The sequence below is a fragment of the Paenibacillus sp. SRL342 genome, assembly GCF_984798905.1.
Genome location: NZ_OZ481790.1, coordinates 5,304,089 through 5,361,759, shown reverse-complemented (window position 1 = coordinate 5,361,759; position 57,671 = coordinate 5,304,089). Strand labels below are relative to the sequence as shown.

At 43.6% G+C, this 57,671-nt stretch carries 51 protein-coding genes and 2 pseudogenes (2 of these 53 running past the window's edge); 34 read left to right on the top strand and 19 right to left on the bottom strand.

The features are described from left to right. Both AC4E8D_RS23615 and AC4E8D_RS23610 read right to left on the bottom strand, forming a co-directional pair. A protein-coding gene (locus tag AC4E8D_RS23615) for a hypothetical protein (RefSeq protein ID WP_449003437.1) crosses the window boundary here: on the bottom strand, positions 1-89 show its beginning. The gene continues 202 nt to the left of window position 1, outside the view; only the first 89 of its 291 coding nucleotides appear in the window; its start codon is at positions 87-89; its stop codon lies off the left edge, out of view. Between the two features lie 67 nt (positions 90-156). Next, complete coding sequence (locus AC4E8D_RS23610; RefSeq protein WP_449003438.1) at positions 157-1,119, bottom strand: MORN repeat-containing protein; 963 nt, start codon at positions 1,117-1,119, stop codon at positions 157-159. A gap of 608 nt (positions 1,120-1,727) precedes the next feature. Between AC4E8D_RS23610 and AC4E8D_RS23605 the strand changes: the two genes are divergently transcribed. The 4 genes and pseudogenes from AC4E8D_RS23605 to AC4E8D_RS23590 all read left to right on the top strand — a co-directional run bounded on the left by AC4E8D_RS23605 (position 1,728) and on the right by AC4E8D_RS23590 (position 7,542). Continuing rightward, the gene (locus AC4E8D_RS23605) at positions 1,728-5,267 is read left to right on the top strand and encodes an S-layer homology domain-containing protein (protein ID WP_449003439.1); all 3,540 of its coding nucleotides are present in this window, start codon (positions 1,728-1,730) and stop codon (positions 5,265-5,267) included. A gap of 221 nt (positions 5,268-5,488) precedes the next feature. Continuing rightward, complete coding sequence (locus tag AC4E8D_RS23600) at positions 5,489-6,436, top strand: helix-turn-helix transcriptional regulator (protein WP_221824610.1); 948 nt, start codon at positions 5,489-5,491, stop codon at positions 6,434-6,436. A 67-nt stretch (positions 6,437-6,503) separates the two neighbouring features. Beyond that, positions 6,504-7,040, top strand: coding sequence for a DinB family protein (locus AC4E8D_RS23595; protein WP_449003441.1), 537 nt, complete (start codon positions 6,504-6,506; stop codon positions 7,038-7,040). 26 nt (positions 7,041-7,066) lie between these two features. Further along, positions 7,067-7,542 (top strand): annotated as a pseudogene (locus AC4E8D_RS23590) (EVE domain-containing protein). A 42-nt stretch (positions 7,543-7,584) separates the two neighbouring features. Here AC4E8D_RS23590 and yidD read toward each other — a convergent pair. Beyond that, entirely contained in the window at positions 7,585-7,689 is a 105-nt protein-coding gene (gene yidD, locus AC4E8D_RS23585; protein ID WP_221824606.1) for a membrane protein insertion efficiency factor YidD, read from the bottom strand. Between the two features lie 780 nt (positions 7,690-8,469). On the opposite strand from yidD, the gene AC4E8D_RS23580 reads away from it, so the two are divergent. The 6 genes from AC4E8D_RS23580 to AC4E8D_RS23555 all read left to right on the top strand — a co-directional run bounded on the left by AC4E8D_RS23580 (position 8,470) and on the right by AC4E8D_RS23555 (position 14,076). Then, complete coding sequence (locus AC4E8D_RS23580) at positions 8,470-8,706, top strand: hypothetical protein (protein WP_490205299.1); 237 nt, start codon at positions 8,470-8,472, stop codon at positions 8,704-8,706. Beyond that, positions 8,663-9,316, top strand: coding sequence for a hypothetical protein (locus tag AC4E8D_RS23575; RefSeq protein ID WP_490205298.1), 654 nt, complete (start codon positions 8,663-8,665; stop codon positions 9,314-9,316). Before AC4E8D_RS23580 ends, AC4E8D_RS23575 begins: the two co-directional genes overlap by 44 nt. Before the next feature lie 171 nt (positions 9,317-9,487). Further along, on the top strand, positions 9,488-10,024 hold the full coding sequence (locus tag AC4E8D_RS23570) for a DUF5412 family protein (protein WP_221824603.1): 537 nt from the start codon (positions 9,488-9,490) through the stop codon (positions 10,022-10,024). Positions 10,025-10,235: 211 nt separating this feature from the next. After that, entirely contained in the window at positions 10,236-11,726 is a 1,491-nt protein-coding gene (locus tag AC4E8D_RS23565; protein ID WP_490205297.1) for an IS1182 family transposase, read from the top strand. Between the two features lie 332 nt (positions 11,727-12,058). Further along, a complete protein-coding gene (locus AC4E8D_RS23560; RefSeq protein ID WP_221824601.1) occupies positions 12,059-12,799 on the top strand; it encodes a hypothetical protein in 741 nt (246 codons plus the stop codon). Between the two features lie 683 nt (positions 12,800-13,482). Beyond that, the gene (locus tag AC4E8D_RS23555) at positions 13,483-14,076 is read left to right on the top strand and encodes a YdeI/OmpD-associated family protein (protein ID WP_221824599.1); all 594 of its coding nucleotides are present in this window, start codon (positions 13,483-13,485) and stop codon (positions 14,074-14,076) included. On the opposite strand, the gene AC4E8D_RS23550 is transcribed toward AC4E8D_RS23555, so the two are convergent. The 4 genes from AC4E8D_RS23550 to AC4E8D_RS23535 all read right to left on the bottom strand — a co-directional run bounded on the left by AC4E8D_RS23550 (position 14,073) and on the right by AC4E8D_RS23535 (position 16,105). Next, complete coding sequence (locus tag AC4E8D_RS23550; protein WP_221824597.1) at positions 14,073-15,113, bottom strand: alpha/beta fold hydrolase; 1,041 nt, start codon at positions 15,111-15,113, stop codon at positions 14,073-14,075. The genes AC4E8D_RS23555 and AC4E8D_RS23550 overlap by 4 nt on opposite strands. Positions 15,114-15,331: 218 nt before the next feature. Further along, positions 15,332-15,520: a DUF554 family protein gene (locus tag AC4E8D_RS23545; protein WP_490205296.1), complete on the bottom strand. Its 189-nt coding sequence runs from the start codon at positions 15,518-15,520 to the stop codon at positions 15,332-15,334. A 40-nt stretch (positions 15,521-15,560) separates the two neighbouring features. Continuing rightward, positions 15,561-15,866, bottom strand: a complete 306-nt coding sequence (locus AC4E8D_RS23540) for a DUF554 family protein (RefSeq protein WP_490205295.1) — start codon at positions 15,864-15,866, stop codon at positions 15,561-15,563. Between the two features lie 89 nt (positions 15,867-15,955). Next, positions 15,956-16,105, bottom strand: a complete 150-nt coding sequence (locus tag AC4E8D_RS23535) for a hypothetical protein (protein WP_490205294.1) — start codon at positions 16,103-16,105, stop codon at positions 15,956-15,958. A 280-nt stretch (positions 16,106-16,385) separates the two neighbouring features. On the opposite strand from AC4E8D_RS23535, the gene AC4E8D_RS23530 reads away from it, so the two are divergent. Both AC4E8D_RS23530 and AC4E8D_RS23525 read left to right on the top strand, forming a co-directional pair. Continuing rightward, positions 16,386-16,961: a papain-like cysteine protease family protein gene (locus AC4E8D_RS23530; RefSeq protein WP_490205293.1), complete on the top strand. Its 576-nt coding sequence runs from the start codon at positions 16,386-16,388 to the stop codon at positions 16,959-16,961. Positions 16,962-16,986: 25 nt separating this feature from the next. After that, complete coding sequence (locus tag AC4E8D_RS23525; protein WP_221824591.1) at positions 16,987-17,784, top strand: hypothetical protein; 798 nt, start codon at positions 16,987-16,989, stop codon at positions 17,782-17,784. A 186-nt stretch (positions 17,785-17,970) separates the two neighbouring features. On the opposite strand, the gene AC4E8D_RS23520 is transcribed toward AC4E8D_RS23525, so the two are convergent. Together AC4E8D_RS23520 and AC4E8D_RS23515 are read right to left on the bottom strand one after the other, a co-directional pair. Continuing rightward, a complete protein-coding gene (locus tag AC4E8D_RS23520; protein ID WP_490205292.1) occupies positions 17,971-19,293 on the bottom strand; it encodes an amidohydrolase family protein in 1,323 nt (440 codons plus the stop codon). A 389-nt stretch (positions 19,294-19,682) separates the two neighbouring features. Next, positions 19,683-20,294: a TetR/AcrR family transcriptional regulator gene (locus tag AC4E8D_RS23515; RefSeq protein ID WP_490205291.1), complete on the bottom strand. Its 612-nt coding sequence runs from the start codon at positions 20,292-20,294 to the stop codon at positions 19,683-19,685. Between the two features lie 142 nt (positions 20,295-20,436). On the opposite strand from AC4E8D_RS23515, the gene AC4E8D_RS23510 reads away from it, so the two are divergent. From AC4E8D_RS23510 to AC4E8D_RS23500, 3 genes are read left to right on the top strand one after another with little or no spacing between them, the layout of a single operon-like run. Beyond that, a complete protein-coding gene (locus AC4E8D_RS23510) occupies positions 20,437-21,537 on the top strand; it encodes an ABC-three component system protein (protein WP_490205290.1) in 1,101 nt (366 codons plus the stop codon). Between the two features lie 3 nt (positions 21,538-21,540). Continuing rightward, entirely contained in the window at positions 21,541-22,050 is a 510-nt protein-coding gene (locus AC4E8D_RS23505) for an ABC-three component system middle component 2 (RefSeq protein WP_339283918.1), read from the top strand. Beyond that, entirely contained in the window at positions 22,047-23,912 is a 1,866-nt protein-coding gene (locus AC4E8D_RS23500) for a hypothetical protein (protein ID WP_490205289.1), read from the top strand. Before AC4E8D_RS23505 ends, AC4E8D_RS23500 begins: the two co-directional genes overlap by 4 nt. 7 nt (positions 23,913-23,919) lie before the next feature. On the opposite strand, the gene AC4E8D_RS23495 is transcribed toward AC4E8D_RS23500, so the two are convergent. Then, entirely contained in the window at positions 23,920-24,135 is a 216-nt protein-coding gene (locus AC4E8D_RS23495; RefSeq protein WP_285078747.1) for a helix-turn-helix domain-containing protein, read from the bottom strand. A gap of 108 nt (positions 24,136-24,243) precedes the next feature. Between AC4E8D_RS23495 and AC4E8D_RS23490 the strand changes: the two genes are divergently transcribed. From AC4E8D_RS23490 to AC4E8D_RS23475, 4 genes are all read left to right on the top strand, one after another. Continuing rightward, a complete protein-coding gene (locus AC4E8D_RS23490; RefSeq protein ID WP_490205288.1) occupies positions 24,244-24,513 on the top strand; it encodes a hypothetical protein in 270 nt (89 codons plus the stop codon). 200 nt (positions 24,514-24,713) lie between these two features. After that, positions 24,714-25,751, top strand: coding sequence for an ROK family protein (locus AC4E8D_RS23485; protein WP_490205287.1), 1,038 nt, complete (start codon positions 24,714-24,716; stop codon positions 25,749-25,751). Positions 25,752-26,058: 307 nt separating this feature from the next. Further along, on the top strand, positions 26,059-27,258 hold the full coding sequence (locus tag AC4E8D_RS23480) for an MFS transporter (protein ID WP_490206506.1): 1,200 nt from the start codon (positions 26,059-26,061) through the stop codon (positions 27,256-27,258). A 426-nt stretch (positions 27,259-27,684) separates the two neighbouring features. Continuing rightward, positions 27,685-29,172 (top strand): PIN-like domain-containing protein, encoded by a 1,488-nt coding sequence (locus tag AC4E8D_RS23475; protein ID WP_490205286.1) that lies wholly within the window; start codon positions 27,685-27,687, stop codon positions 29,170-29,172. A gap of 563 nt (positions 29,173-29,735) precedes the next feature. On the opposite strand, the gene AC4E8D_RS23470 is transcribed toward AC4E8D_RS23475, so the two are convergent. After that, complete coding sequence (locus tag AC4E8D_RS23470; protein WP_211082661.1) at positions 29,736-30,341, bottom strand: DedA family protein; 606 nt, start codon at positions 30,339-30,341, stop codon at positions 29,736-29,738. Between the two features lie 340 nt (positions 30,342-30,681). On the opposite strand from AC4E8D_RS23470, the gene AC4E8D_RS23465 reads away from it, so the two are divergent. The 5 genes from AC4E8D_RS23465 (at position 30,682) to AC4E8D_RS23445 (ending at position 37,075) form a co-directional block, all read left to right on the top strand. Then, the gene (locus AC4E8D_RS23465) at positions 30,682-30,984 is read left to right on the top strand and encodes an AbrB/MazE/SpoVT family DNA-binding domain-containing protein (protein ID WP_017687001.1); all 303 of its coding nucleotides are present in this window, start codon (positions 30,682-30,684) and stop codon (positions 30,982-30,984) included. Then, entirely contained in the window at positions 30,981-31,316 is a 336-nt protein-coding gene (locus AC4E8D_RS23460; protein WP_017687002.1) for a type II toxin-antitoxin system PemK/MazF family toxin, read from the top strand. The genes AC4E8D_RS23465 and AC4E8D_RS23460 overlap by 4 nt, the downstream gene beginning before the upstream one ends. Before the next feature lie 298 nt (positions 31,317-31,614). Further along, a complete protein-coding gene (locus tag AC4E8D_RS23455) occupies positions 31,615-34,782 on the top strand; it encodes a GNAT family N-acetyltransferase (RefSeq protein WP_490205285.1) in 3,168 nt (1,055 codons plus the stop codon). After that, on the top strand, positions 34,769-35,647 hold the full coding sequence (locus AC4E8D_RS23450) for an amidohydrolase family protein (protein ID WP_490205284.1): 879 nt from the start codon (positions 34,769-34,771) through the stop codon (positions 35,645-35,647). Before AC4E8D_RS23455 ends, AC4E8D_RS23450 begins: the two co-directional genes overlap by 14 nt. Before the next feature lie 264 nt (positions 35,648-35,911). After that, positions 35,912-37,075: an iron-containing alcohol dehydrogenase gene (locus AC4E8D_RS23445; protein WP_221824569.1), complete on the top strand. Its 1,164-nt coding sequence runs from the start codon at positions 35,912-35,914 to the stop codon at positions 37,073-37,075. Positions 37,076-37,229: 154 nt separating this feature from the next. Here the strand turns inward: AC4E8D_RS23445 and AC4E8D_RS23440 are convergent, their stop codons facing one another. Then, on the bottom strand, positions 37,230-37,655 hold the full coding sequence (locus AC4E8D_RS23440; RefSeq protein ID WP_221824568.1) for a hypothetical protein: 426 nt from the start codon (positions 37,653-37,655) through the stop codon (positions 37,230-37,232). Between the two features lie 276 nt (positions 37,656-37,931). Here AC4E8D_RS23440 and AC4E8D_RS23435 point away from each other — a divergent pair, with 276 nt between their 5' ends. Beyond that, entirely contained in the window at positions 37,932-39,989 is a 2,058-nt protein-coding gene (locus tag AC4E8D_RS23435; RefSeq protein WP_339178525.1) for a methyl-accepting chemotaxis protein, read from the top strand. Between the two features lie 99 nt (positions 39,990-40,088). On the opposite strand, the gene AC4E8D_RS23430 is transcribed toward AC4E8D_RS23435, so the two are convergent. From AC4E8D_RS23430 to AC4E8D_RS23405, 6 genes are all read right to left on the bottom strand, one after another. Then, positions 40,089-40,475, bottom strand: coding sequence for a RidA family protein (locus AC4E8D_RS23430; protein ID WP_339305285.1), 387 nt, complete (start codon positions 40,473-40,475; stop codon positions 40,089-40,091). Positions 40,476-40,494: 19 nt separating this feature from the next. Beyond that, entirely contained in the window at positions 40,495-41,871 is a 1,377-nt protein-coding gene (locus AC4E8D_RS23425) for an amidase (protein ID WP_490205283.1), read from the bottom strand. Positions 41,872-42,064: 193 nt separating this feature from the next. Next, positions 42,065-43,096 (bottom strand): ABC transporter substrate-binding protein, encoded by a 1,032-nt coding sequence (locus AC4E8D_RS23420; RefSeq protein ID WP_490205282.1) that lies wholly within the window; start codon positions 43,094-43,096, stop codon positions 42,065-42,067. A 34-nt stretch (positions 43,097-43,130) separates the two neighbouring features. Then, positions 43,131-43,997 carry an ABC transporter permease gene (locus AC4E8D_RS23415; RefSeq protein WP_490205281.1) on the bottom strand — a complete coding sequence of 289 codons (867 nt, stop codon included), beginning with the start codon at positions 43,995-43,997 and terminating at the stop codon, positions 43,131-43,133. Beyond that, positions 43,997-44,773, bottom strand: coding sequence for an ABC transporter ATP-binding protein (locus AC4E8D_RS23410; RefSeq protein WP_490205280.1), 777 nt, complete (start codon positions 44,771-44,773; stop codon positions 43,997-43,999). Before AC4E8D_RS23410 ends, AC4E8D_RS23415 begins: the two co-directional genes overlap by 1 nt. A 241-nt stretch (positions 44,774-45,014) precedes the next feature. Next, on the bottom strand, positions 45,015-46,676 hold the full coding sequence (locus AC4E8D_RS23405; RefSeq protein WP_490205279.1) for a PucR family transcriptional regulator: 1,662 nt from the start codon (positions 46,674-46,676) through the stop codon (positions 45,015-45,017). Positions 46,677-47,044: 368 nt separating this feature from the next. Here AC4E8D_RS23405 and AC4E8D_RS23400 point away from each other — a divergent pair, with 368 nt between their 5' ends. From AC4E8D_RS23400 to AC4E8D_RS23390, 3 genes and pseudogenes are all read left to right on the top strand, one after another. After that, positions 47,045-48,070, top strand: a complete 1,026-nt coding sequence (locus AC4E8D_RS23400) for a cysteine peptidase family C39 domain-containing protein (protein ID WP_490205278.1) — start codon at positions 47,045-47,047, stop codon at positions 48,068-48,070. Between the two features lie 341 nt (positions 48,071-48,411). Further along, positions 48,412-49,758, top strand: a pseudogene (locus AC4E8D_RS23395) (AbfB domain-containing protein). Between the two features lie 197 nt (positions 49,759-49,955). Further along, complete coding sequence (locus tag AC4E8D_RS23390) at positions 49,956-51,800, top strand: RICIN domain-containing protein (protein ID WP_490205277.1); 1,845 nt, start codon at positions 49,956-49,958, stop codon at positions 51,798-51,800. A gap of 130 nt (positions 51,801-51,930) precedes the next feature. On the opposite strand, the gene solA is transcribed toward AC4E8D_RS23390, so the two are convergent. Beyond that, positions 51,931-53,067: an N-methyl-L-tryptophan oxidase gene (gene solA / locus AC4E8D_RS23385; protein ID WP_490205276.1), complete on the bottom strand. Its 1,137-nt coding sequence runs from the start codon at positions 53,065-53,067 to the stop codon at positions 51,931-51,933. 165 nt (positions 53,068-53,232) lie between these two features. Between solA and AC4E8D_RS23380 the strand changes: the two genes are divergently transcribed. The 6 genes from AC4E8D_RS23380 to AC4E8D_RS23355 all read left to right on the top strand — a co-directional run. Further along, complete coding sequence (locus AC4E8D_RS23380) at positions 53,233-53,790, top strand: GNAT family N-acetyltransferase (RefSeq protein ID WP_490205275.1); 558 nt, start codon at positions 53,233-53,235, stop codon at positions 53,788-53,790. Positions 53,791-53,900: 110 nt separating this feature from the next. Then, positions 53,901-54,656, top strand: coding sequence for an exodeoxyribonuclease III (locus tag AC4E8D_RS23375; protein WP_490205274.1), 756 nt, complete (start codon positions 53,901-53,903; stop codon positions 54,654-54,656). Positions 54,657-54,890: 234 nt separating this feature from the next. Beyond that, entirely contained in the window at positions 54,891-55,874 is a 984-nt protein-coding gene (locus tag AC4E8D_RS23370; protein ID WP_490205273.1) for an alpha/beta fold hydrolase, read from the top strand. 50 nt (positions 55,875-55,924) lie between these two features. Beyond that, positions 55,925-56,071 (top strand): hypothetical protein, encoded by a 147-nt coding sequence (locus AC4E8D_RS23365; RefSeq protein WP_017687030.1) that lies wholly within the window; start codon positions 55,925-55,927, stop codon positions 56,069-56,071. Between the two features lie 32 nt (positions 56,072-56,103). After that, a complete protein-coding gene (locus AC4E8D_RS23360) occupies positions 56,104-56,682 on the top strand; it encodes a hypothetical protein (RefSeq protein ID WP_490205272.1) in 579 nt (192 codons plus the stop codon). A gap of 212 nt (positions 56,683-56,894) precedes the next feature. After that, positions 56,895-57,671, top strand: the 5' portion of a protein-coding gene (locus AC4E8D_RS23355; protein WP_372238418.1) for a diaminopimelate dehydrogenase. It continues 201 nt past the right edge of the window; the window shows 777 of its 978 coding nt (coding positions 1-777); it begins with the start codon at positions 56,895-56,897; its stop codon lies off the right edge, out of view.

The window sequence follows — 57,671 nt, the reverse complement described above, 5'->3', positions numbered from 1 at the left end:
ACGATAACATGAGGTGCACCTGAAATAACTCTCTGCGTTATGTTGAGAACGCCAACCTTTCCTGAGGACAACATCATCAATTCACTCATGAAAAGTATGATAATCAAAATGACTATGCTCACAATCCATCGCCTTTTTCTCATTTTGTGACCTCCACTACCTAGGGATCATTCCCTCATAGTTAATGACTTTTAATGACATAATCTCGTCAGAGATGGTATTGATTTTGACTGAATAGGGCTTAATAGCTTGCAGGAATTCATTAATGATTTGTTTGCGATCCTTATTAAAGACGGCAGATGTTATGTGATTCTCCTTTAATACGTTATCGTTCATTATGACTTGTTTAGAATAACTAACTGAATTACTATAATCGATTAGATGCGTAACCCCCGTGAATTTGCCACTAGTTAATGTACCTTTGGAGAATTCGGATGGTTTAATCCCAATATATTTTTCAGAAGAACCGTGTTTCTTTTTATAATTGATAATCGTGTCAAAAAAGTCCTTATCCCCAATTAACTTTTCGTTGAAATAATCATTTTTGAGAGCAATCGTAGTTGTATGATCGGTATATCCTAGTGAGACAGTATCTGAAGAGTGGATTGCGTAATATCCCTGAGACATCTTGCCCTGATTGAATGTTCCATCGTTAATGGTGTTGATGTAGCTGCCAAGTATAGGGTGAACCTTGCCATCAGAAGAAGTAAGGTACTGTACTTCTAACCATTGCGTAATTTCTTTTCCTTTACCATGATATGTATCATTAATCCATGATCCGGTGTAGGTTTTTGTAGTGAATTCACCTGTTCCATGGCCCATATTAGATTCATTGTAATCCTCAAAGGGGACACCTCCACCTTCAACTAATGTATATGTATACTTGCCTTTTCCTTGCCGTGTACCACTCACCCAATCTCCAGAGTAAACTTCGGTTTTTCCCCATCTCGCGGTTCCTTTACCATGAGGTTTCCCGTTTAAAACTTCACCATAGTACGTCGCTCCATCTGATAATTTTAAGGTTACTTTCTTCGATGCTGCTTCTGTTGGAGTAGTGCTTGATAATAGTACAATGATAATGATGATCGTTAATCCAAAACCTAGATAGAATCTTTTCAAAAGTGTGCAACTCCTTCAATGAATAATGATCCTTGCGTTGTTAGCTATCTTCAACATTATCAGTTTATGTATCGTATTTTTCCAGTTTAATTATAAAGTGGAGATAGGTCGGATTTCACAAACAACTCGCCCCCATTTCACAAAAGTAAAGATGTAAAGGCTGATACAAAATCCCACTCAACCCAAAGTACCTGCGGCTTCAGGGCATATCATGCCTATGATTCGTGGGTACTTTTTTCTATACTCAGCATATGCGCAACCCTGATCTTTTTACAAAATCCACTATCTACTCCATCTCATCATTCCGCTACACCAGTTCTCCTCCTAATGATCCACAGCAGTGGTGGAACTTTCCTGAATCGTGAACAATCTCTGAATTTTGTATCACCTCCTATTTGCAGCGTTATCACTAGATTCACTCCCCCAATATGGAGCAGTATAGAGTATAACTTCGTTAGGATAAGTTAGAAAAACCTTTAACGGAATATGAAAGAAATGCAGGTATATGTAAAATTTTAAATACATGCTTCCAGGCCGTTGACCCTGCCCCCAAAAGTCTCTTATATTTACTCCCGACACAACAACTCAGATCGGGTGGTGGGATGATTTTGTTCATTAATAAAGGCAAGAAAGTGCTCGCTATGCTTACACTTATACCCTTGGCTACAGGGATGGTCATGGGAGCTTTCCCTGCTGCGATAACGTATGCAGATTCGGGGGACAACACATCGATCAACAGCTCCGCAACAGGTTCTTGGCAAACGGGAGATTTGCATGTACATACGTTTGAGTCCGATGATGCACAGGTTTCACTGGAGAACGTGCTCGATGCGGGTTTAACCAAATATGGGCTGGACTGGATCGCGCTAACGGATCATTTGCGGTTATCCAAGCGAGATCACAACGGGAACGACATTTCGGGTGGACCAATCCCGATGTCCCAAGGAATGAATGAATATCAGGTACCACAGATCAAGGCACTTCAGGATGCAGGCAAATACGCGGGTAAAACGATCTTCTCCGGTTTCGAATGGGACATGCCTACACATGAACACGTTGGGGTAGGAATTCTCACGGATGAGCCGAATTCAACCGAAGCGCTGAACGCTGCCAAGGAATTCGAATACCGTTTCACGAATCGCGCAGCGAACCTGTTTAATGCGGCAGACGTAACGAAATGGGATCAGAACGGAGGGCGTGCGTACACGACTCATCAAGATGCCTTAACCGCCATCAACTGGCTCGCAACGAACTATCCAACGACAAGTTATGCGATGATCAACCATCCTTCACGGGGCAAAAACAAATATACCGTCGCCGACTTCCGTGAGTTCAACGATCTGGCTCCACAAGTGGTGTTTGGTATCGAAGGTATGCTCGGCAATCAGATGGAACCGGACCGTGGAGGGTACAACACAAGCTACAATGTAGCTAATCCGACCGCAGATGATGGATACAAATACCGTACATACGGCGGTGTAGACTATATGGTCGCCAAGGTTGGCGGACTATGGGATGCATTGCTTGGAGAAGGGCGTCACTTCTGGAACTATGGCAATTCGGACTACCACTTCAAGACGATTGGCACGAATTCCAGTGGTTATTTTCCGGGCGAATATGCCAAGACGTATTCTTGGGTTGAGGGTACAGGTATGCAGGCTGTTCTGGATGGACTGCGTTCGGGGAAATCATTTTCCGTATTCGGCGACCTGATCAACGCACTGGACTTTACAGCTTCCGGAGCGGGTGCTCAGGTTGAGATGGGCGGAGACCTTCATGTGACCCAAGGGGATGAAGTAGAGCTGAAGATCCGCTTCAAGAGTCCAACGACGAGCAACAATTATGAAAAACCAATCAACAGTGGCACGTCCGCTGGACAAGTACCCGTGGTGGATCACATCGATCTCATCGCTGGGGATGTGACAGTCAAGGCCCAGAAGGGTACAGCCGCATATAACAAAGACACCAACGACACTACCAAAGTGCTGGCTACCTTCACGTCCAACGATTGGACCACAGACGCCGAAGGCTATAATGTCATCACAACCAAGATCAAAGCCACAGATCAGGACAAGTATTTCCGCCTGCGCGGTACGAATCTGGGCATGAACGTGACAGGTGAGACTGTAAATGGTGAACCACAACTTGATCCGAAAAATACGACAGCTGATGCAACGACCCGTTTTAATCAAATTAACGATAGCAACTATCGCGATCTGTGGTTCTACTCCAACCCAATCTTCATGAGTGCCACACCTTACAGTGACGCACAGGCTGTAACCGATACGCTCCAAGCAATTGATCTGGGCGATCTTAACGCGGTCCATTCCGATCTCACCCTTCCTGTCGAAGGGAAACATGGTGCAACGATTAGCTGGTCCAGCTCCAAGCCGGAACTAATGAATAACGAGGGCAAGCTGCTAACGCAACCGGACAATAATGAGCGATTGGACCTGACAGCAACCGTGCAACGTGGCACGGAGTCTCAACCCAAAACGTTCACTGTCATTGTGGAAGGCACGAATAATCAGGCGCTGGTGTTAAAAAGCAACTTAACTACCGCTGACGGCCAGCCGTATCACACGGATACGTGGACGAACCAGTCCGTAACGGTTAGTGTAACCAGCGCAGTATACGCGCCTGATACTTCCGCGATTATCGAGTTGTCCCGTGATGGAGGGCAGACGTATGAACTTTATACAGAGAATGCGCCTTTGGAGGCAACGGAGTCTGGAGAGCATAACCTTTTATTCCGAGCAACTGACGATCTGGAACAAACGTATACTTTACCTCTGGTCATTAAAATAGACCGTGAGATTCCCGTCATCACCCTGCAAGGTAGCAGCCAGATGACGCTGAACGTGGGAGATACGTACAATAAGCCTGGAGCACAGGCTTCTGATAATGTCGGCATCCGTGGTTCCGTGCAGGTGGATGGCACGGTGAACACACAAGCAGCAGGGATTTACACCCTTCGGTATAACGTGAAGGATATCGCTGGTAATGCTGCACAGGAAGTTATCCGTACCGTGACTGTACAAGCCCGCTCAGACAATGGTGGCGGGGGTTCAGGTGGAGGTAATGGAGGCAACTCTGGTGGGGATTCTGGAGGAAACACACCAAGTGTGCCAACAACGCCTACCGTTCCAACCACACCAACCAATCCGGAAACGGGGTCAGATTCATCCACTGAAGTGAAGGTAGAGGTGGAAGCGAATCAGCCGGTCCAAACGGGTCTGAAAGACATCGTGCAATTCAATGTTCCATCGGGAGCCATTGGTTCCAAGGATACACTGCAAGTGTCTGTGGTTGCCAAGGACAAGTTGCAGAATACAGCTTCCCTGAATGTACTTGGACAAGCTGTACAGATCAGCCGCAGTGGCGGAAGAACATTGAATGATCAGGCGGCATTGAGCCTGAATATGGATTCGGGAGATCTGCCTAACGGTACCCAACCTGCAATCTACTATTATAATGAAGCTCGTCAGAGCTGGGTATTTATCGGTGGCAAGATGAATGCAGCAGGAAGCATAACGGCCAATGTTAATCATCTGGGTACATTCGTTGTGTCCAGTTACACACCTGTGAATCTGTCTGACCTGAATGGACACTGGGCTTCCGACTATGCAGATCGTTTGTTGGGCATGAACGTGATTCAAGGTTACACAGATGGTACGTTCCAACCATCGAAGAAGATCACACGGGCAGAGTTTGTTACGTTGCTCAGTAAGGCACTGGCATTGAAGTCCGTGGATTCGGATCTGACATTTGCAGATCAAGGTAGTCTGCCAGACTGGGCAAAAGGTGATATTGCCGCAGCCGTGCAAGCCGGAATTGTGAAAGGCTATGGTGATAACACATTTAAGCCTGATCGGACCATTACCCGTGCCGAGATGGCTGTCATGATGGCGAATGCGCTGAAAGTAAGTTTAGATGCACAAGCCGGAATGTCTGGCAATACATCCGTTAAACCAAGTTTCACGGATGCATCGCAGACACCATCTTGGGCACAAGAAGCACTGGATGTAGCGGTGCAGGCCAAGATTGTGAGTGGATATACGGACCATACGGTTCGAGCAGGAAGTGAAACGACTCGAGCGGAAGCTGCGACGATGATCTATAACTTGTTGCTGGCCATGTACGTGTAAGAGGTAACGAAGAGATTTAACCGTATATAAAGCAGATAAAGTAGATATAAAGCAGATAAAAAACTGATATCCTTTTGGGGTATCAGTTTTTTTTGGATTAAGACTATCTCATCTTGGATGGTATTTAAGACGTTCCATAGCTTTAATTCACGAAACGAAAGGGCAAGTTACTGTGATAGAATGAGTTAGGTTTGGATGATGAAACGGTGGAGGCTTGGAATATGAACAAAACGGAGCGGCAACTTGCGATTACGCTTGAATTGCAGCGGAGAAAGATGTTAAGAGCAGAAGATTTAGCTGCTCAATTTGAGACAAGTGTACGTACGATATATCGAGATATTCAGGCATTAAGTGAGGCTGGTGTTCCGATCATGGGTGCTCCGGGTCATGGGTATTCCCTCATGGAAGGATATTTTCTGCCCCCGGTAAGCTTCACCGCAGAAGAAGCCGTCTCCCTGCTCATGGGAGCTGATTTTATCGAACAGAGAATGGATACAGAATACGCGATGGAGGCTAAGTCGGCTCAACGCAAAATTGAAGCGATTTTACCTGAATCCGTTCGTGTCGAATCAACACGTGTTCGGGAAACGATGAGACTGCTTCATACGGTTGAACCTTTAACCCGAGCACGGGTGAAAACATACCTTAACCAGATACGTAGTGCCATTCTGGATCAACGTAAAATCAGTTTTATGTATCTGAAAAAAATGCCAGGAACGGATGGCAATCGGTATAACATGCGTGAGGTTTCTCCATATGGACTCTCACTGGTTCAGGAGAATTGGATGTTAATTGCACGTTGTGATATGCGACAAGACATCCGTCATTTTCGTTTGTCACGGATGACTGAACTTTCCGTGCTGGAGGATCAGTTCCTTTTGCCACCGGATTTTGATCTAAACAGTTATCGACCTCCTGAGGACCGTAACGAACAAGTAGTAATTCGGGCTAATCCTGAAATTGCTGACAAAATTATGGAGGTCCTGCATTTTTATATGGATGCATTTGAGGAGCAAGAGGAAGGTGTTGTTTTTCATTTTCGTGTCCGCTACCCGGAAGAAATATTGCATTATTTACTTGGCTGGGGTGGAGATATCGAGGTCTTGGAGCCAGAGTCTTTACGCTTCCGAATGAAGGAAGTAGCCAAAAACATCTTAAAACACTACTGACATACACCTGTCAGTAGTGTTTTTTTATACTTTGATATATCACAGATCAAGAGGAGTGGGTTGAAGGATGAGAAGTACAACGGAAGTATTGACATCATTTGAAACGGCAGTAGAACGATATTTGGTAGAACTGAACAAATTGGATATGGGGAGCTTATATAAAAAACAGAGTGAAGAGGAATGGTCCATTGGACAGATGTATGTACATTTGATTCAATCAGCGCTTTTCTTGCATCTACATAATATTGAGCAGTGTTTGAGCAGCGGGGATTCAACATTAAACTCGGGTGAGGAAAAAACAGAACTGGGTAGGCAAGTGTTTGAATTAGGACAATTCCCTCCCGTTCCAATTAAGGTTCCTGCTTCCCCGCAGTACACCCCGCAACCACCCGAGAGTATGGAGTCTTTGATCGATGGGCTTCGCATGGTCGTGGAACGGATGAGAAGCACGGCAGCTGTTCTACACCAAGCGTCCGTAAACAACAAAATACGTCATCCAAGGCTTGGCGCTCTAAACGCTCAGGAGTGGTTTTTGTTGATAGAGATGCACTACAGACATCATTTTTTACAATTGGATCGATTGATATCGAATCTGGAGATGTAAACGAGAGAAGGGAATGGGATGTATTCATGAAACCAAATCAGGACAGCAGATATTGGATTGGTGTTGTATCTGCTTCTCATGTAAATGTAGCCGTAGAGGGAGGGTTTGCGCAGCTGTGCCATGGCAAGTCAGCACTGTTGCGACAGATGTCCGCGGGTGACTGGCTGATATACTATTCTCCACGCACAGACATATCAATAGGGCAGCCACTTCAGGCGTTTACCGCTATTGGTCAAATTACCGATGACAGGATATACCAATATCAGATGTCGGAATCCTTTGTACCCTTTCGCCGAGATCTACATTATCTTCCGTGTCGAGAAGTAAAGATCGCAACGTTGTTAGACCAACTTAGTTTTACACGCGGGAATCGCAATTGGGGGTTCCATTTCGTAAAGGTCACTTTGAGATTGGGGCTGAAGACTTCATGATGATAGCTTCCTCCATGTTGGAAAATGAGACATTGTCACTACTGGATATTAGCTTAAGCCATAAATGTTAACCAAACCAAAAGGCCCATAGACAGTCTATGGACCTTTTTGCTTTATGGATTATCATATCCTCCACCATTGATATTACATTTACGAAGACGATGAATGCCCAAGGAAAGACCTTTAATCGCCCCGTATTTCTCAATAGCTTGAATCATATACACGAACAGCTATGATTGCAAAATGGGGTTATACAAGTAAAAGTGGGTTGTATACATGTGGAGTCATATCTTCTTGTGAAAGAACCCGGTCCGTGCTATCCAAATCCGGATGGAGGTCTGTATATGAACCATCAACTGTCACGGTTGTCTGTTATGACTGACGAGCAACTCAATGGAAATATTGCACGCTGCCTAGGGTATATCTAATAAGGATCAAACCCACTTGCTGAAGGGAGATTTGCTGGAAATATTTAGAAAAACGAGTGAGAATCTAGTTTTCAAATTCAGCAAGAAATAGATTTGATAGATATGTATCAGTCAGCACGTACAAACCGATAGTTAACATTACACTGAAGCTCCATGAACAAGAGTGGGCATAAGATTATTTTTGAAGTGCAATCTCGTATTTAGTATCCATTCGATAAGCTACCCTGAAATTAGGAGGATGGCTTTCTTTATATCTTATGGATTTGATATTGTGGTATATAAGCAAAATAGTTCGCCGTTGTTGACAAATTGTAACAATTAAATGTAAAATACTAGAATCAATGTATTTAATGAATATTTTTATGTAATATATATATGTTTAAATTAGATTATGTATAAATACATATATTAGCGGTAATTTATCTTAACTTCTTTACCAGAGTTGAATTGATTGTCTACTCCAAAATAGGAGTTAACAATAGTATCTTTAGCTGTTTATTCAAAGCCTCATATGTAGAAAGGAGGATAGTAACTTCGTCTAACTTTTTAATTTGAAGGGAGTTATTCTAAATGAATACTATAAATCACAAATCACTGAAGTACGTACTGGGAACGATCTTAGCAATAGCGCTATTCATGAGTTTCAATCTCTCTGCAAAAGCTGCAGACTCTGAAGTAATAGAGGTCGCTCAAGTACAACAATTACATGAAAAAGCTAAAGATCTTAACCTTATTAAAGTTGTAAGAGGTCTGATCAACATCAATGAAATTGAAGTCAATAAAGAGAAGCTTGGAGGTTACAGATGAAAACGTATACCAAGACTATATTAATAGTCTTCAATCAACAAATGTTCTGATTAGAGCGGGCTACTCATATATTGACGATAATAATGACCCTCAGATGGTATCTGATGAAAAAATCGCTAAGTTATCAAGAGAAGAACCAAGCAATTTAATTACTGTTGAACCTTCTAATCCTTCTGATGATATGGTTACACCATATAGCGAAATTCTGGATCTTAAAGGAATGGTTACAGCCAATAGAAACCAACTGACGAGTTACTATTGGAATGTTTTTTATTCTTCCGCTACGACGGGCCAACCCGCATTAGTAGCAACAGCGTCCACAGCAATATGGTTTAAAGCAAAAGTAAATATACGTGGACCTTGGGATTATAAAACCCAACCAGGTTGGGGTGGTGCTCAGAAACAATGGTTGGCCGATACACACACAGGACGTCGAACAGTAACTACTGAATATATTGGAAATTACAATTATGGGTTCACTGGACAATTTTTATTTCCTTTGCAAATTTTGTTTTATGGTGGTCAGTATGCTAACGGTGATATCTGGACTCCAGAAGATAAAAATGATAGAGCCGCTATACAACAAGGATTCAATGACGCTACAAGATAATTAACAATGGACATAATCTTCGACTAAACTTTATAATATAAAGAAAATGATTCCTGTAAAATTAGGAATCATTTTCTTTATATATTGAGGGATATGTGTCATCTCATTAAGCAGAAAAGATGTATTAACCGCGAATTTTTATCTATTTAAGGAAAAGGGGGTTCATTTTTAGTGAAAAAAATAAGCTGGTTAGCTTTGTTTTTAGTACTTTTTTTGTCCATTATTTCGATGTATTCACTGTATTCTAACATGAATAATAAATGGTTAGTTATACCACCAAACTACGTGATTCTACTATTTTCAGTTATAGGTTTGGTCCTAAGTTTAATAAGTTTCAAAGATAAATCGAGCAAGTCAGCTAAGGTAAGAAGTTGGATATCCATGCTTCTTTCGGTAGTACTGATCGTTTTACTTTTTGGTGTTTTATCATTTACATCCATGTTTTCGGGTTCAAAAGAATTACTTACGACTACGCATTCACCAGACAAGAACTATACATTAAATTTCTTTAAAACTGACGCTGGTGCCATGGGGTCTTCTGGAGTTATAGGAGAACTAAAAGGACCTCTATGGTTTAAACGAGTATTTTACTATGAGCGAAAGACAGATCAAGTTAAGTTGGAATGGGTTGATAACCACACAATCTCAATTAATGATCAAACTGTAAATTTATTGAATGGAGAAACTGTACGCCGTAACCTTAATTGATTTGTTTAAGCTCAACTTCCAAAATATTTTATAATACGTGAAGATGCTGATTTCATAATAAACTTAAAGCGAGATTCCCTCAGGGAGAGCACTGAAAAACGATTACAGAATATTTAAGTGAGACTGATGAGCGAATCATCAGTCTCTTTTTTTGCCGCCTACTTTATTAAATCACCGCGGCAATATGATATAATTAATTGAGGTGACCATAATGTTAGAACTTAACAAACAACAAACGCTCTCCTTTCATAGCGAGCTATATAATTTCATTCCCCAAGATCATTTACTCATTGGGATTCATCAACTTATCGACTTTTCATTTATTCTTGAATTTGTTCAAGAGCAATATAACCTCTTTTATGGCAGGCGTGCGAAAGATCCCGAGATGTTGTTTCGATTGATCTTCATTCAAAAGTTGTACAACCTCTCCGATGAGAGAGTCATTGAAGAAACCAAAGTTAATTTGGCGTACAAATGGTTCATTGGGCTGAACCCGGAAGATCCTTTGCCCGACTCTTCGCTGCTTTCTATCTTTCGTGTTCACAAAATTGGGGCCGGTGAGGTTGAAAATCTGCTGACTGAGGTCGTTAAACAATGCGTAGAAAAAGGGCTTGTGAAATCGTCGGCTATCCTCGTGGATGCAACCCATAGCTATTCTAAATATGAAGCCTCTAAACCGCTTCAAGTCCTGAAACAAGCCGCCAATCGTTTACAGCGAGCGGTCAAAAAGCATAATAGCAAACTGCTAAAGCAGTTGCCCAAAATGCCTGAATTCGAGGGGGAAACCGGGGATAAGGAAAAACAGGCACTTGCTTATCTTGCTGATCTCGGCGATACCGTGGAACAACTGCTTCCCGATGCCGAAGGATCGTTGAGGTCACGTCTGGAAGAAACGAAGAAGATTGTAAGCGATGAACGATTATTAGCTTGGAAAGGGGTACAGTCGGCAATTGATCCCGATGCCCGGTTTGGCTGGAAAAGCGCGACGACCTCATTTTTCGGCTACAAAGAAAGCATTGCTATGACCGAAGATGGCATTATTACGGCTATGAAAGTTGAGCCGGGCAACGCGAGTGATCCTAAAGCATTCCCTGACCTGATCAAGCAAACCGCCGAAACCGGACTCGTAGTAGATGAAGTACTCGCGGATAAGGCCTATGGTAGTTTTACAAACCTCAAACTTCTCGCGAAGGAAAACATAATTCCTACCATTCGGCTGAATGAAATGATGCTGTACGGGCATCAAGACGAGCAACGTGAGAAGTTTGTTTACCACAAAGATAGCGAGTCGGTCGAATGCCCGAGAGGGCATCACAGTATTCGCAAAGCGAAAATGGGACGTAAAAACGGGAATGAATGCCAGAGGTTGACATTCTTTTTTGACGTTGATAAATGCAAGGCATGTCCGCTTCAAAAAGGCTGTTACAAACCAGGATCGGATTCCAAGACATACTCGGTTCCCATCGTGCCCGATTTTAAACAAAAGGCGGTGGAGTACCATGAATCTGAATCCTTCAAGCTACGGTACCGGATGCGGTACAAGATTGAGCAGAAGAACCATGAGCTAAAGAACCATCACGGTCTGGCGATTTCACAGTATAGCCGAGGCCTTCTTGGCATGCGAATACAAGCAGTCCTGACCGCCATTGCTGTAAATGCGAAGCGAATGGTGAAGCTGGCAAATCCAAAAGTGGCTCGATAGTTGGGTAGCCCCGTTCTCTGCAAGCAATGGATGACAAAAAAGTCTTGGCTTTGTTGCTTCAGGCAACAAAACCAAGACTTTTTCAGTGCTCTTCCTCAGGAGTATCGCTTTTTTTAGTGTTAGAAAGTAGTATCAACACTTTGAATGGTTTAGAGATTAAATGCGAACGTAATACACTGAGTTCCATATTGGATAGTATGGTTAATTCCTCACTAAGTGGATTGTTAAGTACAAAACGGATAATTATATAGCGGATATGAAATGTTAGGCACGTAAAAAGCAGAATAAAGCGTTAAGAATATATACTGACTAAATTAGAGGAGGGCCAACCTGTGAAGAAAAAAACATTGGTTTCACTACTCACCATACCACTGGTAGCTGCATCTGTGAGTGGCTACATGTACTTGAATGAACCGTCTATAGTTAGTGCTCAAAGCGATGTTGAAAGCGCAGCACTTAAGGCGACCCAGGGTAAGATTGATTACATTAAAGAATCGTTTGAAGACGGATCATATATCGTTCGCTACCGGGACCGAGTGAATTTGACAGAAATCACTGAGGAATACCGTGATAACCAGCTTCATAATAAATTGGTTATTGAAGATGGTGGTAAGAAAATCACTTCGTATGGTCGAGATTTTGAGACAGGAAAATTGGTTGGGAATACTTGGACCATGCCGGACAACATAGCTGCTGAAAATGAGAAGTTGCTACAGATCTCGCTGTTGGAGAATGCTAAAGAAGAATTACAGAGTCAGGATTGGACAGTACTGGAAGCAGCGGGCACACAATCCCGTTCTGCTACACAGAGTAACGAGCAAAAAGCTGTTTCGGAGGATAACCTCCACAAGGAAGTTGTAACCATTGATGTAAATACGGGTTTACCGACAAAACGTGTGATTTATCAGAAAGACAAAAACGGTGAAATTGTAACTAGCTCTACCAAGACCGAAGAGTACAAGTACCTGGATTCTATGCCGATGAAGATCCAGAGCTTTGCTCCGGAAGAATCCGTAGAGATTAAAGAAATACCGGCGCCTGTAATTGAAGATAAGGTGCTTGAAGGTTCATAAGACTTTCTGTTCCATCAACAAGTACAATTAAATAAGACAGCCAGCCCCCATACTTGGGAGCTGGCTGTCTTATTTCTTATTCGTAGCCGGAATTAACTTGATGGGATTTCAGTTTGTTCTACGAGTTTATCAAACAGTTGTGGGTCCGTCTTTTTAAAGAATTGAAGTTGTTCTTCAGTTAGTTTGCACATAGTTCCTTTTTGCTGAGTCATTATAAACATTGAAAAGGATAGTTATTTAGTTGGGAAAAAGGATTTTAGAATCAGGTCCGTTGCTCTCCATAAATAATTAACTGCCATGAAAATTAGAGTATCAGGATCTTCATAACCTCGTAGGGGCTTTAATGTAGCAATGCCCTCATGGTACTCAATCATTTGGTTGGGATTGACGGAATGTGTTTCAAGAGAGTAGGTGGAGTACAATAGATTATACTCTACGTCCATATTGACTTCTTTAGCCACTTATTTAATAGAACTCGCCCCAAATAATTCAAACCAATTAATACATCTTCTTAAATCACTTTCTTTAATTATAGGCCATCTAACAGGATGGTCTTTGTTGCTATTAAGGTTTAAATTCATTTGGAAAAGTCAATAAAAGCTCTGTAAGCAACGCTGTACAATCCACTGAAAACCAGTACAATTGAACCTATAAAACCATGAGATAAAGAGAGGTATTTCTCCATGACGGATACAAGTGGGAATCGCAAAGTTGACGGCTATCTAAAGAAACTCAAAACGTGGAAGGAAGAGTCCGCTAAGCTGAGAGAGATTATTCGGGATTTTGAACTGACAGAGGATATGAAGTGGATGCATCCGTGTTACATGCTGGATGGGAAAAACATCGTTTTAATTCATGGATTCAAAGAATACGTGGCCATTCTGTTCTTCAAAGGTGCTCTACTGAAGGATACACACGGCATTTTGGTCCAGCAAACGGAGAATGTACAGGCAGAACGCCAGCTTCGCTTCACCAGTCTGGAGCAGATTGTGGAGCAGGAGGCTATGATCAAAGCCTATATCCAGCAAGCGATTGAAGTGGAACAAGCCGGACTGCAAGTGGAAATGAAAAAGACTGCCGAATATAGCGTTCCTGAGGAGCTTCAGCAGCAGTTCAATGAGAATCCTGCCTTCCGAGATGCATTTGAAGCACTGACACCCGGACGTCAGCGGGCATATCTCTATTATTTCTCACAACCGAAGCAATCTAAAACAAAAGTGTCACGAATCGAGAAGTACATGCAGCCGATCCTGGAGGGCAAAGGATTGAATGATTAAGGTGTTTGCTTGATAAAGGTATCTACCATCCAATCAAAGAATCTTTGTTTCTCTTCATAATGTGGGTAATGAGCCGAGTTCTTATAGGCAATGAATTCCTTTTGATTTCCTTCAATCTGGTCAAAAAACACCTTGGCGGCATGGGATGAAGTCATTAAGTCGTAATCTCCCATGACAAAATAAAAGGGGAGGTCCAGCTTCGTAATCAAGGATGGCAAAGGACAGCTCAGGGCTTCACTTATCAGTATTTCTTGCGAATAAATGATCCCTTTATTAAAACGAATGGCATCCAGCATATTATATTCTTGGCTGAACGTCATTCCCAGAAAGCTGGTGTCAGGGCTGTCCATCAACCTTGATGTGCCCCCATAACGTTTAACGATATCTCGCGGCGTGAATGCCTGTCCTTGTTTGATCGGTTCATGGATCTGCTCCAACTGGTCTACGTCTTCATGATTATCAGCCAACTGGGCTTGCTCCATAACGTAATTCCATCCGTCCATCTCGCTCAGTTGTGTATCTGCCATCTGCCCGATCCCAATGTAGGCTTCATATTTATCGGGTGCCCGATGCGCAGCAAGAGTTCCTATGTATGTTCCATATGAATGACCAATTAATATTACCTTTTTCTTCCCCAGACGTTTAGTAATATAATCGGTGACGGCCAGTGCATCCTTAACCAGCACATCAGCTGAGAGATTGGAATAGTCCTCGAAAAAATGATAGGATTTGCCGCTTGCTCTCTGATCATAGTTCACAATCGTAAACTGAGATTCTAATAAATCTTGGTACTTTTTCGCGTACGGAAGTTCAGATGCACCCGGTCCACCGTGTAAATAAAGGATAACTGGGTTGTCCAGATCCTGTCCTCTGATCATGATTTCATGTCCCGTGCCGTTGATTTTAACTTGTTCCAATACATGAATAGGGTTTGTGCCTTTTATTTTTGGCGTCCATGTTGGAAAGTAAAGAACTGCGAGTGATAGTGTTAGGGTCGTGACGCCTAGCCACAAACCTGTTTTCTTCATTTTGTTCATAGGATATGTCTCCTCTGGTTCAATGTCTTGATGTAATTATTGTTCATAAACTCATAATTCTATCTTACGTGACTCGTCATTGATTAAAATCGTACGCCAGATTGAATTTGTTCTCAGTCTCAGGTTGGACATAAAAGACCTCAGTCCTGAAGAATTCAGGACCAAGGCCGCCGCTTAACTATCTTTTTATGTTTATGAAAAGACCTCAATATAAGAAGCTACAGCAGAAAGATCGGAATAAATAAGGCAGGCAGCAGATTCAATACCTTGATCTTCGTAATCTTCAAAATATTTAACCCCGTACAAAGCGCCAGGATGCCGCCAATCAGCGTAATTTCGTTCATGATGTTTGTCGTCATGAAGACGGATAAGAAATCAGCCGAGAAGAATACCAGTACTTCGATCACCAATAGAATATAATGCCGATCCCGAAGGTGGAGGCGAGAATCAATGACGTAATGCCCGAGAAAATCGTATTGATTTGCAAAAGGTGTTATCCCCCTGTAATGCACCTTGTAGTGGCCCCAGAATCGGGATCGATCCCACGCTCAACAATGAGATGGCAACCGTTAATCCTTCATTTAAGCCATTGGACGAGAATTTGGTCCTGATGTTGGACAAGATGTTCTCGAAATTAATGAGTTGCCCAATTATCCCGCCTATCGTCAGGAAGAAGAACGACGTTAGGTTTATTTTGGTACCAACGAATGATTTCGTCATCCATTTCGGAACCGTACCCAATGGTATCCACACCACCTTGTAAAGCGACCCTTATTCTTCATGCTTCCCATGGGAAGTTGCTCACCAGTGCCAGATAAGGAGCCCCATGTCCATCCGTACATTTAGGAAAAAATCGGAGACGAGCAGATTGGGTCTGACAAAACATCGTTGTTAATCTCATCCCACAGCTGCACGTCAGTGTAAAAGAATTCTCCCACACGGCGCATCGTCGTCACACCCGCATGGAGTACAGTCAGTGCGTTATGTTTCATTTTTTTCAAAACGTTTCTGCCGAACTTGGTATCCAATATCGATCATAGGCACACTGCAACAAGCCTCAAATGGTGGATATGCTTTTCGCTACTTTTTTTGGATTTGGATTGAAAATATTTTAAAAAAAAGTAAACATTTATGATAAATAACTCGTTATATACAGTGTGGGGTGACATAAATATGGAAGGTTTGGATTGGAGGGAACAAAAAAGATTGCGGTAGATAAGCCCACTTTAACAAATTTATTCAATTCTAATGAAATGAGGGGGAAGGTTTAAAATGAAATCTCGAAGAACTTTATTATTCTCCGTATTTGCACTAATATTCACACTCTCTTTTGTGTCACAAGCATATGCTGCTTCTACTAATTTGCCATCATATCCTATTGCAAAGCAAGAGAAGAGTGAATGGTGTTGGGCAGCAGTTAGTTCAAGTGTTCTTAAATTCATGGCTAACAAAAATGTCTATCAATGCGATTTCGTTAAGACAGTGAAGTCAACCAGTTCTTGTGCAAATGTATCGGCATCCACAGTAGAAGCCCAAAGTGGAATGCATGACTATGGAGTATCTTCTAATTATTACTCAGGTAATCTGAATGTTGCCCAAGTAAAAAGTCAGATTGATGGAGGACGCCCCGTGTATGTAAGCTGGAAATGGAATAGTCCTACGGCTCTTATTGGTCATGCAGTTGCTATTTATGGCTATAGTAATACTCCAACCTATACTTATTATATGCATTATCTGGATCCTTGGGATGGTGTGAAAACTTCAATGGAATTCTCGAAATTTAACGGAGGTACGGGAGCAGAAAGAACGTGGAGATGGGGACTTAAAGACTTTTGGCATTATCAATAAGGATTAGCTGAGGAGGTCTATAATCATGAAATATATTAGAATTTTAATGATGATATGGATAGGTCTAATGGTCAATTACATTATGGCTCCAAGTAGTTATGCCAGCAATGTACCTGAAGATGTACAGACCTTTGCCAAAGGACAAGGATTGGAAGAATTCAAAAAAATGGTATTAGATGATCCTGTGGGATACGGCTATGAGAATGAAGAAGAAGTTAAGTCTGTCACTTTAGGCCCTGGCTTCGAAGTATACTTATTTGACTCTGACAAGTTTAAAAAAGTATCTGACAGTCTGATTGATGTGTCTAAGCCGACAGGACAGTATGACTTTATTGTGCAATCGGGCGGTGTTGGAAAGTCATTTCTTAGTGTAGAACAATTTGAAGGTGAGTTCAGAGTAGTTCTTGCAGGAGGAGATGCCTCAAGGTTGGATGCGTCCTTAAATACGATGACAAAATCCTTATCTACTGACGTAGACACGCTTAATCCGGTATTAATCAAGGACGGAAATATCCGTTATTTGGCCGTGAAGATCGATGGTAAAGAAGTAAATATACCAGATGTACCTACTGAGAAAAAATCACTTATGGGAGGTATGGATAATAATCAGCTATGGGATTCCTCCAAGACGATTGATTTCTTAAAAGATGTGCAATCCCAAGGAGTTGATCCAGAAGTAGACGGTGCGGGTGGTTATCCGGTCATCAACTCCGGTACATCTGCGAATAATTATATGAGTATAACAATAATAAGTTTGGTTATTGCTTTAGTAGGCTCAATAGTAGTGTACATGTGGGTAAGAAAAAGACAGAGCTTGAAATGATTTAAACTCCACATACAACATTTAAAACGAAGAACTCACCTTCCGTTCACAAAAGTAAGCATGAAGAGGGTTAAATTGAAGTTTTGTTTAACCAAAAGTACCTACGGTTTCAGGGTATCCTGCCTTCGTAGGTGCTTTTTTTTATACTGGAAGAATGATTTTGTTCATTAATATTCACTCCTGAATTCACCAAACTGAGTTTAGAACATCGTCGACTTCTTTGATTCTTGTGACAGATGGTGTTTGAATTAGATTTCCTTTGACCATGACCATAGAGATGTCTGACAAGGCCTCGATATGTTCGAGCGGATTTTGCTCCATGATAATCAGATCAGCATGTTTTTCGATATCCACTGTTCCTGTAACATCGTCAACACCGAGGATCTTTGCATTGGTTCGAGTCACCATGTCGATGACCTGTTTGTTGTTCAGGTTGGCCTGTCTCATGTAGTGGTCCATCTCTCTCCACATATCATAGTGAGTCACGTAAGGCATGGCGGCATCAGTACCTATACCGATGGTGATGTCGTTTTCGATCGCCTGTTTTACGCCTTTGAGCATTGAATCGTAGACGAGTCTGGAATTCTCTTTTACCGTTGCACTTACCTTCGTTACGCTCGTTTCCAGTGAAGCGGAGGGATAAGCGGCTTGCAGGGTGGGGATGAGTGCGGTGTAGCCATTCAGGGCATTGGGATTATTTTTGTACAAACGAATGATTTCGTCGTCCATCTCCGAACCATGCTCGATGGTATCAACGCCACCTTGTAAAGCGACCCTTACGCCTTCCGTGCTTTCCACATGAGCTGCCACCCGCAAACCAATCTTATGCGCTTCGTCGCAGATCGCCGCAACTTCGTCCACCGTCATCTGTAAACGTCCAGCTTCGCCGACCATCTTCGCATCCGTCACGCCACCCGTCACACAGATTTTGATCAGATCCACGCCGTGTTTTACATTGATGCGTACATTTCTTCGTGCTTCCCAAGGGGAGTCGCCAACCAGAGCCAGGAATGGAGCACCATGTCCTCCAGTGACACTTAGGAAAAACCCGGAGACAAGCAGATTAGGGCCGACAAAGTCGCCGTTATTAATCTCATCCCGCAGCTGGACATCGGTGTAAAAGAATTCCCCGACACTGCGCATTGTCGTCACACCCGCATGGAGTGCGGTCAGCGCGTTGCATTTCATGCGTTTTTTCAATGCGTTTCTACCAAACTTGGTGTTCAATATCAGATCATAGGCAAACTGCAACAAACCTTCACTGAACGAGAGACTGAACGGTTTACCATCTGCAAAGAGGTGTACGTGTGCATTAATTAATCCAGGCATCACGTATTTCCCTGAGAGGTCGATGGTTGTGTAGTGACTTGGGATATGCAACTCATGATCTCGGCCGATATCCTGGATAAGTCCTTGTTCATTGACGAGAATCGTCATGTTTTTTTGCAGATTGCGGCTTGAGTCGCCGTGGATCAGATTGACGTTTTCCAATGCGTAAGCGGTGTTCATATTGTGTTCCTCCTTGGAATGTGGGGGGTGAAGCTATATAAGTTGAATGATGGGTATGTACACTTGTCACTCCGATGACAGAACAACCTTCGGATCGCTGTTATCCCCAGATTTTTTTGATACCCTCTTATTAGGGGGAAATCCGGTGATAAAGGCGAACGCTTCGCTTCCTCTGGTTATTTCTGTCCTCTCCGTTATCGTGTAAATGTAGGTTCAACTTAAATAGTTTGGTAAATGGTAAATATTCAACTTAAAAATGAATTATCAATTCGTTTTTGGGGTAAAAAAATAGAGCGACTTAATGTTAGATATTTTTTTGCGTGCAAACCAAGTGAAGTTGATCTGATCTGCACGCTTTGTCTGCCTGGCATAAATGATGAGATGGAGCGTTATTCGTTGAGACTTTTCATACCATACAGTCTGTATACATACAAAGCTTCGAATATTTGCTTCCGGCTGTCCTCACTCATATCCCGCTTCAATAGATCCAGGTTCATGTCGATCACATTATGCGCGAGAATGTTCAGCAAGATCAAGTTCTCCTCGGTGCCAATCTCATACCGTTTATACTGGTTTTTCAGATAGGCCTTTTTGGTCTCGATCATCAGTTCAACAAGTTCATTCTTGGCGTTGGTGTAGATGGTGCCTTTATTTTTTTCAAATATGATGACGATCTGATTCCGGTATTTACGTAACACATCCACCTGTTCCTGCAACAGCGCCGACTTTCGCTCGCTATCCGTTTCCTCGAACAGGGTCTGGTTATCAAAGTGAATCGTCTCCACCAGCACATTTTTCAGATAATCCACCAGATCCGGCGGCACGACGGCGTAGAATAGTTCTTTCTTGTTCTTAAAATAAGTATAGATATTGCCCACGGAAATATTAATCTCATTCGCGATATCGCTCATCTTGGCATCCACATAGCCTTTTTGGAAAAAGACTTTGAGCGCCGCGTATTCAATCTCTTTCCTGACTTCGTCTTTCTTGGCTTGCACCATCGGGAACGACTCCTTAATAGTGAATGGTTTATTCGTTATTAGGATAGGCTTTTTTGAGGGGGTTGTCAAATTCCCATATATGGAAAAAAGATTTTGTGTTATCATTTGATTACATAAAAATCATTGAGTGTGGGTGAACGGATTGATAGAAGAAGAAAATACATTTGATATTGATGAACCAATATTAAAAACTAAATTGTCGAATACCGATCTATTATTGGGGAAGCCTATTGAACCTATTAATAGACTTCAAGTTATTTCCGACACAGATTTTGAAGATTTAGTCAGAGAGTGGTCATGTGGTTATTTAAAAGATACATATGTAAAAGTAAAGCGGTGCGGTGGATCTGGAGATATGGGTAGAGACGTTATTGCCTATGTGAATAATGAAAAAGGGAAGAACTTAGTGTGGGACAACTATCAATGTAAACACTATAATTCACCATTGTCTCCAAGTGCAATTTGGATAGAACTAGGAAAATTGTGTTATTACACTTTCGAAAAACAATATCCAGCTCCAAGAAAATACTACTTTGTTACGCCTAAAGGTTTATCAACAAAGCTATCAAATTTAATTGATAACCCAGGTAAATTAAAAGAAGGGCTGATAAAAGAATGGGTAAATAAATGTCAAAACAACATTACATCAGGAAAAAAGATAGAATTGATTGGTGATTTTCTTGCATACGTTGAAAACTTCGATTTTTCAATTATTGATGATATCGATCCTCAAGAACTGATTGAACAGCATTCGAAAACAAAATATTACTACTATAGATTCGGGGGTATTCATAGGACGCGTCCAGAAGCTATTGAGCCTCCAGATAAGATATTTCCTGATGAATTACTCTATGTCAAGAAATTGCTTGAAGCGTATTCTGATCACCATAAATCTGTAATTCAAGATATTTCTCATCTATCAGCTCATTCTAATTATATTAATCATTTTAATAGGCAACGTAAATGTTTTTACTCTGCAGAGTCGTTAATGAAGTTTGAAAGGGATACTCTTCCGCCAGGAGTAGATGCTTTCGAGGATTTAAAACAAGAGGTTTATGACGGGATAATTGATATCGTTGAGTCAGACCATTCTGATGGATTTGTGAGAGTTAAAGAGGTGTGCAAATCTGCGAGAAATCTTAATATGCCGAGTTATCCATTATATACCTCAATTAAAGGAAACGACTTAAACGGGTTATGTCATCACTTAGCGAATGAAGATAAAATAAGTTGGGTGGACTGAATAATGATTAATGAAAAAATAAGATATGGAGAGGGATATAATTCTCCATTTGAGGTTGGATTAAGGACTTTAGCAATCATTGTTGTAAATTCACCAAGGAGTCTTAACCTTCAAAGACTTATTTATTATGATTATTTAATTCTGCATTCTAATGATGTTGGTGTAAAAAATTGTCCACCTTCGTTACATCCTGATATTCCTCATAGATCAGGTGGTCTCGTTGTTAGAAGACAAGCAATGCAAGTCGGTTTAGATTTAATGTATAGTAAGAGCCTTATAGATATCATATTTAATAATGAGGGAGTATCGTACGTAGCTTCTCAATTAACAGAACCATTTCTTGATTTATTTATTTCCAATTACAGCGATAGACTTAGGGAAAATGCTTCATGGGTTACGAATCATTTCTCAGCATATTCAGAAGAAGATCTCAAGATTTTCATTGAAAGTAACATTGAAAAATGGGGCGGAGAGTTTATGTATGAGGCTTATGTCAGGAGTGGTGTTGAATGACAACTAAAGGCTTTTTTATTAGTAGATTGCGTCTAATCAATAAGAATGGATTATTTTCAGAGATTGAGTTTAAAAAGGGTTTGAATGTCATTGTTGGACCTACTAACACCGGGAAATCTTTTATATTTGAATGTATTAACTTTATGTTTGGCGGTAAAGATGTACCTGATCCAATTGAAGAAGTTGTTACAAATGACTATGATGTTGTTCTTTTAGAATTAGAGAACGCTGAGGGGCGAAAGTATACAATAGAAAGAGATATAAAAGGGAAAAATGTGAAAAAGTACAATGGTCCTATAGATGAAATACATGATGGAGTAGACTCTGAAGTCCTCTCCACTAGACATAGTAAGAATAAGGAAAGTATTTCAAATTTCCTTATGTCTTTATCGGGTTATCAAAACACTGATTTATTTATTAAGAAAAACAAATTAAATAAATTAAATAGATTTACATATAGAAATTATAATGATTTCATCCTAATAAATGAAATCGATATAATCTCTAAACAGTCACCAGTTCATTCAGATAACAATAAAACTAAAACCTCAGAGGAATCTGCTTTCCGGTTAATTCTAACTGGAAAAGATGATAGTAGTTTGACAGAAGATAAAGATCTAAACAAATTAGATTCAACTTCATTAGTACAGATTGGATTATTAGAAAAATTAATTGATGATTTGGAATTGAATATACCAAGAGTTCCAGAAGAAACAGAGATAAACTTAGAAGAAAAAATAAAAGAATTAATTTCAAAAAGAAGCGGAATTAGCTCTGAAATTGAGAAGTTATCTGATTCAAGGATAACTTTGTGGAGGGAAATTCAACAAGTTAATTCAAAAATATTGTCAACGACAGAATTGTTAAATAGGTTTTATTTGCTTAAAAAACAGTATGAAACTGATATAGATAGAATACATTTTCTAATAGAAGGAGATCATTATTTCTCTTTATTAAGTGTTGAGAGATGTCCACTTTGTAGCCAACAGACGAACAAATCTGAACTAGATTGTTCCCATTTTGAAGTTGAGCAGAGGAAAGCATCCTATAAAATTGAGCTTAATAAAATATTGATTCATCTTGAGGATCTAAAAAATACAATTAGTACAATGAATGACGAATTAGAAATTTTGAAAAAGGAATTATACGAAAAAGAAGCTAGCTATTCAAGATTAAGTAGAATACTTGATGAGCAATTAGCACCACAAAATTATATTTTAGAGGAAGAATTGCGAAGCGTTCTAAAGATGCAGAAAGATATCAATGATTTGAAACAAAAGCATGTTATTTTAACGAGATTATTGGATGAGAAAGAGAAAATACAGAATATACTAGGAACAGATATTGAATTTGAATCAGATGGAAAATCAACTGAGTCAACATTAATTGATCAGAATAACAACTATGAGGAGCTTTCCAAGTGTATTAAACATTATTTAGCTGGATGGGAGTATCCAGGCTTTGAAGAAATTAGTTTTGATATGAAAGAGAAAGATATACTAATTTCCGGTAAGCCCAGAAGGCTATTTGGTAAAGGCTATCGTTCAATATCTTACAGTGCTTTTATATTAGGGTTGATGCGATATTGTAATATTAAAGGTCTTCCACATCCGGGAATAGTAGTGCTTGATTCACCTGTCACTTCATACAAGGAAGAAGATGAAGCTGAAGATAAAACATCTGAGGATCTACAGACTAAATTTTTTGAATTTATATCAGAAGATGTTGTTTTAAAACAAGTTATTATCTTTGAGAACAAAACTCCTCCAAAGCAAGTAATAGAAAAAATTAATTATATTGAATTTACGAAAAATAAAAACAAAGGTAGATATGGTTTTATAGAGGGAAATTATAATGAGTAGAATTAGATTAGGAATTACGAATCTCAATAATTTCTCTAATATCATCAATACCCAAGGCTTCTGCAATCCGCTCAATATGAGCAAAGTTGATATTTTCTCTTTTCCCAGACTGTAACTCACTTAGTGCAGCATGGCGGATATCAGACAAACGTGCCAACTCGCGCAGCGAGATATTATGTTTTTCCGTGAGTTTATGAATATTGACGACGACTTTCTTAGCCATGAGTATCACTCCTAAATTTTCCATATGGTCTTGACGTTACGCATGAGCGTACCATATACTTTTTGTATATCTGGTACTCTTATGCGTACCAATTTTAGGAGTGGTGACATGACAAGTACCAACAGCGAAGACCTCGCTTTGCAGTACGCACAACTCATTGAACAAGAAGACGATTACGTCGACCAACTGGTTACATGCAACAAACTCATCCTGGACGCCATGGACATTATTGCGAAGCAGGCAGGCGTGCTAGACATGGATACCGTGAAGCAAGCAGCATATCACCTTCATGCCATGGAACAGGATCTGAACCGAAAGTTATTTGAAGTCCGGCTGGAGAAGAGCATCTTGGTCAATCAAATGAGCCAGTCTACATAAAACCACCTTAACCAAAGGACAGCGTAGGATCATATAAGATGATCTAGCACTGTCCTTTTTGCCTTTCCCTCCAAACGATTTTTGCTTCCAATTAAGCATTGACTTTCCTCCCATATCCCCCTACACTTCAATTATTAAAACACTTTTAAAAACATTCATTGAATGGCTCGAAATGAACGAAAGGAGGCATACAACTAACCATGTTACCCACATCACACAACACCCAACAGGTGAAGCGCATTAACGTTGAGCTGGTGAAGAACACGCTCCGATCAATGGGCGTAGGCACGAAGGCTTCTATTGCAAACCTGACGAAACTCAGCGTAGCGACATGCGGTACGATCCTGAACGAATTGCTTCAGACAGGTGAGATTATCGATCTGGGTCCAGATGAATCGAGTGGGGGGAGACCTGCCAGTCGGTATCAATTCAATGCGGACTACGCCAGTGTGCTGTGCCTAATTATTCGAACAGAGGGCGGTATTCACTCCATTACACATACATATGCCAATCTGAACGGAGAGATGGCGGACGAACAGACGCTCATTTTGGAAGAAATTAATGTAACGGTGGTAGAGGATCTAATTGCGAACCTGATTGAACAACACCACAATGTGCAGGCGATTGGTATCGGTATACCTGGTGTAGCACACAACGGTGTTATTGGCATTTGCGATGTACCGGAGCTGATGTATCAGCCGCTTGGGCCAAGGCTTAAGGAACAATATGAAGACGTGGAAGTGGTCATTGGAAACGACATGAACCTGACGGTCTACGGACTGTATAACCAACAACAATTTGAGGAAGAGAAGAACTTCGCGGTGGTGACGTTTCCGGAGAATCATTTTCCGGGTGCAGGCTTTATCATTGATGGTCGTCCGCTGACCGGGAATACGCAATTTGGGGGCGAGGTGTCCTTCTTACCTTTTGGCGTGTCACGAGAAGAGCAGTTGAGAATGTTGAAAACGACTGAAGGTTTGCAGGAACTGGTTGTGCAGACGCTTGTATCCATCATCGCGATCATTAACCCGGCTACGATTGTGGTTACAGGGGATACGATTGACCCGGCGATGCGTGATGACCTGACGCAAGGTTGTTTGGATCGAATGATTCCACTGGAGCATATGCCGGAGTTGATTATTCAAAGAGACACTCGGCGCGAATATGTTACGGGGCTAGTCGCGGTGACGCTGGAGAGCCTGACCTACCGCATTCAGGTGATTGAGAAGCAGTGGTAAAGGACAAAGGAACTTTTACAAGTATTCTATTTTTAGGAATAATGCTTAACTATGTTTCCTATTTCAAATGTACAAATCATTGACACGATAACGTAGAGGGCAGAACCAATCTGAAGAACGCCTTTATCACTGTATTTTCACCTTTAGGAACAAATCAAAAAAATACAGGGATAACAGCGGTCGGAAGATGGTACTGCAATCGTAGTTATAGATTGTAACCATTTTTCTGAACACAATGGAGGAACTTATTTTGAATCAGCAGGCAGGTACACAAGGCAACAAACGAAAGTTCAACAAGCTGTACGCCATGCAACTGGCAACGATATTTCTGGGATTTATCGTATTCGGCATATCGGAAAATATTAAGGGCCCGGCCATTCCGCGCATTCAATTCGATTTTAATCTGGATGAAAAACAGCTCGGGACGTTATTGTCCCTGAATGCACTGGGGTACCTGATCGCCTGCTCCTTCACGGCTATTCTGGTTCGCAAATGGGGTATTAAGGCGGTTGGCATCATATCGTTTGCATCGATGATCCTCTCGGGTGTGTTCATTTATGTGTCTCATACCTATCCACTCTTTGCTTCATCGTACTTCTTCATGTACATCGGTAACGGCATGCTGGAGATTGCTTTGGCGATTCTGGGTGCAAGGATCTTTGTAAAAAACACAGGTACGATGATGAACCTGTCCCATTTCTTCTATGGGCTGAGTTCAACGGTAGCACCTTTGCTGGCGACGGGTGTCATGTCATTGAAGGTGTTTGGACACGAACTGGACTGGCGCGGTATGTATCTGGTGATGTTGTCACTCTGTCTGCTGCCGATCATTGCGGCGCTGCGCAGCAAGTTTCCGGGGGATGACCTTCCTCATGAGGATCGGACTTCACTGAAGACGTTAACACGTGATCCTGCCCTTTGGCTGATGGTGCTCATTCTTTCTTTTGGCGTGGTATCGGAGCTGGCGGTTGGGGGATGGCTCGTTAACTTTCTGGAGAAAGCCTATACGTGGGACACGGTCAAAGCCTCCGGGTTATTATCTGCGTTCTTCCTCACGTTCTCGCTGGGACGCCTGCTGCTTGGACCATTGACAGACCGGATCGGATTTGTATTGTCACTGATTCTGTTCTCGGCTTTCTCGGGAGTATGTACGTTCGTGGCGCTTGCAGGGGGAGAGCGTCTTGCGATTTTCTTTGCGATATCTGGCGCGGGAATAGCGATGATCTATCCAACAGTGATGGCATTTATCGCACGCAGATATCCGAACGGCAGTGACACCGCGATTACATTCACGGTTACCTTGATGGGGGTTGGTAGTGTCATCGGTAACTATGTGATTGGCTGGGTGATTGAAGGTGTGAAGAATCTGTACGGTTCAACGACTCAGTTGGGACTGCTGCGCGGACTTCAAGCGGGATATGGATTCATCGGTTTATGTGCTGTGATCTGTGCGGCATCTGGCGTAGTGTTGTATATGTATTTGAAAAGACGACAGGAACTGATTTAGGGGAATGAATGTTGATTGCAACATGATAATATAAATCTAACAGAGTCTAGCCACATAGAAAGAAAGTGCATGTTGAAACGCCTTTCCTAAAGGAAAGGCGTTTTTTTTCATTCTGTTGGACTTTTTCATCTTTGTCAGTTCTTCCATGTTGGTCAAATGCGATCTAACCAGCGTCGAACGAATAAAACACCTAAGTGGCACCCTGGTATTAGCATGGAACTCTAGCTTTTCACCCTTGTAATATCGATTGACCGAATAACTGATAAGAAAATTAATTTCGCTGTTAAGTAACGTAATATAATTTTTGTATTTTGTAATATGCACTCTTCTAGTATCGAATTATCTTAAGGTCATTGGAAGTCATGCTATTCCTTGTTACAATCATATGTGTGTTGTTCATATACTGGCGAATGTGAGGGAGTTTACTTGAGAGACACGTTTAATAATTTTAAAACAGTTTGGGACTCTGAAGCTTTAGTGGTGCTGGATACAAACGTCCTTTCACGCTTATATCATCTTAGCCCAGAAGCAACGAGAGAGGCACTTGCAATTTTAAGATCTTCAAAGGAAAGAATTTGGTTGCCACATCAAGTATTAAAAGAATTTGAAGACATTCATGATACGGAACATAAGAAAAACTTCAATAAATACAGGGAATTCTTAAAATCAATTCGACAGACCATTGAAAAGAATAAAAATACATTAGAAGGAGATTTTCTTAAATACCAGGAATATAAATATCCTTTACTTGATGTATTGAGAAAACAAATCAATGAATGTATGTCCGGGATGCAAGCAGCTGTAGACCTCTACGAAAGTTCCATTAAAGAAGATATAAAAATAAATGCACAGATGCTCCAAGAGGACGATGTTATTAATTTTTTGTATGAAATTGTGGGATTAGGTGCTACTGGTGAATCCTTCTCACTGTCAAAGATGATCTCCATATTTCAAGAAGGAGAAGTAAGGTACAAACACCTGATACCACCTGGTTACGAAGATATGGTTAAAGACAAAGATGATAAGACTAAACAACTAAAATACGGTGATTTAATCTTATGGAAGCAAATTCTTGAAAAGGCTTCTACAGAAAATAGAGCTGTAATCTTTGTTACAAATGATGTTAAAGAAGATTGGTGGGTACATAGTGATAAAAAGAAACCTGTAGAAGCACGTCCTGAACTTATAAAGGAATTCAGTGAAGTTGTGGATAGTAATTTTATCATGACAAGCGGTGCAAATTTTATCAGCTACGTGTCGAAAATCAATCACATTGATGATAAACGTGCTTCATTAGAGTTGCTTTCAGAGGAGCTATGCGAGGAAATATTTATAACTACGGACTGGAGTTTGATCCTAAACGAACAGGGTGATTTAACTACCTACCTCATACATAGCGGAGATCTACAGCCATACATCAGTAATTCGATCGCCGATGTTGATGTTAATGATTATCCTTCAGCGGCAGATGTATACATGCAAGTTGAGGGAACGGATTATTATGAAGATGAAGCCTTTATGTATGGATACTTTAACACAAGTGTTGAACTATCTATTGATTCGACCACAATAGGCGGTCATCCGTATCAAGCAAGTGAAGGACTTTGCGTTATAGAAGGTAAGTTCTCTGTAAAATTTGAATTAGAACACAAAGAAGGTCAAGAATCTTATAAAGATGGTACAGCGGAAATAACTGTTGGTGGATTTGGAGTAGCAAATTTCACTGAATTTTTAGACCCTATAAATGATAGTTGTATTCATTGTAATTCCATTTCAAATGTAATTGTATACACAGAATCAGGGGAAGGGGTTTGCGAAAAACATATTGATTTGTACGATTATTGTCCAGATTGTAACATGTTATATGATAAAGATAAGATCAATGGTGGGAAATGTAAATCGTGTGAATCTTAATCTTGGTAACTAAAAAAATTAGGGTGATTTTAAAGCGAGATAAATGTACTGAAAGTAATTATTGACAAAATACTATTTTCTATTATTTAAATATGTAAACATTTATGGATAAATATATTATTTATTTAATTTACATTTTTAATTCCGCTTTTAAGATTGAGGATACAACGACAGAAAACCGACAATATCACTAGGGTAACATACAGAAATAAATGCGGATATTTCGGCAGATGACGAAAATCCTCAATTCTATTCTATTTCACCTAAAATAAAATATAGAGTAAGTGCTGGATCTAGAGAAACGGTGCTTCCTTCTTCATTATTCGGCTTAATGTCGATAACCTCATAAAAAGTGAAAAATATCATTGATTCTGAATGAATTTTTAGCATTTTAATGTACCCTACAATATATTTGGGTGACTAGTTGAATATTTCATAAACCGCAAAACCCCACTGATTCTTAGGATCGAGTGGGGTCTTTACATATAATCAGATGAATTTTAGCATAAGACTATTTCAAAAAATCATCAAACTGCGCATCTCTTTTCCTTACTTCAGCAAGCCTATGACTTGTTCAAAGCCGTTCTTCTTTTCCAACGTTTCAAAAGCACATACAATCCAAAAGCACCTAAGAAAACCACCGCTGCCGGAACGATATAAGGTTTAACAATCTCGTCCACATGCTCCCATTGAGAGCCTAATTTGAAGCCTAAGTAAATGTACAATGAGGTGATCGGGAGCATGGCCAAGAATGTAAAGATACTGAATTTAAACACATTCATCTTCGCCATTCCACATGGGATCGAGATGACTGTCCGAATACCGGGTACAAAACGTCCATAGAATGCTACCCCGCTGCCATATTTCTCGAAGAATTTATCGGAAGCGTCCAGATGGTGGGGGCGAATCAAGAAATACTTGCCGAATTTTTCGACCATCGGTCTGCCGCCGTATCGTCCCAGGGCATATAACGTCAGAGGTCCAAACGTACCGCCTACGGTACCAGCGAGTATAGCCAGCCAAAGCTTCATATCCCCAAGATACACCCAATATCCCGCCATGGGCAGTACAAGTTCAGCAGGTACGAATTCAAACGACAGGGCAATAACCAGACCTGCGTATGACAAATCTTTAAAAAAGAGTATAAATTGCGTGATCCATTCTGTCATGCTTTCCCTCCATGAATCTATCTTTTTTTATATATAAAAGAAACACTCCTGTACAAAGAGTAACAATAGCGAATAGAGCTTGTCAAAGTTCACATGTATGTCCATTTCAGGGCACACTGCGGCAATATGTTTACCCGTACATAAGGGTTGCATGGATTCATTGACACTTCATACAGAAGTGGATACCAGGCAATGATATGCTTATTTTGCTTTATACCAATGGTATATCTATTCATAATCATAGGCTGTACAATCATTATTTTGTGGTTGAATACAATGTATCCTTTTATTGTTTCATGTATATCATATAGATATACAACTGTAGGGAGGTGAGGTATAATTGGAGCATCAATCAAACGAAAGGCGTGGGATTGCCATGACTACAGCCACACTTAGCAAATGGGGAAATAGCAGTGCAATTCGCATTCCTAACCAATTGCTTAAGCGTCTTAATCTGGAAGAAGGCTCGGAAATCGAGATTTTGGTGACAGAAGATAATGAATTGTTGTTGCGTCCAAAAACCAAGCCTGTAGAGTCCAATGAGGAACTACGTAACCATCTAAAGACTTTGCTCTCTAAAGTGAAACAGGATACAAGACATGAAGAAATAGACTTTGGTACTGAAGGGAACGAGTTACTTTGATTATTCCCAAACGAGGCGATCTGATATGGCTTGACTTTGATCCTCAAGCGGGTCACGAGCAAGCCGGGAGACGACCGGCTATTGTTCTATCGGAACTTGAATTCAATGAAATAACGGGTTTTGCCGTTGTATGTCCCATAACGAGCCAAGCCAAGGATTATCCTTTTGAAGTTACACTACCAGAAGAGCTGCCATTTTCAGGTGTTGTTTTGACGGATCAGTTGAAGAGTCTTGATGTGCGGCAACGACGTATCCAAATTGCGGGGCATGCCGAACCAACCTCTGAATTTATGAAATCAGTTCTACGCAATGTCCGTTCTATATTGGCATAATGAAAATTAGTAGCTGATCATATTCCTAAATCCACGTCTAACTAAAAGACGTGGATTTTTTCTTTCATGCCTAAATAGATTCGTCCATCCTTGACGCTTCTAACAAGAGCTTCCGAAAGGCACATATAAGTTGGAAAGAAAGATTTTTAATTCTCTGAAAATGCTTCCATTTATAGTATGATAAGACTATCGCTAGCTTCTTCAAACATGGCCTGTATTATCTCTGCGGCTATCGGGCAAAGGCCATATCGAAAGTTCACAAAGACCATCCTGTACATAAAGAGAAGGAGATCAGAACATGACCGTAACTTCGATTATCGACCAAATCCATATTATTGAATACGATCCCTCTTACGCTGCCGCACTTGCGGATATGTGGAACCGCAGTAACGAAAGCTGGGGAGGGGGCACCAATCTTAGAACAGAAGAAACAGTTCGCCGGGAGATGGAGAGTTCGTCCAATCTATATGTGTTTCTAGCCGTTCATGAGAAAGAGGTTGTTGGCTTCTGCAGTTTTGCTCATTACCGCTATGACGAGAGAGCGCTATATGTACCTTTGCTTAACGTACGCCCCGACTATCACGGTTATAAGGTTGGACGTAACCTGATCCTGAATGCTGTGCGCAAGACCGTGGAGGCCGGATGGCCCCGCCTGGATCTGTTCACATGGGCAGGGAATACAAAGGCTGTACCGATGTACAAGAAATGCGGATTCTTCTGGGAGAAAAAAGATGATAATGTGCATCTGATGAATTTCATCCCTACCATTTTGCAGACCGAAGCACTTGCTCCATATTTCGAGGAGTTGGATTGGTATGCAGACAGCACGCGTGAACTCGTGGTCGAGCCGGATGGCCGACGGGAGTGTGGTTTTGATCTCTTTGACTACACGTGGAAAAAGGGAGATGTCTCCCTGCGGGCTGAATTTGAAAAGTCGGGTCGCGGGCTGACTGCCCTCGAAACACCAGATTACGAAATCTCAACAGAAGTCGATGATCATGATCTGGTATTCGGTTCCAGCTATAAGGTTCGCTATCGCATTAAGAACAATTCTGCGTCCGAACAGGCAGTTGAGATCAAGGGTGAGGATAACAAAAACATTCGATTTGCGCTGGACGTTGCACGAGCAGTGGCTCCGGGAGAAACCATCATCGTGGAAGGTGAGTTTCACCTTGATCCGATTTCAGAGGAACAGAATAACAATAAGACTCATCCCGTGGTTGCCAGCACATGGTTGATTGGCGGTAAGAAAGCGGAGTTCAGGTTAGGTATTGCCCCGAAATTCCCGGCCAAGATCAAGACCGTCTTGCCTGTGAAGGAGCTCTATCCAGGTATTCCGGCGGAGTTGGTTCTGAACGTGGAAAATAATGTGGATGCAGAAACGGAGTTCAGCTTGGACCTGCCTGAGGATGAATTCCTTGAATGGGCGGAGCGTTCGGTGCGCTTTACGGTGCCTGCCAAAGGTAAAATGTCTGTGCCAGTGCCTTTCACCTTGCGTTCATATGGCCTCTATTCCCAAGAAGTAGAAGTGACGGCTGTCCCAGTGGGGAACCATGCGATCTCTTTTACAAGCAAAATTTCTGTACTGATGAAGGGAATCGAAGGGAAATATGGTGGGCAGATTGAGGATCAATGGGTGGCTGTTAATGGTGCATTCTCTATTCATATGAGCAAGCAAGATAATAACATGTGGATTGAATACCCGGGCTCCCGTCATTCGTTCTGGTGGACTTATCCGAAGCTGGGTAAGCCGTTTGCCGAAGAGTTATCCAAGAAACAAGCAAAAGAAGTCAATATTTATCCCGAAGGTGAACGTCAGGTTCTTGAAGCACTGTATGACTCGGAGGATTTCCCTGGCTTGCAGATCAAGTCCGTGGTCAAGCTGTCTGCGAATGGAATCGCCGAATTCCACCACGAGGTTGAAAATACACAAGGTAACGCTTGGGAAGAAGACCTGTTTCTAATGAACAACTTCGGGTTTTACGGAAACCGGTTAATTCTCCCGTATCAAGATCGTTTTGTGGATATGGGGGATTCTTACGCTGGCGATCCGAGCCATTGGGACAGCGCCCAAATCACGGAGAACTGGCTGTTCTGTAAGGAGGAGTATGGTGCCAGCGGTATCTATTGGGACCCTTCCCTGAAGTTGCTTCGCCCGGAATACACGCTGGGGTTTCAGCATGAGCTTGGCCGTATTCCCGCAGGAGCCGTTGTGCGGACAAAAGCAACTGTATATGCATTGAACACGTTTGCCAAATGGTCGGATTTCCGTGCTTTTGCGCGGAAGCAGCGTAACCCGGTCATTCCGTTGCTGGACAGTCATCTGGATCTGACACTGAGTGAGGGGAATCCATTTGCCCCGGACGTGCTGCAAGCAACGTTGACTGAACACAAACTGGTTCCGCTTGCGGGCAAGCTGGAGCTGTATGTACAGCAGGGTGGTGAACAGGAGGTTATGGCCAATGCTAAGGAATTCAGTCCGGAGCAGAACCTAAACTCCGCCAAGCTGACATTTTCACCAGACGAAGCGGACCGAGACCAGCACGTGAGTGGTTGGAAAGTTCGTGGGCTATACCGGGGCGAAGATCGGATTCAGGAGCGAACTGCCCTTTGGTTCCCGCAGAGCGGAACAGAGGTGAAGCAGAAGATTGAAGAAGGTTCATCTGGACCTTTGTATACCGTAGACAATGGAGTATTGTCGATCGCCGTTGCTCCTGAATTCGGGAGTGTAGTACACTCTCTGAAATATTCAGGAGAAGAATGGTTGGATAGCTCGTATCCTGAACCGGCTCCACGCTCGTGGTGGAATCCGTGGTACGGCGGACTGGGTGTGGGGATTCCGGGCATGAATGGTTTCAGCCGGCAGTTGGAACAAAGAGTCGCTTCCTGGACAGAGCAGAAGGATCAATACGGCAACGTCTGGAAAGGCATAAAGCTGACTACCCGGATTGAGAAGCATGAAGCGAATCGGGGAATCACGATCCACCAGCATTATCTGATGCTCCCTGGTGTTCCTGTGCTATGTACGCTGCTTGCCGTGACAAACGAAAGCGGCCTGACGCTGACGGATTACTCGCTTGCGGAGGAACGTTTCCTCCAGCCTTCATCTGTATTTGCGGAAGGTTGGATAGAACAACCGGGTAAAGATCGATTCCCGCTGGGCAAGGTGGATTTGGGCCTGCCACTTGAAGACCTTTTGCGAGTAGGTTCGGTTTCGCGTGAGAACATGCTGCATGCGGTCCATCGTTACCCGAATCAGAGTGCGTGGGGGTTTGCCAATAATCAGGTGACGGGTCTGAACGTTCATCATCATCTGACACTCCAGCAGGGGGAGACGGTCTGGACGGAGCCGACATACCTGGTTCTGGGACCCATCCCGATGAGTTCATCGGATGTGCATGACCTTCTCAAACTGAATTTTGCAACTTCTACCGATGAAAAGGAGGCTTCACATGCCGATCATTGATATTCATATTCACCTGTCGGACATCGACAGCTTTCACCGAACAGCAATCGATCTGTCGAAAGTGGATTACTCTGCCGCAGGTCTTAAAGCGGAGTTTGATAAAAACGATGTCATAATGGGTATCGGAATGGGGGTTACGGAGCAGACGAAGGGAGCATTCCCGGATTCCAGTTCCCCTAACCCGATGGGACTTGACCTGGAAGAGGAGGTTCCGTCATTCCTCATGGAATGCGTGGGCATCAACCCTAATGCGCTAGACGGTAAAAACGCTCAGGACGAGCTGGACCGGATTGAAGCTAGACTGCAATCCCCGGAGGTAGCCGGAATCAAACTCTATGCCGGATACTATCATCACTATGTGTATGACAAAATCTATACTCCGGTCTATGAACTCGCAGCCAAGTACAACCTGCCTGTCGTGATTCATACGGGTGACACGTACTCCATGAACGGGTTGCTTAAGTACTCGCATCCACTGACGGTGGATGAACTGGCTTTTCAACAGCGAGGTGTGAACTTCATGATCTGTCATCTGGGTGATCCCTGGGTGATGGATGCAGCTGAAGTGGTGGCGAAGAATCCTAACGTGTACGCGGATTTGTCCGGTCTTGTGGTGGGGGATCGGCCTCATTTTGAACGGTTCATGAACGAACCTTTATTCATGGATCATTTCCGCCGGGCCTTGGTCTATTCGGATCATTACGAGAAAATGCTGTTTGGCACCGACTGGCCGCTTGCGCCAATCGATCTGTATGCCGAATTTGTCCGCCGACTTGTACCGGAACAGCATCATGATAAAGTCTTCTACGAGAATGCCTTTGGGCTGTTTCCACGTATTGGACAGCGGATTGCCGATCTGGGGTAGAACCTAAGTGCCGAATTCTTAATATCTGAGGGGATGTAGACCATGCATGTTATGGAAGCATGCGATGGTTATATTGAATCCCTGTGATGTAAGCTCCTGCCGCTTTGCTGGCAGGAGCTTTTTTGTCCAGGAAAACAGTGTTTAGCCATGACAGACTCCATACTCATCGGTTATCTCCTTCTTGCCTGTATTTGTTTTTACGAATAAAGAGAACTATAATGGTGGATGCACAAAATTTCAGACTTCTTTGGAGGAACATACGTTATGAGATCTTTTCAGTTTTATAATCCGACCCGGCTGATTTTTGGCAAAGGGCAACTTCAAGCACTACAAACCGAAGTTCCAAAATACGGAAAACGTATTTTGCTTGTATATGGTGGTGGAAGCATCAAACGTAGCGGGCTGTACGATCAGGTAATCAGCCAGTTGAATGAGATCGGAGCAGAGGTTACGGAACTGGCTGGTGTGGAACCGAACCCTCGTCTGTCTACGGTTCATAAGGGTGTAGAACTATGCAGAACACATAACATTGATCTGGTTCTTGCGGTTGGCGGCGGCAGTGTACTTGACTGTGGGAAAGCCATTGCAGTAGGAGCCAATTACGATGGAGACATGTGGGATGTTGTTGTGCGTGAAGCAACCCCGGAAGGCGGACTTCCGCTGGGGACAATTCTAACGATGGCAGCGACAGGCTCCGAGATGAACAACGGTTCAGTAATAACCAATCAGGACACGCAGGAAAAATGGGCATGGTTCAGCGAGTATTCTTTCCCAGCGTTCTCCATTCTCGATCCGGAGTACACATACACCGTACCACTGGATCAGACTGTATACGGCATGGTAGACATGATGTCTCATGTGTTTGAACATTATTTCCATCTGGATACGAATACACCGGTTCAGCTTGGATTCTGTGAGACGATTCTTCGTACCGTTATCGATACAGCCCCTCGTCTGATTAAAGATCCGGAAAACTATGAACTGCGTGAAACCATTCTCTATTGTGGAACAATGGCGCTTAACGATGTCCTGAATATGGGTCTTGCCGGAGATTGGGCTTCTCACAATATAGAACATGCCGTTTCGGCCGTGTACGACATTCCGCATGGGGGTGGCCTTGCAATCCTCTTCCCACACTGGATGAAACATAATCTGGATGTGGATGTAGATCGATTCAAACGTATGGCTGTTAATGTATTTGATATTAATCCTACTGGAAAGTCGGACAAACAAGTGGCTGAAGAAGGCATTGAAGCGCTGCGTACATTCTGGACTTCAATTGGTGCCCCTAGCCGTTTGGCTGACTATGACATCGACGACAGTCAGATTGATGTGATGGCTGATAAAGCGATGCGATTCGGTCCGTTCGGATTCTTCAAAAACTTGCAGCGTGAAGATGTAGTACAAATTTATCAAGCTGCACTGTAATTGTAAATCTCACAATCACTTTGTATAGTGAGTGACATTAAACAAGGACCTTCCTTTAATACTAAGGAACGCCCTTGTTTTTTATTATGACATCATATCTTGTGCGCTCTACCTTTTTTTCTGGACTTCAATGTCATGTGATCCCCTTTTTGAATTAATTCTTCGGTTCAACTACGGCTTCATTGACAGGGGTATCCTTTCGTTTCAGATACATCTTGCTTGGACGATGCAAAAGCACGATGAGCAGGGCGAAGAGATGAATCAGGGTGAACAGGTTACTCTCATTCGGAATGGAAACGAATAGCGCCAGACTCAGAAACGTCACGGTGAGCTTGAACTTTCTTTTGGTGATGAATATAACAGCGAGCAGACTGGGACCGATGATAAACAACATTCTGGCTAAGATTACGCCAGAGGCGTAAGCCAGATCATCTCCTTTGCGTAAGAAACCCAGATAGGCCTCCATGTTCTGGTTGAAGTCAATGAGGAACACGATAAAGGACACGATCACATAGATCAGTTTTACACTTAATAAAATGCGCACGACATTTAATAGCGTGGGTAATGCTGTTTTTACCATATCACTTCTCCTATTCGACATTTAATATAGTAGGCATTTTCGGATTCAATGCGTTGTCCCTCTTCCTGCACGATATGTATTTCATATATTATACGATGTCGATGTCATATTTTGTATTAACCCAAAGTCTTCATTTTCCAATCGTTTGCAGTGGCCTTTGACCTAGTATAACTGGCGAAACAGCTTACAGATTATTTGATATCGACCGATATAAAGTAGATACATAGAATTTGGACTTCATAATGATGAAAATGAAAATGGATGGTGAATGTAATCATGGTATTTAGCAAGGCAAGAGAACGCATGCGCAACATGTCGTTCAGAGTCAAACTACCACTTATGATCAGTCTGCTGGTGTGTATCGTACTGGCGGTAACTGCGGTAGTGTGTTACAGCGTAGCGGCAGTTATTACACTCGACAAAAGTAAAGATGAAATTAAGGCAACCTCGGATCGGGTGGGGGCAGGGTTGTATGCTTCACTAAGTTTGGAAGAACAATCCACCTTTCTGATCACAACACATCGTACCTTCCAGGATCTGCTGGAGATTCGGAATACGGATGGGCAGGAAGGTGAGAACTTTTTCTCGGAAAACAATGAACTGCTGGATAAGGCAAGTGGTATTCTCGCGGACAGTCTGGCAGGTATGGAAGGTAACAACAGTCTGATTTTGTTGGATCGGAATGGCATTATTATTGCAGCGAATGATCCGGCAGTTATCAAGGCGGAACGCGGAGATCGGGCATATTTCCAAGAAGCAATTCAGGGTAAAAACGTGATTAGTGAAGGGATTGTAGCCAAGTCCTCAGGACAACTTGGTACGGCTTTTGCCATGCCAATCTACAATGAGAATCAAGAAGTACAGGGAGTGCTCGTATCTGCGGCATCCACCTCGTTCTTCGTTAATCAGCTACAAAATATCAATATTAATGATGAGGGAAAAGTGATCATTCTGGACCGTGTAGGTACGGTCATCTACGATTCAGCGGATGAGAAATTGGCAGGCCAGAAGATGGAGTCCGGCGAATACCAATCATTGATTGATCTTGCTCCAAACGCTGAACTACAGCAAGGGGAGATTAGCACAGATGAGAAAGTGGCGTATTACTCCAAAATTCCAAGATCCGACTGGACCGTCGTTGTTGAAGATAAAATGAGTGATGTGCAGAAGCCTTTGCGTGCGATGGCAAAACAGATGTATATTGTTCTGTTTAGTGCGATTGCGGTTTCCGTCGTAGCCGGTATCCTGATCTCTTTGCTGGTAACCAGACCAATTACAAGACTAACTGTGTTGTTCAGACAGCTTGCGGGCGGCGACCTGACGGTGCAGGCTCAAGGTAAATATAGCGGAGAATTCAAACAATTGGTGGACAGCTTCAATACCATGGCAGCAGGCAATAAACAGCTGATCTCCAGCATGAACCATTCCATCGGTATCCTGAAAACAAGTACATCCGAGCTGGAACAGTCCACTCAGCAAACTTCGACCACGATTGCCGAAACAACGACAACAGCATTTGAGATTTCACGTGCTATGGAGTCCCAGGCGAACGATACGGGAGCCATTGTGGACAAATTCATGAATGTGGGTAACAAGATTGCGAACGTGAATGGAATGTCGCAGGCAGTGAAGTTCAAGGCAGATGAAATTACGGATGCTTTCCAAAATAATCATGAAGTTATTGATGCACTCATTGCGGTGAACGGGCAGAACGAGATTGAAGTTGGCAACATCTCCAAAATTACAGTGCAACTCGCCGAAAGTTCCTCGGGCATTCACCAGATTACAGGAACGATTGCCGAGATCGCAAATCAGACGAAATTACTTGCGTTGAATGCTTCAATCGAGGCGGCGAGAGCTGGTGATCAGGGACGTGGCTTCGCCGTCGTTGCTTCTGAGATTCGCAAGCTGGCAGAGCAGACGACAGCTCAATCGGAGGATATCAACCGAATCGTAATGCAGACCATTGATCACGTGGAGCAGAATAACCGAAGTGTTCAGGCTATTGAAGCGATTGCGGAACAGCATAAGAGCAGCGTTAGCCAGACGAAGGAGACATTCAATTTTGTCACCGAGAATATGAATGAGATGATGAGCCAGGTTCAGGCTATTGCCACGGAGATCGAATCGATTGAACGTGATAAGGATGACGTCATTGGAGCTGCACAGAACTTGTCTGCTTCCGGTGAAGAGGTGTCGGCTTCTGTTGAGGAAGTCACAGCAACCATGCAGGAACAGTCCGGCATGACTGAACATTTGACAGATATGGTGCAGAGAATTGATGAACTGACCAAACAACTTGCCGAGGAATCATCTCGCTTCAAAACAACATAGGAATACGAAAAGAAACCCGTTTTTCTAAAGAGAACCGCGTTTCTAGACAAAGAGAGCACCTGTACCCATCTATGGCTACAGGTGCTCTTTGGTGATGTGTTACTCTCCTCGAATGGAAGGCGCATACGCCAACACTTCCATCTCGATTAAATAAGGGCCTAACCCGCTAAATACGGTAATGCGGGCGGGATAGGGCTGCTTAATCATTCGCGCATACACTTCGTTGTATTCGGACTGATCCTCGACTCGGGCCAGATGAGTGGTTACCTTCACAATATGATCAAGTGTAAGTCCGGCTTCTTGCAGGATCACCTCAATATTACGAATACACTGCTCAGTCTGCTCCTTAATGCCGCCGATAGGCTCAAGCGTCTGTGGATCGACACCTACTTGACCTGCGACGTAGACTAAATCTCCTGCGCGGACAGCATGGGAGAAAGGAAGTGGGAACTTGGGTGCTGCACTTGCATGTATGATGGTAGACATCGTAGCGGTCATTCCTTTCCTAATGAGTGTGTATGATTGGTGTTAACTGATGCCAGTTCGTAGCCTGCTGATAATGATGAGCAATGGACAACAAGCGGTCTTCTCGCATAAGTGGACCAGCAAGCTGCATGCCGATAGGTAATGGCTTCCCTGAGGTGGTATCAAACCCGATGGGTACGGTGATGGACGGTAGACCCGTATTGGTGAACGGTCCGTTGAAAATCGGGCTGCCCGTCTTGTAGCCATATGGGGCCACATAGGGTGTTGATGGAGTCAATAACACATCCACTTCATCGAAAAGCATCATCATCTCACTCCGGAATATTGTTCGGATGCGTTGTGCCTGCAAATAATCAACGGCACTCGTCTGGTAGCCGAGTTCAAGCTGCTCCCGCATCGTGTGGCCGTAACGTTCAGAGGCTTCCGCGAAGCGTTCCTGATGGAAGGCGGCAGCTTCTGCCCGCATAACCGTACGATGAGCAGCAATTGTCTCTTCCATATAAGATGGCAGGTCAACTTTCTTCCATTGCATGCCCAGCTTCTTAAGCACAGCGATTGCCGACTCCACCGCTAACAATATCGCCGGTTCATCCGTCTGGAAGAAGTTGCTCGGCAGACCGATCACCATTCCTGATATAGGATGCTCAAGAGCACTTGTTAAGTCTGGCTTGCCATAAGGAAGCGTGAAGGAATCCAGCTCATCTTGCCCGGCCATTGCTTCCAGAACGATTGCGTTATCTTGTGCCGATCGAGTGAAGGCGCCAATATGATCCAGGCTCCAACTGGCTGTGATGACACCATTACGGCTAACCCTGCCGTAAGTGGGTTTCATACAGGTTAATCCGTTGTAAGCTGCGGGTCTAAGCAGAGATCCAAAGGTCTGTGTTCCGAGTGTGAAGGAAGCCATGCCAGCCGCTACTGCAGCGGCGGAGCCGGAGCTGGAACCGCCTGGGGTATGTTCTAGATTCCATGGGTTGCGGGTTGGCGGTTCTCCTCCCTGAAAGGCATATTCCGTCGTTGTTGTCTTGCCGAGCAGGATAGCACCTGCAGCTTGCAACTTATTAATGACAGTTGCATTCGTTCCGGGTACGAAGTCTGGAAAGGTACTTGATCCGGCCGAGGTGCGTATGCCAGCGGTATGGATAATGTCTTTGGCTCCATAGGGAATGCCGTGCAGAGGACCGAGATATTCGTCATTCATCAGTTTTTGTTCAGACTCTCTTGCGGCCTGCAAAGCCTGTTCGGCGGTGACCATAACGAAGGCTTGCACAGCAGGCTCTACTTTCTCAATGCGATTCAAATAGGATTTTGTAAGCTCGACAGGAGATATCAACTTATTTTTAATCAGTGTTGCGGCTTCAGCAATCGTCAGCTCGTTAAGTGGTTTCGTAATCATCGCAGAGGCACGCTCCTATGCGGGGGATTGGGCCCTACTTCTTCTGGCAACTTGAAGTTTCGAATCAGCTCCAAGTCTGTTGTAAATAGGGCAAGCTCCTCGCTTGTAATAACTCCGTCCGTATATTTGGCGCTTTCTGTACGGCGGTGTGTGAGATAGTCGTCCTGGTTCAGAGTAATCACCCTTTCTCTCTCTATTTGGTGGTGAAGCTTGAATCGATAATGTCCTCGTAAGCGAGGTCTTCCTTCAGATTGCCGATGAAGCGCTGCATATCGATTGCGGTCTCGAATGCTGATTCATTGATAAGTCCCTCCGCAGGATATACCTTGCTGTCGATCATGCGTTGTACCGCTTGCTCCACGACGTTTTTGTCCAGATTCGGGAATTCCTTCACGGCAACTGCTTTTGCGCCTTCAGGATTCGATTGAATGTAGTCCAGGGCTTGCTCAATAGAGGTGACAAAGCGCTGGGTGAGATCAGGATTCTTTTCAATGAAACTTGCGGTTGTATTCATCGTTGCAAAGGCGAAGTCAGGATAATCCTTCGTGAAATCATGGACAATATGCAGTCCCTCAGCAATGCCTTGATCCAGCTGCGGCTCGTAAACGATAGCAATGTCGGCTTTGCCTGCTAATACAGCACCAAGCTCGGAACCATTCTGAACCTCAGTGATCGTCACATCCTTGTCAATATCGATGTTGTTGTCAGCGAATAGCTTCCGCAGTAAGCTGTTGGAACTTGTAGGTGCCAAGCCCACAACGATGGTTTTACCCTTGAAATCTGCTGTTGAATTCACGGTTACGCCTTCTCGCGCAACTGCCCATACTGGAGCACTGCCGGATAGAAGGACCAGTGAGCGAGCATCTCCGCCCTTTGCATTAGCAAATGCGACATGCTCAGGACCGTGGAAGGAGAACGCCGACTCGCCTGAGATCACCGAAGACAATGCTGTTGGACCACTTCCGGCAGCACGGATGGAAGATAGCTCAATACGATTCTCCTTTAGAAAACCTTGGTTGTTCGCTACATACAAGGGAAGGTAGAGCAGGTTGTGATACACCTCGGAGACCATAATTTTGTCCACCTGCGTATTTGCTTGCCCTCCGCTATTAGATGCACCTGCATTACTCGCGGGTGTTGTGGCATTGCTTCCGCATGCACTAAGCAGTGTAGTCAAAATAACCGTCATCGCTGCTAGAAAAGTTATCTTTTTGAATGTACGCATTAGTCATCAGTCCCCTTTAATCGTTGTAGGTCAGCTATACAGATGTGGATGTGCTGCTGGTCTTGTTGTCATTCCATGGAAGGAGACGGGATTCGATATAACCGACACAGGTGTAGAGGAGCATGGCGACTAGCATTAGCATGAATACACCAACCCACACGGCCGGAAGGTTGAACAGATTACCTTCGACGAATACCATATGTCCGAGTCCTTTGTCAGAAGAGATGAATTCTCCACCTACAACAGACACCAGTGCCAAACCGATATTGATCCGGAAGGCCGAGATGATCCATGGCAGGGAGGAAGGAACGATAATTTTGCGGAAAATTTGTGATTTCTTTGCACCGAATGATTTCATCAGATTAATCTGGGATTCGTCGATCTGATGAGTCGCTTGGTAGGCGGATAATAGCGCTACGATAAATGTTGCTACGGAGGCCAGAGCAATCTTGGAGAAGATGCCTGAACCAAACCAGATGATAATCATGGGAGCGAGGGCGATCTTCGGAATACCGTTCATCGCTACAATGAACGGATCGAGCACACGGGCAACGGACTTGGAATACCACATGAGCAGTCCTGCCAATGAGCCGATTAAGCTTCCGGCTACGAAGCCGATAACGGTGGCATTCACCGTCGCGAACGCGTCTGTAAGCAGTTGCCCTGAGCTAGCCATGGTGATGGCGGCATCAAGAATGGCGCTTGGCGATCCCATGAGGAATCCGTTAACCAGTTTCAAGCGAACAGCGGATTCCCAGATCACCAGGATGACCGCTACAATAATGAACCGCCACAGCATCGTCATCAGCCATTCTTTGGAGAAGATGGACTGTCTGCGTTTGTTCTTCGCAACTCCAGCAGGCTTTCCGGCAAGGGTAATTTCAGGTGATGTGCTCTTCATTAGCTGATCCTCCCCATTTGGATATCAAGCTCTGACCAGATTGATTCAAAATACTGTTTAAACTTCTGGTCAGAGCGGGCTTTCAGTGCTGAGCCATATTGCGAGGCGAGACCAATGTCATACACCTGCTTCACGGTTGTTGGTCGTTTACTCATAACGGCAATACGGTCGGAGATGGCGATGGCTTCCTCAATGTCATGCGTGATCAGGACGCCTGTTTTGCCCTCGGATTTGAGAATGGACAAGATTTCATCTTCCAGAATGAGTCTGGTCTGATAATCAAGTGCGGAGAAGGGTTCGTCCAGTAATATAATATCGGGCTGGGTAACGAGGGTACGAATGAGGGCTACACGTTGGCGCATACCGCCTGATAGTGTGGAGGGATAGGCTTCTGCGAATGAAGCTAGGCCATAACGATCCAGATAATCCATGGCAATATCGCCGCGATCCTTTTTGGACATGCCCTTCACTTCCAAGCCTAGCGTGACATTGTCCAGGATGCTTATCCAAGGAAGTAACAGGTCCTTCTGCATCATATAACCGACATGCCCGGTGGTCTGATCGATCTCTTCGCCACAGACGATAACCTTGCCATTTGTTGGCTTAAGCAGACCTGCGATAATGTTGAAAATCGTACTTTTGCCGCAACCGCTCGGTCCCACGATACTGAAGAATTCCTGTTTCTTGATTTGCATCGAAACCTCAGCCAGGACCTGAATATCTTCTCCGGTTGCACTGACAAATGATTTGGATACGCCTTGTATCTGTATAGCCATGATAGGTAGCCCCTTTCCTACAGCCTGATGTTTTTTCGTTTCTTGATGTGATTTGATGTTAATTAACATGACATCAATGAATATATTCCTAATCATATAGACTGTTTGCATCATTGTCATTAGTTAATCTGAACATAAAAATAGAATTAAATCAGTTAAAATGCACAAATGAAGATTGAACATGAATTGAATATGAAAAGAAAACAAAAGAACGTGTCATTATACATGACACGTTCTCGATTTAAGACGTATGATTAGCTTCGCTAGGAGCTGGATTAACATTCAGAAGGGACTCAAGTGCGAAGGCAAGTCGGAAGCGCAGGCTCTCCATCGGGTCCTTGATGTTCCTGCCGGTTAGCTTCTCGCATTTCTCCAATCTGTAGATCACTGTATTGCGATGTACAAATAGTTCTTTGGCTGTATCGACGATCTGGCAATGATTTTCATAGAAGGAGGACAGGGTTTTCATCAGTTCGTTACGCTCGTTTGGATCTCGGTCGTTGAAGGGCTTAAAGGTTTCGTGATGGAACTGCAGCATCTCATCGTGGGGAATCATGCGCAGCAGACGGCTTATATCCATGGTTTGATAGGAATGAGCGAAGCGGGTCTTTCGCATCTGATAGCCGGATTGGAGCGCCTTGACTGCTTCTATGTAGGAGAGTCCAATATCCAATACATTGGTGTAGGAATTGCCTATGCCGAAGGATAGGCTGAGCTGCGACTCTGTATACAGATTGCTCGCCATCCGCTCAAGCTGCTGAACAATGGTTTGTTCGTCCCAAGACGATTCGACCAAAAAGACGAGTATGCCGAACTGGTCGTTCTTAGTGAACATGACAAAGGAGAGATCCAATCTGGCGAATTCCTGTTTAATCAACTCGTAATTAGCGTCTCGTTCCGAGATGAACCGCTCTTCCCCGGAGGAAGTAGAGTTCTGCTTAGGTATGCCCGCTAAGGATTCATCCTTTTTGGCGATGATGAGAACGGAACTGCCTTTGGTTTGCAGCCCATATTTCTTGCCGCGATGCAGCGCTTCTTGTTCCGAACGAATGAAGCCCTGAATGAGATCGGAGAAATATTCATTTTTGTAACGGCGGGAACGCTCCTTAACCGCTTGCTTCTTGGTTAACTCCAGACCAATCACATTGACGGCTTGTTCCAGTGCCAGAGTGGAGAGTTTAGAGCTTGCGGAACTGTCGTATAGTGCGATCAAATAGCCCTCGTGCCGATCCGTGAAGATGGGATGAAGCTCAGCGTGTCGATATTTATCAGCAGTAAGCAGGCAGATCGAGATTACGGTGTGGAAGGAAGGGTGCTCATCTATAAAAGTCAGTAAGGGCGCAGCGAGAGACTGGTGATCCATCTGTTGTGCATAATGGGAGCTTGCCGTAATCTGCTTCTTCGAACCAAGCAGAAGTACAGGTGAGGATAGCAACTGAGACAACGTATCTACGATGGAGGGTATGCCTTTTCCTTGCATCACCATCGTGGAAAATTGCTTGTGAATAGATAAGGCGTAGTGTAACTCATGGGTTTTGTTCTGAAGGATGGCACTGATCGAATGTTGAAATATTTCACCGAGTGTATTGTCTATCTCAGACAGTTCGATGATCGGGAAGCCCAGTCTGTTGGCTGTCTCAAGCAGTTGCGGAGATAATTCAAGAGAGAAACGCTGTGTCTTGACCGCAAGCGCTGCACAGCCAATTGCATGCATGTCTGTAATGAATCCAAGATGAGCATCGGGGCGGTCTTTCAGGATATAACCGTTGGTCAGCAGCATATCCCTCGGCTTCAGGAATTGTACAATATCTGGGGCATCCATAATATTAATCGATTGCACCAAGCGATCTAGTCCGCGATGTCCAGCAATAACCTTTGCTTTGGAGAGAATGGGGATAGTCAATAACTGTTGCAGATCCATCTTCAACCCACTCGCTTTCATAATGATATGTTATAAAATCTAACATTAAGTGGGGTGGGCGTAAAGAAGAGTTTGGGTAAAGAGGCTAAAAGATATCGGATTTTTAAGCATATTGCAAAGTGCCGAGGATGTTCTTTTGTAAATATAGTATACGGCCCAGATTGAAAATACTCTTGTAGTATAACTACTCGAAATGTGATGATGACAGATATCTAATGTACTACACTGCGCTTTAGTTGTTCAATTATGAAAGCCTTTTCAGTATAGGGTAAATTCTGATATGATAGAAAAAATTGGTCTAAATTAAATATTTAGTAATAAATCTAGCGGATTAAGAAAGGAAGATAAGGATGCTAACAGAAAAAGGGTTACCGATTAAATATCCAATGATTACTTCACTTCCTGCGTTTGCAAACATGACTGCTATTCTTAGCACTCAAGAAGACGTTTTTTTTCCGTGGTTTTGTCATAATCATGTCCAGCTAGTAGCCTGGGAGACTCCAGAGGTTTACATACAATTTTATACGCCTGTTTTTAGAGAATACTATCGATTATTTGAATTACACCACTACCATAAGAAGGTTTTAGTAAAGTGGTGTGACGATATAAAACAGTTTATTATTGATGCAATTGATGAAGACAATTATGTATATTTAAGCATAGATCAATACTACATTGCTGCCTATGATAATTTTGGAAAAGTGCATGCCCCGCATGATATGTTGATCTATGGATATAACAAAGAAAAACAAATGTTTTACGTAGCTGATTTTTTTAATTCCAAATATTCGTTCTCAGAAGCGAATTTTGATAGTATTAACGAAGCATTTGTAAGTCCTCATTCTGAGGGAGAATGGTTCAGAGGAGTTCAGCTTTTGCAATTTAATGAACGAAAAAGTGATTTCAAGTTTGATCTGGGTTATCTGATTAAACAGTTGCATGACTATATAAATGAAACAAAATCCTCTAACGATTATAAGTTGGTTGAAGAACCTGGAAAAGATACAGATGCTTGGGGAATAGGAGTTTATCGTTTTTTAAGAGAACATATTACAGAGACTGCTTTATTTGAATTTAGTCTGATTAGATCTCTCCATTTGCTCTTTGACCATAAAGAAGTGATGTTGAGAAGTTTGGTTTATCTCGATGAGAAAAAGTATATTACTAGATTTGATATTCATGAGAAGGCTTACAGAGAGATTAAACAGATGTGCTTAATTCTTAGAAATTTATGTATAAAGCACAGAATTTCAGAAAAAACAATTCATATAAAAAAAATAATTGAATTAATTGAGAAGATTGAGAAGGAGGAACGGATGGCAGTTCAGGAACTGTTATCAGATCTTGAGGAAGTGAGATTAACCTATCTAAAGTAGATTGAATTAAACATCTTTGATAAATACAAGAAAGGTGAACTCTCTCGTGCAGAGATCACCTTTTTTATTTTCTTAATAACCAAACTCATTTTAACTTCAATTGAATGATGTTAAGTATGTTATACTCTCCCTTCGTTACAGTTCATACGGATGAATCGCCGATATTCGGCTGGAGTACAAGAAAAGTGCTTCTTAAAAATACTCGTAAACTGAGAATTTGAAATATACCCGATGGTAGTCGTGAGGTGTTGATCTTCAGGGGCAGTCCCAGGTACGCTCTGTCTTTGGTAATACAGTAAGGTATTCCTCTGTTCATCACTCATGGATAAGGAGATGACCCAATGTTGACGAAGAAGGAAGAGGGGATAGGAATAGGAGCAGGAAAGTCCAATGGTTTCAAGGCCGGAATGATTCTGCTGCTGGGAACTTTACTTCTATTAACGATGTTATTCCCCAATACAGCCAGAGCAGCGACAAGTGTATATACGATATCCGCTTTTACGAACACAAGTGAGTCCAATATGTACATCTATGAATCGTATAATGCAACCCACTATGGTTTGCTAAAAGGGCCAGCCTATACACCTCCGGCCGATCTGATCCGCGATCCCAGCATCATGAAGCACACAGATGGTCTATATTACGTTGTCTACACCACGAACTGGTCGGGTAACACCATCGGCATCGCCTCCAGCCCGGATAAGGTAAACTGGACATTTGTCCGTAATATTACATTATCCACACCTACCACAATTGCACACACCTGGGCACCAGAATGGTTCAAAGACAGCAACGGCAGTCTTAACATTATCGTGTCCCTCTCACCAGGCAACTATCAGAATTTCAAACCTTATGTACTCACAGCTTCAGGTAGCAATCTAACATCTACCTCATGGTCTGCACCTACTGAACTGGCAGGCATTGCTCCCAATTATATCGACACTTTTATCGTGAAGACAGGCTCAACCTATCATGCTTTTACCAAGAACGAGACCACCAAATACATTGAATATGCGACATCCACTTCGCTAACGGGTCCTTATACCTTTAAAGGCACAGGGGATTGGGCAGGTTGGGGTTCTTGGGTGGAATGCCCGGCCCTTGTTCAGCTGGATAATGGTTCCTGGCGAATCTACTTTGACGGCTATGCGACACAAAAATATTATTACAGCGACTCTGCTGACAACTTCCAGACTTGGGGTGCCAAACAAGAGATTGCGGGTCTTACCGGACTCGTCCGGCATATGACCGTATTGAAAGAGTCTGGACAACAGGGGGATATCCGCAATCTGGAGTCATTCAATGTGCCTGGCAGCTTCATTCGTCGCTATAACTATCAGGCAAGGATTGATGCCAATGTCAGTCCGGCGGAAGATGCACAATTCCGTATCGTTCCCGGGCTGTCGAATGCAACAGGCATTTCGTCTGAGTCCATGAATTATCCGGGTTATTTCCTGCGCAATAATAATGGCAACATCACACTCGTGAAAAATGACGGCAGCACTACATTCCGAATTGACGCCACGTTCAAACGTGTAAATTGACTTGCTAACGCTAGTTGGACATCGTATAGCTCGTTTAGTAACCCGAACCTGTTCCTGAGACATTATAATAATGTGCTGAAACTGGAAGCTGTTGTTACCGCAATTGATAAGTCAGACGCGACCTTCCGAGAGGTTGCACAATAATAGGTGTTTATTTTCTAAGTTAAACTATACATTTACACGATAACGGAGAGGTCAGAAATAACTTGAAGAAGCGAAGCGTGCGCGTTTATCCCCGGATTTTCCCCTTTTTAAGAATAATTAAAAATCTGGGGATAACAGCGATCGGAAAGTTGTTCTGACATCGGAGTGCAAGTGTAAATTCATAAGGAGTGAAGCAGATGAAGTGGTTAAAACGAATGAGTTCGCTGCTGCTGGCAGGAAGTCTGCTAACAGGCAGTTTGGGACTGGGTACAGAGGTATCTGCTGCGGGAGCTTACACGGCTGTTGCCGATCCATCGAAGCAATATCAGACGATGGAAGGATGGGGAACATCCCTCGCGTGGTGGGGCAAAGTGGTCGGAGAATATTCCAATCGGGATGAGTATGTGGAGAAAATGTTCAATGCAAATACCGGACTGGGTCTGAATATCCTGCGGTACAACATTGGAGGCGGGGATAATCCATCGTCCAATATCCTCGAATATCGTAAAGCCGTTCCTGGTTACCAGCCTTCTCCGGGGGTGTATGACTGGAATGCAGATGCAAACCAACGATATATGCTGCAAGCTGCCAAAGCTCAAGGCGTGAATGTCATCGAAGCTTTTGCGAATTCCGCACCTTACTGGATGACCATCAGTGGCAATGTGTCCGGTTCGGCCAATGGTGGTAACAACCTCAAGCCCGATTACTACGATGATTTTGCCGATTACTTAACCGAGGTTGTGAAGCATTTTCGGGATAACTGGGGGATCACATTTGATAGCGTAACTCCGCTGAATGAACCGATCTCGACGTGGTGGAAGCAGGGCAATGACCAGGAGGGCATGCACTTTGACCGGGCGGATCAGAACACAATTCTGAGTCAGGTACAAGCTTCGTTGAATGCAAAGGGCCTGTCCACAAAGCTGAGCGCACCGGAAGAATACAGTATCGATGATACCAATGTGTCGTTCAACAGCTACAACAATGCGGTGAAATCAGCGATCACTCAGATCAACACCCATACGTATGGCGGAAGCAATCGTACTGCTTTGCGTAACACAGCGACGTCTGCGGGCAAACATCTGTGGACCTCGGAATATGGAGACGGAGATGCAAGCGGACTTACCATGTCACGTACCATCCTCAAGGATATTCGTAATATGGGCGCAAGTAGATGGGTGTATTGGCAAGCCGTGGATAGTGCAGAAGGATGGGGATTCTTCAAGAACGTGTTGAACAATACGCAAACGACCAGCTACACCGTGAACCAAAAATATTATGTCATGGGCAACTACAGCAAATTTATTCGTCCTGGATACAAGATTATTGGCATGAGTGATGCCAATACCCTTGCAGCCTATGATGCAGCTTCCGGCAAAGTTGTGCTGGTCACAACCAATTCGGAGTCGACGGATACAACGGTAACTTATGATCTAAGTCGTTTTACTAAAACAGGCACATCTGCTCAAGTACATCGGACTTCTTCAACTGAGAAGTTGCAGCAACTGACCAATATTTCGGTGCAAAACAAAACCTTTACCGCTACGGCCAAGGCCAATTCGGTCACAACCTACGTCATTTCCGGTGCATCTTATAATGGCGGTACAGGATATGAAGCAGGGGCCATCTACAAATTAATCAACCGCAACAGTGGACTTGCACTTGATGTTAACGGTGCTTCTTCTACGGGTGGGGCAACAATCATTCAGTGGAATGATAATGGAGCAGCCAACCAGCAGTGGAAGCTGGAGTCCGCAGGTAACGGATATTACAACATCCGCAATGTGGGCAGTGGGCTTTTGCTGGATGTGAATTCGGCTTCTACACAAGGCGGATCCGCTCTGATTCAGTGGCAGGATAACGGGGGCAACAATCAGCAATGGCTGCCAATTGATGTGGGAGGATATGTGGTACTTGCGAATCGAAACAGTGGCCTGACGGTTGACATCAATCAAGGGTCTCTGACCGCGGGTGCCTCGACGATTCAGTGGGCCGACAATGGCGGAGCCAATCAGCAATGGAGCCTAGTCAAAGTTAATTAGTGTGAGTACGCATGAATTAAACGTTATTGCGTGTCCTTCTTTCTTGGAGGTGCAGTGCTCTAAGCAACACTGCACCCTCAAGGAAAGTAGCTATTTTAGATATACATATATTCATCCACCCGGCAGGTACTTAACGAAAACGGGATAGGGCGAACCTGCTAATATCCTGATCCGTGTGACCCGTTTGCACCAAGTCGGATAGTATCTGCCCAATGGCACTTGCGAACTTAAAGCCGTGACCGGAGAAACCACCAGCCAGCCACACACGCTCATGGGCAGGGTGTCGGTCGATAATAAAATCTTCATCCGAAGTGAATTCATACTTGCACACACTACCACGTTTCAATTCTCCAGCTGCCTGAGGCATATGAAGTTCGAGCAGCCTGCGCAGATCCCCCTCGTCCGTTTCTTCCGTACCAAAAGGAGCCAGTGTACTTCCTGGTGTCCACACCTGGCCCGTATCATGACGACCCATCTTCAGTCCTGATCCGCCAATGCTTGGAAATCCATAATATGTACCTTCTTTTCCTGCCAGTGTAAAACCGGGGAAGTGTGCCTCGCCATACAAAGCTTCTGGTGCATCAAACCATCCAACCGTTTTACGCACTGCCTGGATGGGGAGATCCACGAAAGGTTTCAATGTCTGAAACCAGGCACCAGCGCTCAGGATGATTTGATTCGCGTGGTAGGTCTCACCACCTGAAGTTTGAACTGCGACGGAATGTGGTCCGTATTCAATATGCTCTACCCGAGTGTGAGTTAACAAGGTGGCACCATGAGTCTCGGCTGCTTTGCGGTAGGCACGAATACAGGGTTCACTATACAGATAACCCGCATCCGGTTCATACATGCCCTCGTAGTGTTCAGGTACGGTAATACCTGGCCAGCGTTTCATCACCTCGGCTGCGTGCAACGTTTCATACCGAATGCCTGCATCATCTGCATGGCTCAATCGGTTGTGGAAGGAATGAATCTCTGGATCAACCACATTTATTACACCGGAAGGAACAAATAGTTGATCGCCCACCGTTTCCTCCAGCTCGTGCCATAACTTCTGTGCGAGTAATGCCATGGCAATATAGTCAGCTCCGCCACTGTACACATGGCGCATCAGTCTGGTATCCCCATGATGGCTTCCTTCCGTGTGTGGAGGATCAAAGGCATCAATTAATAAAGTTTTGCATCCACTGCGCGGTAGATAATAACCTGCACTCATACCCATGGAGCCGGCTCCAACGATAATAACGTCATATGATTGTGTGGTCATGGTTCCGCCTCCTAGTCTATTTCCAATGTTAGTCTTCTAAAGCATAATGTAGTCTCCCTAATTTTAATAGTCAATAGAACAGCTTATAGAGAAGAGAGAGATGTTAATAGAACATATTAATAGTAAAATGGACTTCTACAATGAATGTTGCAAAGGAGACCTCGCATGAGTGAGCAATTTAGGTTTGATCTATTTCCATTAATTCAGACAGAACGATTCATCCTCCGGTCAGCCGAGACTGGAGACAGCCATGATCTGTTGGAGTTATATTCCGATAAAGCTGTGGTCCAATATATGCCATTCACTCCCTTTGAATCCGTGGAGGATGCACAGGGTGAGATGAACTGGTATACGAAGATTTTCAAGGAACACACGGGTTTACGCTGGATGATTGAAGACCGTGAAACTCGTAGAGTGATCGGAACCTGTGGGTTCCTGAACTATGAAGATGTACATAACCGTGCTGAGATCGGATACGACTTGCGTTCGGCTTTCTGGGGCCGCGGTGTTATGACGGAAGTAGCCCATGCTGTGCTGCATTTTGGATTCACGAGCATGCAGCTTAACAAGATCGAAGCGAAGGTTGAACCGGAGAACGAGGCGTCCATTCGCCTGTTACACAAGCTCGGTTTTCAGAAGGAAGGCGTACTCCGACAGCATGAGTTCGAGAAAGGCAGATATATTGACCTTGCGGTGTTCTCTAAGTTACAAAGCGAAAAATAGGCAAGTCAGTCCCATAAGGATCTCAATGACTCCATCTCATTCCAGAGCCGTAAGGCTTGTCCCTCTGAATGAGCCCGTGCTATATTGGAGAGATGTGAGGAGATGAGGATATGAAGCTGGTGTCCTGGAATGTGAATGGCTTAAGGGCATGTGTGACCAAAGGATTCATGGATTATTATCAGGAGAGTCAGGCGGACATTTTCTGCCTTCAGGAGACCAAATTGCAAGCCGGACAGATTGAGATGGACCTGGGGGAAGATGTTTATCAATATTGGAATTATGCGATCAAAAAAGGATATTCCGGCACGGCTGTATTTAGCCGAATCAAGCCTTTATCCGTTCGTTACGGGATGAAGGAGGACAGCGAGCCGGAAGGACGTATGATTACACTGGAGTATGATGAGTTTTATCTGGTGAACGTCTATACCCCTAACGCGAAGCGGGATCTGACCCGGCTGCCTTACCGTCTGGAATGGGAGGATCGATTCCGGGGATACATTCTGCAACTGGAGCAGACCAAGCCGGTTATCGTCTGTGGAGACCTGAATGTGGCTCATCAGGAGATCGATCTGAAGAATCCGAAGCCCAATCTGGGTAATTCCGGATTTACCCTTGAAGAGCGCGGCAAAATGACCGATTTGCTTGCTTCTGGATATGTGGACAGCTTCCGCCATCTGTATCCGGATCGTACGGATGTATACAGCTGGTGGTCTTATATGCCGAAGGTTAGAGAACGGAATGTGGGCTGGCGCATTGATTATTTTCTCGTATCCAATCAATTGGCACCTAAGGTGGCAGATGCGCATATCGACTGCCATGTGATGGGTAGTGATCATTGCCCGGTGGGTCTTACACTGCAACTGTAGGTAAAAGGATCATCGTGAGATGGACAGAGGCATGAATTTTAAAATATAGGCATAGATGAACTGCAAGTTTCCTTAATCGGAGATTTGCAGTTTTTTTGCGTCACAGGTAGGGGAGGGACACTGGACTTTGGTTGGGGAAAGGACTGGACTCGGGATTGTTTCAATCTCGCTATTTCTTGGGTACGATTGAAGCATACATATATAGATGAACCTTTGGGATAAGGGGTAGAGAAGATGAAGAAGGGGTTACGGAGAGGGTTAAAAGTGCTGGGAGGCATAATGCTTGCCACAGGACTTTTGCTGCTGGCAGGTACAACGTATGAAGCGTATCAATCCACGCAGGATATGAAGTCCTATCCCCCGCCAGGCAAGTATTATGAAGTGAGTGGTCGCAACATGCACCTCTACACCGCTGGCAAAGGAGAGGTAACCGTGGTGTTTGCTTCAGGCTGGGGTACACCGAATCCATATGTGGATTTCAGTCCGCTATATGACAAGTTGAAATCACAGGTAAAAATTGCGGTATATGATCGGTTCGGGTATGGATACAGCGACTATACGGATGAACCTCGTGATGTTGATACCATCTCGGAAGAGATCCATCAATTGCTGCGCACATCCGGTCAACGTCCACCTTACATTATGGTCGGTCACTCCCTGGGTGCGCTGGAGACGCTTCGGTTTGCGCAAAGGTATCCTGATGAGGTAGCCGGCATGGTCATGATCGATGGAGGTAGTCCTGAATATTACAGTACGGTGGAAATGGATACGCCCGAATGGTATTTTACTTCAGTCCGATTCCTGGTTAAAACAGGCATTGCGCGTACATTGCTGCATTCGGATCAGATGATGGCAACACTGGTCATTGACCCGGAGTTGGTTTCTGCGCCGATGAAAAAGGCTGCCACCATTTCTACCCTGAAGCATGCATACAATGACAACGTGATGGATGAGATTCGTCATTCCAAGATCAACGCATTACGTGTGCTGGAGAACAAAAAGGAGTTTCCTTTCCCTCTGACGATCCTGACAGCCGGATCAGATCAACCCAGTGAGGGGAGTCGGGCATGGCAGGCAGATCAAGTGAAATTTGCTTCATGGTCCAGACAAGGAACCCAGCAGATTGTCCCTCACGCCGAGCATTACATCCACAACAGTCAACCGGATATTGTCGCTGCCGAGATCATGAAATTAGTGACACCGTCCAGTGACCTATGAGTAACATGACCCCACAAACACATGATGAACAGGATGAGGAGGAGGGATGGATGAAAAAGTTTAAAGTAATAACCCGCTTCCTGTCCATTCTGGTAGCCAGTTGTCTATTGTCTTTAAGTGTATTATCTGTATCTGTGATATGGGTTAAGAATAACGTTCATGCGGTGCCTGTGATCCAGCCGTTTGAACGTGATTAGCACATAAAATGAAGATGAAGGAGTGGTAACGGATGGTAAAGAGAAGGAAATATGTGTTGGCCTGTGCGGCATTAGCGATGATGGTGGCCTTGAGTGCTTGCAGCAGCGCGGCAGACGAACCGAGTGATACGGAGAAGGTGGACACCGAAGTTACCTCCGGAACTGGTGAACAAGCGACTAATGAAGGTGCAAGCGAAGCAACAACAAGTGCAGTGACCGAGACGGAGGGTACGACTGCGCCAGCCGACTCGGATTCAGATAGTGATGAGGAAGCCGCTGCTGGAACCAATGAGTTGCCGGAGAATTTGCCAAGTGATTTCCCATTGCCGGAAGATGCAACAATACGTTTAGCCAATTCTGGTGAGAATGAAGGCAAGCAATCAGCCATGGTGATTTTCTCCACTGAACAAGATATGAAAACCGTATCCCAGCTGTATAAAGAGTACTTCAACGCCAAAAAGTTGACGGATGCGGGTCAGACGATCGATGACAAAAATATTATCATTCAGGGAACCGATCCGGAGACGCAGGATGTCTGGTCCTTGATTGGAGGACCATTGGCGGGGCAAAAAGGCGTCATTGAACTGACGTTGACCTGGACAGAATCATAAGCAGAAGATAAGGGCTATTTTTCTTTCCTGCTTTCTGCCTTCCTAAAATAACGAATGAACGTCATAATACCTTGCATACGGAGCCGCATTATTGCTGCACCGCTGCAAGGTATTTTTATTTCGAACTGGAAACCTGACAGGTTACATGGTATGTTATATCATTATAAACAGAGTAATAGACAACTATAGAAGAAGACAGGAGAGGATTGAACATGATTAGAGTGGGTATTGTTGGTTACGGTAACTTGGGTAAAGGTGTAGAGAAAGCCATTTCCCAGAACGAGGATCTGGAACTGATTGCTGTGTTTACACGTCGTAATCCGGAGCAGATGGTCGCTGAAAGCACAGAAGTACGTTTTGAGCATATCTCTGCAGCGGAGCAATACATAGGCAAGATTGATGTTATGATCCTCTGTGGTGGTTCTGCAACCGACCTTCCAGAGCAAACACCAGCCATCGCCAAGTTGTTCAATACGGTAGATAGCTTCGATACACATGCGAAGATTCCTGAATTCTACAAAGAAGTTAATGCTGCGGCAGAACAAGGCGGTCACGTAAGTGTCATTTCCACAGGTTGGGACCCAGGCTTGTTCTCCATGAACCGTCTGCTTGCACAGTCCATCCTGCCAGAAGGAAAAGAGTACACGTTCTGGGGCAAAGGTGTGAGCCAAGGCCACTCGGATGCTATTCGTCGTGTTCCAGGCGTTAAGGCGGGTGTACAGTATACTGTACCTGTTGAAGAAGTGATCAACCGCATTCGTGCAGGGGAGACACCAGAGTTGTCTACACGTGAGAAACATCTGCGTCAATGTTATGTGGTAGCAGAAGATGGTGCCAACCAGGATGAGATCCGTGAGACGATTGTATCGATGCCTAACTATTTTGCAGATTACGATACAACTGTAACGTTCATTAGCGAAGAAGAATTGAAATCCGAGCATGAAGGTATGCCGCATGGTGGATTTGTTATTCGCAGTGGGGTTACAGGT

What these genes read in the sequence shown, in the direction of transcription:
- AC4E8D_RS23400 (WP_490205278.1), top strand. Translation starts at nt 47,045, where the DNA reads ATGCTAACAGAAAAAGGGTTACCGATTAAATATCCAATGATTACTTCA.
- AC4E8D_RS23555 (WP_221824599.1), top strand. Translation starts at nt 13,483, where the DNA reads ATGACGGATACAAGTGGGAATCGCAAAGTTGACGGCTATCTAAAGAAA.
- AC4E8D_RS23365 (WP_017687030.1), top strand. Translation starts at nt 55,925, where the DNA reads ATGAAAAAGTTTAAAGTAATAACCCGCTTCCTGTCCATTCTGGTAGCC.
- AC4E8D_RS23550 (WP_221824597.1), bottom strand. Translation starts at nt 15,113, where the DNA reads ATGAACAAAATGAAGAAAACAGGTTTGTGGCTAGGCGTCACGACCCTA.
- AC4E8D_RS23565 (WP_490205297.1), top strand. Translation starts at nt 10,236, where the DNA reads ATGTTAGAACTTAACAAACAACAAACGCTCTCCTTTCATAGCGAGCTA.
- AC4E8D_RS23595 (WP_449003441.1), top strand. Translation starts at nt 6,504, where the DNA reads ATGAGAAGTACAACGGAAGTATTGACATCATTTGAAACGGCAGTAGAA.
- AC4E8D_RS23420 (WP_490205282.1), bottom strand. Translation starts at nt 43,096, where the DNA reads ATGCGTACATTCAAAAAGATAACTTTTCTAGCAGCGATGACGGTTATT.
- AC4E8D_RS23495 (WP_285078747.1), bottom strand. Translation starts at nt 24,135, where the DNA reads ATGGCTAAGAAAGTCGTCGTCAATATTCATAAACTCACGGAAAAACAT.
- solA (WP_490205276.1), bottom strand. Translation starts at nt 53,067, where the DNA reads ATGACCACACAATCATATGACGTTATTATCGTTGGAGCCGGCTCCATG.
- AC4E8D_RS23435 (WP_339178525.1), top strand. Translation starts at nt 37,932, where the DNA reads ATGGTATTTAGCAAGGCAAGAGAACGCATGCGCAACATGTCGTTCAGA.
- AC4E8D_RS23515 (WP_490205291.1), bottom strand. Translation starts at nt 20,294, where the DNA reads ATGGTGCAAGCCAAGAAAGACGAAGTCAGGAAAGAGATTGAATACGCG.
- AC4E8D_RS23455 (WP_490205285.1), top strand. Translation starts at nt 31,615, where the DNA reads ATGACCGTAACTTCGATTATCGACCAAATCCATATTATTGAATACGAT.
- AC4E8D_RS23440 (WP_221824568.1), bottom strand. Translation starts at nt 37,655, where the DNA reads ATGGTAAAAACAGCATTACCCACGCTATTAAATGTCGTGCGCATTTTA.
- AC4E8D_RS23450 (WP_490205284.1), top strand. Translation starts at nt 34,769, where the DNA reads ATGCCGATCATTGATATTCATATTCACCTGTCGGACATCGACAGCTTT.
- AC4E8D_RS23530 (WP_490205293.1), top strand. Translation starts at nt 16,386, where the DNA reads ATGAAATCTCGAAGAACTTTATTATTCTCCGTATTTGCACTAATATTC.
- AC4E8D_RS23445 (WP_221824569.1), top strand. Translation starts at nt 35,912, where the DNA reads ATGAGATCTTTTCAGTTTTATAATCCGACCCGGCTGATTTTTGGCAAA.
- AC4E8D_RS23520 (WP_490205292.1), bottom strand. Translation starts at nt 19,293, where the DNA reads ATGAACACCGCTTACGCATTGGAAAACGTCAATCTGATCCACGGCGAC.
- AC4E8D_RS23415 (WP_490205281.1), bottom strand. Translation starts at nt 43,997, where the DNA reads ATGAAGAGCACATCACCTGAAATTACCCTTGCCGGAAAGCCTGCTGGA.
- AC4E8D_RS23390 (WP_490205277.1), top strand. Translation starts at nt 49,956, where the DNA reads ATGAAGTGGTTAAAACGAATGAGTTCGCTGCTGCTGGCAGGAAGTCTG.
- AC4E8D_RS23525 (WP_221824591.1), top strand. Translation starts at nt 16,987, where the DNA reads ATGAAATATATTAGAATTTTAATGATGATATGGATAGGTCTAATGGTC.
- AC4E8D_RS23375 (WP_490205274.1), top strand. Translation starts at nt 53,901, where the DNA reads ATGAAGCTGGTGTCCTGGAATGTGAATGGCTTAAGGGCATGTGTGACC.
- AC4E8D_RS23600 (WP_221824610.1), top strand. Translation starts at nt 5,489, where the DNA reads ATGAACAAAACGGAGCGGCAACTTGCGATTACGCTTGAATTGCAGCGG.
- AC4E8D_RS23505 (WP_339283918.1), top strand. Translation starts at nt 21,541, where the DNA reads ATGATTAATGAAAAAATAAGATATGGAGAGGGATATAATTCTCCATTT.
- AC4E8D_RS23470 (WP_211082661.1), bottom strand. Translation starts at nt 30,341, where the DNA reads ATGACAGAATGGATCACGCAATTTATACTCTTTTTTAAAGATTTGTCA.
- AC4E8D_RS23410 (WP_490205280.1), bottom strand. Translation starts at nt 44,773, where the DNA reads ATGGCTATACAGATACAAGGCGTATCCAAATCATTTGTCAGTGCAACC.
- AC4E8D_RS23535 (WP_490205294.1), bottom strand. Translation starts at nt 16,105, where the DNA reads ATGAAACATAACGCACTGACTGTACTCCATGCGGGTGTGACGACGATG.
- AC4E8D_RS23490 (WP_490205288.1), top strand. Translation starts at nt 24,244, where the DNA reads ATGACAAGTACCAACAGCGAAGACCTCGCTTTGCAGTACGCACAACTC.
- AC4E8D_RS23500 (WP_490205289.1), top strand. Translation starts at nt 22,047, where the DNA reads ATGACAACTAAAGGCTTTTTTATTAGTAGATTGCGTCTAATCAATAAG.
- AC4E8D_RS23575 (WP_490205298.1), top strand. Translation starts at nt 8,663, where the DNA reads ATGAAATTGAAGTCAATAAAGAGAAGCTTGGAGGTTACAGATGAAAAC.
- AC4E8D_RS23480 (WP_490206506.1), top strand. Translation starts at nt 26,059, where the DNA reads ATGCAACTGGCAACGATATTTCTGGGATTTATCGTATTCGGCATATCG.
- yidD (WP_221824606.1), bottom strand. Translation starts at nt 7,689, where the DNA reads ATGATTCAAGCTATTGAGAAATACGGGGCGATTAAAGGTCTTTCCTTG.
- AC4E8D_RS23580 (WP_490205299.1), top strand. Translation starts at nt 8,470, where the DNA reads ATGAATACTATAAATCACAAATCACTGAAGTACGTACTGGGAACGATC.
- AC4E8D_RS23430 (WP_339305285.1), bottom strand. Translation starts at nt 40,475, where the DNA reads ATGTCTACCATCATACATGCAAGTGCAGCACCCAAGTTCCCACTTCCT.
- AC4E8D_RS23425 (WP_490205283.1), bottom strand. Translation starts at nt 41,871, where the DNA reads ATGATTACGAAACCACTTAACGAGCTGACGATTGCTGAAGCCGCAACA.
- AC4E8D_RS23370 (WP_490205273.1), top strand. Translation starts at nt 54,891, where the DNA reads ATGAAGAAGGGGTTACGGAGAGGGTTAAAAGTGCTGGGAGGCATAATG.
- AC4E8D_RS23380 (WP_490205275.1), top strand. Translation starts at nt 53,233, where the DNA reads ATGAGTGAGCAATTTAGGTTTGATCTATTTCCATTAATTCAGACAGAA.
- AC4E8D_RS23485 (WP_490205287.1), top strand. Translation starts at nt 24,714, where the DNA reads ATGTTACCCACATCACACAACACCCAACAGGTGAAGCGCATTAACGTT.
- AC4E8D_RS23360 (WP_490205272.1), top strand. Translation starts at nt 56,104, where the DNA reads ATGGTAAAGAGAAGGAAATATGTGTTGGCCTGTGCGGCATTAGCGATG.